Origin of the sequence: Campylobacter sp. BCW_6461 (genome assembly GCF_001762735.1) — a bacterium.
Taxonomy (GTDB): domain Bacteria; phylum Campylobacterota; class Campylobacteria; order Campylobacterales; family Campylobacteraceae; genus Campylobacter_D; species Campylobacter_D jejuni.
Genome location: NZ_MJXJ01000008.1, coordinates 1 through 48,657, shown reverse-complemented (window position 1 = coordinate 48,657; position 48,657 = coordinate 1). Strand labels below are relative to the sequence as shown.

Below are 48,657 nucleotides of genomic sequence, written 5' to 3'. Positions count from 1 at the left end.
ATATAAATACTTACACAAATATTTATACTATTTAATCCTTTGTTTAATCCCCTTTTAAGTTTAATTGGTTATACTTTCATTTCCTTTTTTTGAAAAAAGGACTTAAAATCTTTTAAATTATAAAGTTTCACTAGCTTAGTAGATTTTATAAATTAACTCTTTTGGTTTTTGTCTTATAAACTAAAAGCTTTTTTATAAATCTTGTTTTTTAATTTAAAAACTTTTCTTTTAAAAATGATTTTTTGTTTTGTTCTTTTAACTTAGTATTGTTATTCAAATCTTATTAGTCAATCTTTGAAATCTAAATAAGTGATCGATTGAGCCAGAAAGATTTAGGCATAAGTAATTATGTAAAATCTATTCAATCTAATAATTAAAAAGATTAAAAGTTTTTCTTTTAATCTTTCATAACTTTTTCTTTGAAGAAAAAGATTAAACTATCTATAATTTTTATGGAGAGTTTGATCCTGGCTCAGAGTGAACGCTGGCGGCGTGCCTAATACATGCAAGTCGAACGATGAAGCTTCTAGCTTGCTAGAAGTGGATTAGTGGCGCACGGGTGAGTAAGGTATAGTTAATCTGCCCTACACAAGAGGACAACAGTTGGAAACGACTGCTAATACTCTATACTCCTGCTTAACACAAGTTGAGTAGGGAAAGTTTTTCGGTGTAGGATGAGACTATATAGTATCAGCTAGTTGGTAAGGTAATGGCTTACCAAGGCTATGACGCTTAACTGGTCTGAGAGGATGATCAGTCACACTGGAACTGAGACACGGTCCAGACTCCTACGGGAGGCAGCAGTAGGGAATATTGCGCAATGGGGGAAACCCTGACGCAGCAACGCCGCGTGGAGGATGACACTTTTCGGAGCGTAAACTCCTTTTCTTAGGGAAGAATTCTGACGGTACCTAAGGAATAAGCACCGGCTAACTCCGTGCCAGCAGCCGCGGTAATACGGAGGGTGCAAGCGTTACTCGGAATCACTGGGCGTAAAGGGCGCGTAGGCGGATTATCAAGTCTCTTGTGAAATCTAATGGCTTAACCATTAAACTGCTTGGGAAACTGATAGTCTAGAGTGAGGGAGAGGCAGATGGAATTGGTGGTGTAGGGGTAAAATCCGTAGATATCACCAAGAATACCCATTGCGAAGGCGATCTGCTGGAACTCAACTGACGCTAAGGCGCGAAAGCGTGGGGAGCAAACAGGATTAGATACCCTGGTAGTCCACGCCCTAAACGATGTACACTAGTTGTTGGGGTGCTAGTCATCTCAGTAATGCAGCTAACGCATTAAGTGTACCGCCTGGGGAGTACGGTCGCAAGATTAAAACTCAAAGGAATAGACGGGGACCCGCACAAGCGGTGGAGCATGTGGTTTAATTCGAAGATACGCGAAGAACCTTACCTGGGCTTGATATCCTAAGAACCTTTTAGAGATAAGAGGGTGCTAGCTTGCTAGAACTTAGAGACAGGTGCTGCACGGCTGTCGTCAGCTCGTGTCGTGAGATGTTGGGTTAAGTCCCGCAACGAGCGCAACCCACGTATTTAGTTGCTAACGGTTCGGCCGAGCACTCTAAATAGACTGCCTTCGTAAGGAGGAGGAAGGTGTGGACGACGTCAAGTCATCATGGCCCTTATGCCCAGGGCGACACACGTGCTACAATGGCATATACAATGAGACGCAATACCGCGAGGTGGAGCAAATCTATAAAATATGTCCCAGTTCGGATTGTTCTCTGCAACTCGAGAGCATGAAGCCGGAATCGCTAGTAATCGTAGATCAGCCATGCTACGGTGAATACGTTCCCGGGTCTTGTACTCACCGCCCGTCACACCATGGGAGTTGATTTCACTCGAAGCCGGAATACTAAACTAGTTACCGTCCACAGTGGAATCAGCGACTGGGGTGAAGTCGTAACAAGGTAACCGTAGGAGAACCTGCGGTTGGATCACCTCCTTTCTAGAGTACAAAGTAATAAGTCTCACAACTATTACTTCAATATATAAACTCAATTGATTCTTGTTTAGATTTCAAAGATTGATGATAAAGCTAATTGTTTATGGGGAATTAGCTCAGCTGGGAGAGCGCCTGCTTTGCACGCAGGAGGTCAGCGGTTCGATCCCGCTATTCTCCACCATTTATTAAGGGCCTATAGCTCAGCTGGTTAGAGTGCACCCCTGATAAGGGTGAGGTCACAAGTTCAAGTCTTGTTAGGCCCACCATAAAAAAGATTTGAATAAAGAAGCTTTAAAATCTAAAGCAAGTATATAAAATAGATTAAATATAAAATATAAACTCTATACTTAGATTTATTTTTATCTTTAACTATAAAAGAATATACTTTAATAGATATAAGTAGCATATACATTATGCATTTATATTTATAATGATTATGTTAATATATATACTTCCTTTAGGTTTTAAACCTAAATGTTCTTTTAATTATCATTGTTAAGAGTCACAAGCAAGTTTTAATAAAAACAATTTTACAGGACTTGTTAAAGGATAAAACCTATTTATCTTTTCTTTAGTTTAACTTAACTTTTAGCTGTCTTCTCTTCTATGAATAAAGAGAATATTAGATTTAAGGATTATAAATTAAAGACAAGTTTCAAACTCACAGCTTAGTTGAGACTAAATCATTTAGTTTTATATTAAGTGTTTGAATGCTTTCCGTCTTAAGATAAAGAAGTCTTATCATAAAAACTTTAACAAGGAAGTGATGCGTTTTAGAATCAATAATAAAAGGTAAAAAAGGTAAGCTACTAAGAGCGAATGGTGGATGCCTTGACTGGTAAAGGCGATGAAGGACGTACTAGACTGCGATAAGCTACGGGGAGCTGTCAAGAAGCTTTGATCCGTAGATTTCCGAATGGGGCAACCCAATGTATAGAGATATACATTACCTATATAGGAGCGAACGAGGGGAATTGAAACATCTTAGTACCCTCAGGAAAAGAAATCAATAGAGATTGCGTCAGTAGCGGCGAGCGAAAGCGCAAGAGGGCAAACCCAGTGCTTGCACTGGGGGTTGTAGGACTGCAATGTGCAAGAGGTAAGTTTAGCAGAACATTCTGGAAAGTATAACCATAGAGGGTGATAGTCCCGTATGCGAAAAACAAACCTTAGCTAGCAGTATCCTGAGTAGGGCGGGACACGAGGAATCCTGTCTGAATCCGGGTCGACCACGATCCAACCCTAAATACTAATACCAGATCGATAGTGCACAAGTACCGTGAGGGAAAGGTGAAAAGAACTGAGGTGATCAGAGTGAAATAGAACCTGAAACCATTTGCTTACAATCATTCAGAGCCCTATGTAGCAATACAGGGTGATGGACTGCCTTTTGCATAATGAGCCTGCGAGTTGTGGTGTCTGGCAAGGTTAAGCAAACGCGAAGCCGTAGCGAAAGCGAGTCTGAATAGGGCGCTTAGTCAGATGCTGCAGACCCGAAACGAAGTGATCTATCCATGAGCAAGTTGAAGCTAGTGTAAGAACTAGTGGAGGACTGAACCCATAGGCGTTGAAAAGCCCCGGGATGACTTGTGGATAGGGGTGAAAGGCCAATCAAACTTCGTGATAGCTGGTTCTCTCCGAAATATATTTAGGTATAGCGTTGTGTCGTAATATAAGGGGGTAGAGCACTGAATGGGCTAGGGCATACACCAATGTACCAAACCCTATCAAACTCCGAATACCTTATATGTAATCACAGCAGTCAGGCGGCGAGTGATAAAATCCGTCGTCAAGAGGGAAACAACCCAGACTACCAGCTAAGGTCCCTAAATCTTACTTAAGTGGAAAACGATGTGAAGTTACTTAAACAACCAGGAGGTTGGCTTAGAAGCAGCCATCCTTTAAAGAAAGCGTAATAGCTCACTGGTCTAGTGATTTTGCGCGGAAAATATAACGGGGCTAAAGTAAGTACCGAAGCTGTAGACTTGCACACAACTTAGATTATTTAAGTTTAGAATATGAGAAACTAAGTTATATGTTTAGTTATATTTTTACTGATTTTTATAGAGTAAAGATAGAAATAAAACTTAGTAAAATCAGTAAAAATATTCTTAGACTAAAGTTAAGTAGTTTAAGTTGTGTGCAAGTGGTAGGAGAGCGTTCTATTTGCGTCGAAGGTATACCGGTAAGGAGTGCTGGAGCGAATAGAAGTGAGCATGCAGGCATGAGTAGCGATAATTAATGTGAGAATCATTAACGCCGTAAACCCAAGGTTTCCTACGCGATGCTCGTCATCGTAGGGTTAGTCGGGTCCTAAGTCGAGTCCGAAAGGGGTAGACGATGGCAAATTGGTTAATATTCCAATACCAACATTAGTGTGCGATGGAAGGACGCTTAGGGCTAAGGGGGCTAGCGGATGGAAGTGCTAGTCTAAGGTCGTAGGAGGTTATACAGGCAAATCCGTATAACAATACTCCGAGAACTGAAAGGCTTTTTGAAGTCTTCGGATGGATAGAAGAACCCCTGATGCCGTCGAGCCAAGAAAAGTTTCTAAGTTTAGCTAATGTTGCCCGTACCGTAAACCGACACAGGTGGGTGGGATGAGTATTCTAAGGCGCGTGGAAGAACTCTCTTTAAGGAACTCTGCAAAATAGCACCGTATCTTCGGTATAAGGTGTGGTTAGCTTTGTATTAGGATTTACTCCGAAAGCAAGGAAACTTACAACAAAGAGTCCCTCCCGACTGTTTACCAAAAACACAGCACTCTGCTAACTCGTAAGAGGATGTATAGGGTGTGACGCCTGCCCGGTGCTCGAAGGTTAATTGATGGGGTTAGCATTAGCGAAGCTCTTGATCGAAGCCCGAGTAAACGGCGGCCGTAACTATAACGGTCCTAAGGTAGCGAAATTCCTTGTCGGTTAAATACCGACCTGCATGAATGGCGTAACGAGATGGGAGCTGTCTCAAAGAGGGATCCAGTGAAATTGTAGTGGAGGTGAAAATTCCTCCTACCCGCGGCAAGACGGAAAGACCCCGTGGACCTTTACTACAGCTTGACACTGCTACTTGGATAAGAATGTGCAGGATAGGTGGGAGGCTTTGAGTATATGACGCCAGTTGTATATGAGCCATTGTTGAGATACCACTCTTTCTTATTTGGGTAGCTAACCAGCTTGAGTTATCCTCAAGTGGGACAATGTCTGGTGGGTAGTTTGACTGGGGCGGTCGCCTCCCAAATAATAACGGAGGCTTACAAAGGTTGGCTCAGAACGGTTGGAAATCGTTCGTAGAGTATAAAGGTATAAGCCAGCTTAACTGCAAGACATACAAGTCAAGCAGAGACGAAAGTCGGTCTTAGTGATCCGGTGGTTCTGTGTGGAAGGGCCATCGCTCAAAGGATAAAAGGTACCCCGGGGATAACAGGCTGATCTCCCCCAAGAGCTCACATCGACGGGGAGGTTTGGCACCTCGATGTCGGCTCATCGCATCCTGGGGCTGGAGCAGGTCCCAAGGGTATGGCTGTTCGCCATTTAAAGCGGTACGCGAGCTGGGTTCAGAACGTCGTGAGACAGTTCGGTCCCTATCTGCCGTGGGCGTAAGAAGATTGAAGAGATTTGACCCTAGTACGAGAGGACCGGGTTGAACAAACCACTGGTGTAGCTGTTGTTCTGCCAAGAGCATCGCAGCGTAGCTAAGTTTGGAAAGGATAAACGCTGAAAGCATCTAAGCGTGAAGCCAACTCTAAGATGAATCTTCTCTAAGCTCTCTAGAAGACTACTAGTTTGATAGGCTGGGTGTGTAATGGATGAAAGTCCTTTAGCTGACCAGTACTAATAGAGCGTTTGGCTTATCTTTAATAAAGCATCACTTCCTTGTTAAGGTTTTTAAGAAGACTTTGAATATAGATAATATTTAGAGTTTAATAGAAATCTTTCAAGTAGAGTTTGTATTAGAACTTGCTCTTAACATTGTTTTTTAAGTATTCTATATAAAAACTTATCAAAGATAAAAGATAAGAAAAGAAGAAAGAGAATAAAGAAAAAAGTAAAGAAATAAAAGATTAAGCTTTATTTTTTAAATTCAATCTTTCAAAGAATATTTAAATAACAATGTCCGTGATTATACAGATGTGGAAACGCCTTGCTCCATCCCGAACCAAGAAGCTAAGCACATCGTGGGTGATGATACTACGCCTTACTGGCAGGGGGAAAGTAGCTCATTGCGGACTTGTTAATTCTTCTTTATCTTATTCTTATAGATTTAAAATCTTAGTTTTTATATGTCAATCGTTGTTTTTATATTTAATTATTTTTTATGTTTATAGGTTTAATTAGCTTGGGTTAATTTAATGGTTGTTTGAGTTGTTTAGTTTATATGTTTTTATATCTCAATTATTCTTTTATGTTTACTTGTATAGGTTTATTTATTCAATCTATTTTTATGTGTCAATTGTTCTTTATATGTCTAGTTTATATTTTATTATGTAGGTTGGGTTTATTCAATAATTGGGTTGGATTTTTAATCACTCAAGTTTATTTTATAGTGTTTATTGAGGTTTTATGGGTTGGGGGTTGTTTATGATGAAATAAATATTGCTGTAAGGTTTAGTGTTGTCTAAAAAAAGATTACTTGCTTTAAATTTATCTTTTTTTATTCAATAAAACTCTCACTTCTTAAGTGGGAGATGAATTGCTTACAGTGTTAGTTGTACGGCTCTAGTTAGGTATTTGACATAATCAGTAATTTTTATAGAATACCTATGCGGAATAATGCTAGAAACTCTTAAAAAATATGCAGAAAATCAAGGCATAGAAGATAATTACCCTAAGAAAAAATATATAACCAAAAAGAAAAAAAGCCCTAATGGAACAAAGCAATGCAAATAACCAAAGGTTTTAAATATAGAATTCTACCTAAACAAAGAACAACAAAAGCTTATTAATCATCAATGTTTCATCTATATCAAGCCTATAATATTTGTTTAAATTTACAGCAAGAGAAGTGGGATAAAAATAAGAATTTAGATAAAAAAGATAGGAGTTATTTAAAGGCAAGTAAGATAGATAATCAATAAAACTAGCCTTATAAAAGCAAGAGAATTAAGCTATAAAAGTGTTGAACCCAACAAGCAAGGATTAATCTTCTCGTGCCTTAGAGCAAGCAATTAGAGATAAAAACAAAGGCTTTCCCAAATTTAAAAACTCTAAATTTGCAAAGCAAAGCTTTAATTAGAATAATCAAGCCTACAAAATCAAAGATAGTGATACTACTAAGTTTAAGATATTTAGACTTATGAATACATTTTTTAAAATGCGTTATCACAGAGATTTACCAAATACTTATAAGTTTAATCAAATCACTATTATCAAAAATCACAATAAATACTATTTAGCTTTTAGTATCATTTATGATGAATCAAATGTTTCTTTAATATCTAGCAAAGATTTTGATATTAAAAAAGCAGTTGACATTGATTTAAATATCAATGAGATTACCTTAAGCAGTGGAGAGTTAATAGCTACTAACTCAAAGCTACTTAGTAGAGCTGAATATTAAAAGATTGCAAAGAAAACAAAGCAGGAGAATATTAAAAACAAAAAAGGAGAAAACAAAGTTAAGCCATAATTTCAAAAAAACACAATTAAAATTAAATAAAATCTATGAAAAAAGTTCAAATATCAAAAAGGATAGTTATCACAAGATAACTTCAAAACTCATACAAGAATTTGACTTGCTAGCAGTTGAAGATTTGCAAATTAAGAATATGTGTAAAAGAGCTAAATTAAAGAATATAAAAGCTAAAAGTGGTTTAAATAAATCTATTCTTAATACTTCATTCTATCAATTCTCTCAATATCTAGAGTATAAAGCAAAACATAATGGCAAATTCTTTATAAAAGTCAATCCACAATATACAAGCAAAACTTGTAGTGTATGTGGAAATATCAAAAAAAATCTTATGTTTAAAGATAGAGTGTATCTTTGTGAAAAATGTGGCAATACTTTACATAGAGATATTAATGCTGCAAATAATATCTTAAAGCGTGGATTAAAGTTGTTTGGGTTAGGAATTAGCCTTGAGGACTATAAACTCAAAGCCTTTTAAATTAGCTAATACTAGTTAGCTTTAGCTAGGAAGCTTCTACTTCTAAGCGTTAGCAAAGCTGGAGTGATTTGTATTAAAAATAGAGTATATTGTGAAAGATTTAGCTTAATTTATATACCAATGGTATTTTTATATGAAAAGTTTTTTCATATTGTGGAAATTTTTTAGAAGCTATGCGTATAGTTTCTAAAGCACTTTTATTTAGAAAATCATATTTTGAAGGCTTAAGTATTTTTAAATTTTCTAATTTCTTTTCTTTTGTCCAGGTAAATTCTACAAGAACCTCCCCACTCATACGCATTTTTCTAGCTTGTCTAGGGTAGATTAGGGCTTCATCGATTGCTGATTTTATTTCTTTTAAAAGCTCACTATTACTAGTTAAAGATACGCTTTGGTAAGAGCTGGCTTGTGGAGTTTGTTGCTGCATGTTTGTATCTTTTTTGGGTTGACTTATTGCCTTTGCATTTGCTGGAGGGATTATTTTTTTAGGTTTAGCGATAGGTTTTTCTTTTCTCGGTTTTATTTTTTTTATTTCTTGCACAGGTTCTTTGGGTTGCACATTCGAAGGTTCTTGTATAGTTTGTGTGGGTTGTGTCGGTTTCATATCGGAGGAATTTTGTACAAAATGTTTGATTGCCATATTAAATTTATTTTCTTTAATAGTTTCATTGGGTTGTATGTGTAAAAAATCTTTAGAATAAAGAAAAACAAAAAATAAAGGTGTAAAAACAAATAAAGTGATAAAAGAAGATTGGTTTTTATGATTGCTTATAAATGTTTTCATCTTTTACTCCGTTATGATTTTATTTTTTGATTTAAATATCTTTATTTCTTAAACACATTCTATGATAAATTGTTTAAAAAGATAAATTTTGAAACAAATTTCACAGAGAAAAATAACAATCAAATAATCAAGCTTGTATCTAAAAGATATTTAATTTTTGCTATTTACTTCTCTAAAAAAACTTATATTTTTAAGAATTATAGCAAGAAAAAATAAATTTTTAATTAATACTAATTATCACAATTGATACAAAATTTATCTTAAATTAATAATTATTATCATAATATTCTGATTTCTAATTAATATTTAATAAAAGGAGAAAAATGAAGAAATTATGTCTATCGGTTTGTGCCATTGGCCTTTTGGCTTCTAATGCTATATCGCAAAATGTAGAGCTAGACAGTTCGATCATTAGTGCTTCTGGATTTGCTCAAGATATTAAAGAAGCTCCTGCTACTATCAATGTTATTAGTAAAAAAGAATTACAAAGTAAGCCTTATAGAGATGTTGCAGAGGCTATCGCAGATATTCCAGGCGTTGATTTATATGCTAGCAAGGGAAAAACAGGTTCTTATAATATCACTATGAGGGGTATTACTGGATATACTTTGGTTTTGATTGATGGGCGTCGTCAGGGTATTGGCGGAGAGGTGGGCCCTAATGGTTTTAATGAAATTTCAAATTCTTTCTTACCTCCGATTTCTAGTATAGAAAGGATAGAAGTTATAAAAGGTCCTATGAGTACTTTATATGGCTCTGAAGCTTTAGGCGGGGTGGTAAATATCATTACCAAAAAAGTAAGTGATAAATGGGAAACTTCTGTAAGTTTGGATGCTCTTTTAAATGAAAATAAAGATTGGGGTAATACTTATGGAACGAGTATTTATTCTAGTGGTCCTTTGATGAATGACAAATTGGGTCTAACACTTCGATTTAGAGAATTTTACAGACAGCAATCTAATGTTGAATTTACAAATGGAAGTGGACAAAGAGTTCCAGGAGATCAAGCTCAAAGTCCTACAAAGGCAAATAATTTTAACATAGGAACAAGAGTCAGTTATTTGGCTAATGATTATAATACCTTTATATTTGATATAGATTTTTCAAGAAATCATTATGATAATAAACAAGGTCAATTAGGAACCATCACAAGTCCAGGTAGTACACAAGGTAGCTTAACGGGTGGTTATGCAGATATTATGGAAGTTGATAAATTTGTGACTTATTTAAGCCATGAGGGTGTTTATGAAAACTTTTCTATCACTTCTGGTTTGCAATACAATAGGGTAAGCAATGATGGCCGTGAAGTCGTAGGGCAAGCTACACAGCCGTTTTTGGGAGAAAATAGAGATATAGTCGCAGAAGATATTATCTTAGATACAAAATCTGTCATTCCTTTAGGACAGAATCATATTTTAAGCGCAGGTGGTGAATATAGGCTTGAAAAAATGCAAGATAAAATAGCTAATCCTACTAATTTTGATCAGTATTTATTGGCAATTTTTGCAGAGGATGAGTATAGTATAAAAGATGATTTAAGACTTACTTTTGGAGCAAGATATAATCATCATGAAATTTTTGGAAACAATGTTTCGCCAAGAGCTTATCTAGTTTATAATCCTACTGATGAACTTACTTTAAAAGGCGGTGTATCTACGGGTTTTAGGACTCCTTATGCAAATCGTTTGATAAATGGAGCTTATAATTATAGTGGTCAAGGTAGATTTCCTATATATGGAAATCCTGATTTAAAAGAAGAGACATCTTTAAATTATGAAATAGCAGCTATTTACAATAATGATTTGTTTTATGTTTCTGCGACAGGTTTTTTAACAAATTTTAAAGATAAAATTTCAACCCAAAGATATGACAAAAATAATATGATTCCAGGAATTGGTACTTGTAATGCTGATAGATGTTTTAGAGCGATCAATCATGGTAAGGTTGAGTACAAAGGTGTAGAGCTTGGAGCAGGGATAAGCCCTCTTGATAATTTAAATATAAATTTTGCTTATACTTATCTTGATAGTGAGGTTAAAGAAGCACAAGATAAAAGTGTGATAGGTAAACCTGAGCAGGATAGTTTAAAACATAATATTATGTTGAAAACTGAATACAGCTTCTATAATAAAATTACCCCTTGGATAAAAGGCGAATGGCAAATAGATCGCTATATGGGTGATACTAATATAAATAGGGAATATTATAAGGATATCTTTTTAGCTTCTATGGGTGTGCGTTATGATATCAATAAGCAATGGAATATCAACGCAGCTATTTATAATCTTTTTAACAAAAGTTTTACAGATGGTTGGGAATCTTATCAAAATAGCGGTACTACTACTTGGGTCAATACTTACAATCGCATAGAAGAAGGAAGAAGAATATATATTTCCATTAATGGTAGTTTTTAAGCTTTGATAGAAAAGCCAAAGAGCTTGTAAAGGCTTCTTTGGTTTTTTGTTTATAGCATCTTGTGCTTTTAAAAAAGTTAAATTATCGAATCTATTTAAAATTTCTTATCTAATTATCACCCTGTTTACCAATCTTGAAATATATCCTATCCTTATAAAAAAGTAACTAATAAAACTTTAGTTATATAGACTAAATAAAATTAAGTATATTTTTTTATATTTATACTTGACAAAATAACACTCAATGTTGTATAATATATCTAGCAATCAAAAAATAGAGTGCTAGATATAAAGGAAAACATGATGAAAAGTCGAGATAAAAAGGATTTGATTTTAGAGTCTATTATCCAAACTTATCTTTTGGATAATGCGCCTATTGGTTCTAATGAATTAAATTCAAACCTTTGTATACCTGCTTCGACTATACGCGTTTATCTTAAAAGACTTAGCGATGAGGGTTTGATCACTCAGCTTCATATAAGTAGTGGTAGAATTCCTACTATTTTAACGATGCAAAATTATTGGCAAAGTTTTTGGGAAAAAGAACAAGATAAAAATATCCATATCAAAAACGAAAGCTTTTTGAAAGAGTTAAGTAAAGAATTTGAAATTTATTGTCTTGTTTATGGAGGTAGAAGTTTAGTACTTAAAGAAGTACTAGATCTTAATACTAAATTTATAGTGCTTGATTTTGAAGATGAAGAGCTGGTTTTAAAATACGAAAAAGAAGCGTGGAATTTTTTACAAAGTCTTATAGGGCTTGATCTTTCTAGTATAGAAAAAATAGCTTTGAGAGTTCATTTTATAGATCTTGTAGAAAAAATAGCTAGCTTAAGACAAAATTTGATTTGCTATAGAAGCAATGAAGAAAGAGCTTATCAAATTTATCAAAATGATGAATTTGTTAAGCTCTTAGATTGTCAAATTCACCGTCATTTTAAAGAAAGTCTTGAATTTGAACCTTTATTTAAAGAAGGTTTTATGGGGCTTAAGGTAGATGCGCAGTTTTTGGGCGAAGATGTAAATATTATCTTAGCAGGTAGTGTTTATACGGATTATAAAAAGATATTACAATACATAAAGGAGGCGGCATGAGCGAACAAAAGCAAGAAATTGAAAATGAAAATGCACAAAATTCTGAAAATTTACAGGATGATTTGCAAGATAATGAAAAAAACGAAACAAATGAATTACAAAAAGAATTAGAGGAATTAAAAGATAAATATATGCGTGCAAACGCTGAATTTGAAAATATTAAAAAAAGAATGGAAAAAGAAAAGCTAAGTGCTATGGCTTATGCAAATGAAAGCTTTGCAAAGGATTTGCTTGATGTTTTAGATGCTTTAGAAGCAGCTGTTAATGTCGAATGCCAAGATGAAATTAGCTTAAAAATCAAAGAAGGAGTGCAAAATACTTTAGATTTATTTCTTAAGAAACTTGAAAAACATGGGGTGGCTCTTATCAAAGATGAAAAAGAGTTTGATCCTAATTTACACGAAGCAATGTTTCATGTAGATAGTGAAAACCATCAAAGTGGTGAAGTGGTTCAAGTGCTTCAAAAAGGTTATAAAATAGCCGATCGCGTGATCCGCCCAACCAAAGTTAGTGTAGCAAAATAAATTTTAATAAAAGGATAAAAAATGAGTAAAGTTATAGGTATAGATTTAGGAACAACCAATTCTTGTGTTGCTGTATATGAACGCGGCGAGAGCAAAGTAATCCCAAACAAAGAAGGAAAAAACACAACTCCTTCAGTGGTAGCTTTTACAGATAAAGGTGAAGTTTTAGTAGGCGATAGTGCAAAACGCCAAGCGGTAACCAACCCTGAAAAAACCATTTATTCTATCAAAAGAATTATGGGTTTAATGATCAATGAAGATGCGGCTAAAGAAGCTAAAAATAGACTTCCTTACCACATCACCGAAAGAAATGGTGCGTGCGCAATAGAAATCGCAGGTAAAATTTACACCCCACAAGAAATTTCAGCAAAAGTTTTGATGAAATTAAAAGAAGATGCAGAAGCTTTTTTGGGTGAAAGTGTTGTAGATGCGGTGATTACTGTGCCTGCTTATTTTAACGATGCACAAAGAAAAGCGACAAAAGAAGCGGGAACGATAGCAGGACTTAATGTATTAAGAATTATCAATGAGCCTACTTCAGCAGCTCTAGCTTACGGACTTGATAAAAAAGATAGTGAAAAAATTGTGGTTTATGATCTAGGTGGGGGAACTTTTGACGTTACTGTGCTTGAAACTGGCGATAATGTAGTAGAAGTTTTAGCAACAGGTGGTAACGCTTTCTTAGGTGGTGATGATTTTGATAATAAACTTATAGATTTTCTAGCTAATGAATTTAAAGATGAAACAGGCATAGATCTTAAAAATGATGTTATGGCTTTGCAACGCTTGAAAGAAGCAGCAGAAAATGCTAAAAAAGAATTAAGCTCAGCTAATGAAACTGAAATTAATTTACCATTTATCACAGCAGATGCAAGTGGGCCAAAACATTTGGTTAAAAAACTTACTAGAGCTAAATTTGAAGGTATGATTGATTCTTTAGTGGCTGAAACCATCACTAAAATCAATGAAGTAGTAAGCGATGCAGGGCTTAAAAAAGATGAGATCAAAGAAATCGTTATGGTAGGGGGCTCTACTCGTGTTCCTTTAGTGCAAGAAGAAGTGAAAAAAGCCTTTAATAAAGATCTTAATAAGTCTGTAAATCCTGATGAAGTTGTGGCTATCGGTGCGGCGATTCAAGGTGCGGTTATAAAAGGTGATGTAAAAGATGTGCTTTTACTTGATGTTACTCCGCTCTCTTTGGGTATAGAAACTCTAGGCGGGGTAATGACTAAGATTATCGAAAAAGGTACAACTATTCCAACTAAAAAAGAGCAAGTTTTCTCAACCGCTGAAGATAATCAAAGTGCTGTAACTATCAATGTTTTACAAGGGGAAAGAGAATTTAGTCGTGATAATAAATCTTTAGGAAATTTTAATCTTGAAGGAATTCCACCAGCACCACGCGGTATGCCACAAATCGAAGTTACTTTTGATATCGATGCAAATGGTATTTTAACTGTTAGTGCAAAAGATAAAGCAACAGGTAAGGCTCAAGAGATCAAAATCACAGGTTCAAGCGGACTTAGCGAGGAAGAGATTAATAACATGGTAAAAGATGCTGAACTTCACAAAGAAGAAGACAAAAAACGCAAAGAAGCTGTAGATGCTAGAAATGCAGCTGATAGCTTGGCGCATCAAGTAGAAAAATCTTTAAGTGAGTTGGGTGAAAAAGTTGCCGCTGCTGATAAAGAAAATATTCAAAAAGCTCTTGATGATTTGCGTGAGACTTTGAAAAATCAAAATGCAAGCAAAGAAGAGATTGAAAGCAAAATGAAAGCTTTAAGTGAAGTTTCTCACAAACTAGCTGAAAATATGTATAAAAAAGATGAGCCAAACACAGCAAATGATAAAAAGAAAAAAGATGACGATGTAATCGACGCTGAAGTTGAGTAATCTTAAAATCTCTATTCAAGCCTTTTTAAAAGGCTTGAAAATTTTTTAAAATTTTAAAGAAATGACAAAATCTGTAAAATATAATTTTTTTATTAGCTTGCTACCTAATTTTTCATTGATTTTTTAACCAATTCTTTTTGAAGTTCTAATTTAAATCAGACAATTCATTTTAGTGTAAGCAAACTAAAAAATTAGCAATAAAATAAAATTAATCTAAAAACTTTTTAGATATAATCTTAATAAACATAAAAGGAAAAATTTGAATTTATCATTTAAAACCTTTGATATTTCCAATACACAACGATCAAAAGCTAAAAAAGTGCAGGGTAAAAAATATGAAATTTTTCTTAATGAAAATGAGCACAGTCTTATAACTCCTAAAGTGTCTTTTAAAGAAATTTTGAGGTATTATTATCTTTATCCAAAAAATGCCATCCCTTCTTTTAAGTTACCTTTTTTCAAGCCTGATTTGAGTGGTTTTAGCACTCCGCATATTACTTGGCTTGGACATTCTTCGCTTTTTATAAGTTTTAAAGAATATAAAATTTTGATCGATCCTGTTTTTAACACTCATGCTTCGCCTATTTCTTTTATTAACAAGGCTTTTAAAAATGCTCCTGTTTATAATGTAAATGATTTTAATGAAATTTTTGCTGTGATTATCACGCATTCACATTTTGATCATTTAGATGTTAAGAGTGTCAAAGCTTTAAAAGAAAAAGCACGATTTTTTATCACACCTTTAAAAGTGGGAAATTATCTAAAAAGCTATGGGGTGAGTGAGAAAAAAATCATAGAGCTTGATTGGTGGAGCGGCATAGAATTTGGTGATTTAAAAATCATTGCAACGCCTGCACAACACAGTTCAAGCAGGGGAGATGGTAAAAACAAAACCCTTTGGGCTTCTTTTGTGATGGAATTTTTAAGTGTAGATAAGAGAGTGTTTTTTAGCGCAGATGGAGGGTATTTTACACATTTTAAAAAAATAGGTGAGTATTTTGGAGATTTTGACTTAGCTTGTCTTGAAAGCGGACAATTTAATATCGCCTGGCCATATTCACACTCTTTTCCTGAGCAAATTTTAAAAGAAGCAAAAGATCTTAATGCAAAAGCTGTCATGCCTATACATTGGGGGAGATTTTTAGCAGGAACTCATGCATGGAATGAGGTGGTAAAATTTCTTTATGAAAATTTAGATTTACCCCTTATCACACCAAAAATGGGCGAGGCTTATGAAGTAGGAGCTAAATTTAAACAGGATTTTTGGTGGAAAGAAGAATAAATTAACACAAGTTTATAATTTATATTTTGGCTTTTGCTATAGTTTTGTAAAACTAAAAAAGGAGATTTTGTGAAAATCATTCAATGGAATGGAGCGGAATTTAGCCCAAAAGAAGTGAAAATCAATGTTTTAATTGATAATGAAAAAGGTAAAGAAATTCAAATTTTATTAGCTAAAGATAGCGTGATGAAAGAGCATAAAGCTCCTTTTGCTATATATGTTCAAGTTTTAAGCGGTAAAATTTGGTTTGAAGTGGAAAAGGAAAAATTTGAATTAAATGTTTTAGATATGATAGGCCTAGAGGCAAATGTAGCGCATTCTTTAGGTGGATTGGAAAATTCTATAATAAGATTGAGTTTAAATAAATCAGATAGTATTCAAAGGGTAAATGCTGTGCTTAAAAAGCCTTGATTTTATTTTGATTTTATAAGGTTTTAATTTGCCTAAATAATTCTAGGCTTTAACCTAGAATTATTTATAGTTTTTAATGAAATTTGCTATTCTTTCTAAACCTTTTTCGATGAGTTCATCGCTTGTGGCATAAGAAAGTCTAAAGTATCCATCCGTGCCAAAACCTATGCCTGGAACAACGGCAACTTTTTCTTGTTCAAGTAATTTTTGGCAAAATTTCATAGAATCTTTTTCTATTTTTTGTATATTTACAAAAAGATAAAAAGCACCTTCTGGTTTATAAACACTGATATTTGGGATTTGTTTAAGCATATCTAAAGCTAAGTTACGGCGTTTTTCAAAGGCTTGACGCATTTTTTCTATATCTTTATCACATTTCCCATTTAAAGCAGGAATGGCTGCATGTTGAGTAATGGAGCAAATATTTGAAGTGCTTTGTCCTTGAAGTCTTTTAACGGCTGAAATTAGGGCTTTATTTTTGCTTGCCATATAGCCAAAACGCCATCCTGGCATAGCTCCACATTTGCTAAGTCCGTTAATAGTCACAGTACGTTTTAAAGCGTCTTCGCTTACACTTGCAAAAGCTACAAAATCAAAACCATCATAGCGAAGTTTTTCATACATTTCATCACTTAAAACGGTAATTTGAGTTCCTTCTAAAACTTTAGCAATTTGAGTTAATTCTTCTTTAGAATAAATCGATCCTACAGGATTTGAAGGAGAATTTAACATTAAAACCTTGGTTTTAGCTGTGATAGCTTTTTTTAGTTGTTCAGCGGTAATTTTAAAGCCATTTTCTTCTAAGCCTTCTATAAATACAGGTTTTCCACCTGCAAATTTTACCATTTCAGGATAGCTTACCCAGTAAGGACTAGGGATAATCACTTCATCATCTTTTTCTACTAAGCATTCTATACATTCAAAAAGAGAGTGTTTTGCACCTACATTGGTGATGATTTCATTTGTTTCATAATCAAGATTATTATCTTTTTTAAATTTGGTTTGAATAGCTTTTAATACTTCAGGAATTCCTGCAACAGCAGTGTATTTTCCACATCCTTTTTCAATAGCACTTATAGCGGCATTTTTGATGGTTTGTGGTGTGTCAAAATCAGGTTCACCCGCTGAAAAACTAATGATATCCTCGCCTTTGGCTTTAAGTTCATTGGCAAGTGCAGTGATAGCTAAAGTGATAGATTCTTCTAAAACTTGAGATCTTTTTGTAAGCATTTTTCAATCCTTAATAATTTTTGTTTAATTTTAGCAGAAAATTGCATTTTTACAATAAATTTAATTTAAAAATGAGTTATAAATTTCAATAAATGTGAAAATTTGTATTAATTTTTTAGGAAAAATTAATACGCATAATAATACATATAATTTTATGTATTATAAAAAATTATTATTTTTGTGATTCAGGTTGTTTTAATATAAGATTTTCAAGTTCTAAAATTTTCTTTTCTAACTTTTCTAGTTTGTCATCGCAATTTGCATCTATAGCTCTAATGTTTTTATTTTTACGCTCTTCGATAATATAAGCAGGAATTCCAACGGCAGTTAAATTTGCACCTACATCTTTAACCACTACAGCATTTGAGCCTATTTTGGCATTTTCTCCTATGATGATATTGCCAAGTACTTTTGCGCCTGAGCCTATGATCACTCCTTTTTTTATGGTTGGATGGCGTTTAGTACCTTTTTCAAGGCTTGTTCCACCTAAAGTAACGCCTTGATAAATTAAAACATCATCTTCTATAATTGCTGTTTGACCTATAACCACTCCATTGGCATGATCTATAAAAATACGCCTTCCAAGTTCTGCTCCAGGGTGCAAATCTACCCCAGTTAAGAATTGTGAAATTCCGCTAATCATTCTAGCAATGCGTTTAAAATTTCTTATGTAAAAAAAATGTGCAAAGCGGTAATTTACTACAGCCCATACTCCAGGGTAATTAAAAAAAAGTTCTATACAAGAATTAAAAGCTGGATCTTGTGCCTTTGGCTGAGAAAAATCTTCTTTTATAATACCCCAAAAATTCATCTAAACTCCTATGCTTTTTAAATAACCATTATCATTTAAGAAAAGATAAAGTTCGCCTAAAATATGCTTTTTTTGCTTATCATTTACAAGCTTAGAATTACTTATGCGTTCATTAAGTATATCCATGATAGCGTGTATATCATAGTCTAAATCTTCTAAGGTATCAAGTATGGATTGCGCTTCTATAATCCCCTCGACTTCATAGCCTTTTTCATTGATGCTTATAATAGCTTCAGTAGGATGAGTAAAAAGATTGTGTTTCATTCCAAGTACTTCTTGATAGGCACCTACAAGAAAAAACCCTAGAAAATAATTTTCTTTTTCTACATCTACATCGTGCAAAAATAAAGGTTTATCTTTAGAGTATGAAATTTCTCCATCGCTATCGCAGGTTATATCCCAAATACTTGCACTTCGTGTCGGTTCTTCATCTAAGCGATCAAGTGGCATGATGGGGAAATTCTGTTCTAAACCCCAAAAATCAGGCATGCTTTGAAAGAGCGAAAAATTTACCAAATACCTTTCTTGCACTTCATCTTGTATGGCAAGTAAATCCGCAGGATTTTGCTTATCGCCTAAAAGCAAGATGGCTTTTTTTGTAATCAAATGAGTTAAAATTTCAGCATTGGAACGATCTTGTAAATCCACATAGCCCAAATCAAAAAGAGTTAAAATACTCTCTAAATGATCTATGCTATCGTGCAAGTATTCTAAAGCATTGGAAGGTTTTATACTTTTATAAAGATCATAAAGCTCATCGATAAGTTTTGGATTTTGTTTTTTAAGTATGAGTTTGTTTTCTGCGTATTCTTGAGAAAAAAGTTCTAATACAGGAGCGATTAAAACAGCGTGATTAGCTGCTACAAAACGTCCACTTTCTATGAAAATATCAGGCTCTAAATCTTTTTTTTGTTCGGCTATGTTTTTTAGGATAAAAACTACATCGTTAGCGTATTCTCTTAGGGTGTAATTTCTACTTTTTTCATTTTTAAATTGTGAGTATTCCACAGCTAAACCGCCACCAAGATTAATAGCTTTTAGATTTTTAGCTCCCATTTTTCTAAGTTCTGTATAGATATTTCCTGCTTCATTTAAGGCTTTTTTCAAGGGGTGAATTTCGGTAATTTGTGAGCCTAGATGAAAGTGAATCATGGTAAATTGTTCTAAAAGTTTGTTTTCTTTGAGTAAATTTACCGCTTCTATGAGTTCAGTGGATGTAAGTCCAAATTTAGAATTAATCCCACCGCTTTTTGCCCAAATTCCAACTCCAGCAGAATGCAAACGTACACGTAAGCCTATATTTGGTTTAGGTTTAAAGCGTTCTTTAGCTATGTCTATGATAGCTTCAAGTTCATTAAGTCCTTCTATGGTTAAAGTGATATTATGTCCCATTTCAGCTGCAATAAAGCCTATGTTGATAAGTTCTCTATCTTTAAAGCCATTTACGGTAATAGGTGCGCCTTCGTTATTATAAGCCATAGCGAGTAAAAGCTCTGCCTTAGAACCTGCTTCAAGTCCATAGTTATAGTCTTTTCCAAGTTTTACAAGATTTTTTACAAAACCAGGGTATTGATTGACCTTTAAAGGATAAACAGCGTTAAATCCTCCTTTATAGCCAAATTCCTTTCTTGCTTTATTGAAATTTCCGTAAATATTTTCAATTTGTTTTTGGATAAGATGAGGAAATCTTAAAAGTAAAGGCCCCTTGTATCCATCATCTCTTAATTCTTTAACTATATCAATAATAGCAGGTTTTTTCTCGTAATTGATACAAACTTTACCATTTTTGATAATGAAATTTTCATTTCCCCAAATATCAATACCATAATCCATCATAAAACCTTCTTTAAGTCTGAAATTTTAATCATTTTTTCTTCTTTTTTTGCTAAATTTTTATAAAACAAACTTTCATTTTGTGCTTCATTTTCTCCCATGCAAAGAAAAATTTCAGTATTATTTTTATCCGCGTTTTCAAGATGTTTGGCTAGTTTTCTTGCTTCATAGCTTAAAAGTACTTTATATTCTTTTCTTAAATTTGTAGCGATATGCAAAAGTTTTTGGATATAAATTTCATCCATAGCACAAAGATAAATTCCTTCTCTTTGAATCTTTTCTTCTTTTTGTTCTAAAATAGTTATAATTCTTTCTATACCCATGGCAAAACCTATACCATAGCCACTTTTTCCACCTAAATACTCTATAAGTCTATCGTAGCGTCCTCCACCTGCGATAGCAGCCTTTGCTCCTATTTCATCGCTTATAAATTCAAAAGCCGTTTTAGAATAATAATCCAAACCCCTCACAAGTTTTGAATCTAACTCAAATTTAACTCCATTATCCTTTAAAATTTGTTGCAGTGTTTCAAAGTCTTTTTGGCAAGAGGTGCATAAATTATTGATCAAAAGCGGAGCATTTTCAAGCAAATTTTGACAATGCTCATTTTTACAATCTAAGACACGAATAGGATTTAAATTTTTTCTACGCAAACAATCTTCACAAAAACCTTCTTTGGAATCTAAGAATTCAACGAGCCTATCGCGGTATTTTGGCAAGCATTGTGAGCAGCCTAAAGAATTGAGTTGAAGTTTAAAATCAATACCAAGGCGTGAGAAAATTTCTACTAGCATTAAAATAATGCTTGCATCTTCATAAACATTAGGTATGCCAAGGCTTTCAACTCCAAATTGATGAAATTCTCTTAAGCGACCCTTTTGAGGTCTTTCATAACGAAACATAGAACCATAATAAAACCATCTTTTCACACTAGTGTTTTTATCGAGTTTTTTTTCTATATAGGCACGCACCACCCCAGCAGTTCCTTCAGGACGCATGCAAACATGATTTTCGCCTTTATCGATAAATTCATACATTTCTTTACCTACTATATCAGAACTTTCTCCTACGCTTCTTTTAAAAAGGGTGCAAAGTTCTAAATGCGGTGTATTGATAAAAGTAAAGCCATAGTTTTTAGCTACTTCTTCGCAGATTTTAATCACTTTTTCATAATAATATGCATCTTTATCTAATAAATCTTTCATTCCTTTTAAAGCGTTAATCATTGTAAAAATTCCTTTATTTGTTGGTGTAATTTTTCTTTACTTTCTTTTGCGTCAAGTGTTAAAATTTCTACAGAAATTTTTTCTTTTAAAAAATGAAGCACTTTTTCGAGTTTATCTTGCACGCTTAAAAAATACTCAATGCCACGTTTTTCTATACTATCTAGTTCTTTTTGACTGAGGCGTTCTTGGATAAGGTTTGCATCTCCTTTTAAAAAGATAATTTTTTGTGGAAAAAAATTTTCTAAAGCAAAACTATTTAAAGCAAAAAGCAAATCGTTTTCAAAATCTTTGGCATAAGCCATGCCTGAAATAAAACTTCTATCGCTAATAATGAGTTTGTTTTGATTGGTTTTTAAGATTTCTTCAAAATGTTGAGCACGATCAGCTAAAAAAAGCAAGAGTTCAGCTCTTTTGTTAATAGGATGAGTTTTATTAAGTAAAATTTCTCTTAAATGTTTTCCAAGTTCTGTTCCGCCAGGTTCGAGTGTGAAAATGGCGTCTTTATAAATTTCTTTTAAAAGTGAAATTTGCGTACTTTTTCCTACGCAGTCAATACCTTCAAAAACTACATACAAGATTGATCCTTTAAAAAAGGTAGAATTTCTTTTGGAACAAGAGAACTTACATCACCCCCATGTGCTACTATAGAACGCACAATAGAACTTGAAATAAAAGCATGTTTTAGACTTGGCATAAGATAAATGGTTTCCATATCTTCCCAAAGTGCGTGATTTGCATAGCCAATTTGCAATTCGTATTCAAAATCACTCACTGCTCTAAGTCCACGGATTATAGTATTAACTTTTAATTCTTTGGCTAAATCTACAAGTAAATTATCAAAAGCAATGATTTTAACATTTTTTAAATTTTGTGTTGCGAGCAGGGCTAGTTCTTTGCGTTTTTCTAAATCATAGCAAGGTTTTTTATGTTCACTTTTTGCTATGGCAACGATGACTTCATCAAAAATTTTTAAAGCCCGTTTTATAACATCTAAATGCCCGTTGGTAATAGGATCAAAAGTCCCAGGATATAAACAAGTCATTTTTGCTCCAATTTTTTTTAAAAATATAACAAATTTAAACTAAAAATTTTGCCATTTTTCATATAAATTGTGTTTTATTTCTAAAAGATCTAACCATTTACCTGCGATAAAATTTTCCATTTGCTCTAGATTGTTTGCTTTAGAATAGCTTGCGATAATAGGAGGGGCGATGATAACTCCCATTTGGCTAAGTTTTAACATATGTTCTAAATTTAAAGTAGAAAAAGGCATTTCACGTACCCCTAAGATGAGTTTTTTTCTTTCTTTTAGGGCTACTGCTGCAGCACGCATTAAAAGAGTGTCTGCAAAACCAGCGTGAATTTTTGCTAAACTTGAAATTGAACAAGGAGCAATGATGGTTTTTTCTATTCCAAAAGATCCACTTGCTACACTTAGACTTAAATTTTTATCATCTAAAAAATGAGTGTATTTAAAATTTTCTTGACAAATTTCTTCTAAATTTGCTTGATTTTCAGTTTTGAAGTTAAGTTTTGCACCTTGGGTTAAAATACAATAAAGTTCGCATTGATTTTCTAAATTTTTTAATAATTTTAAGCCTAAATTGACACTGCTTGAACCAGAAATTCCCAATAAAACTTTCATTGTATAATCATCCTATTTTTACCCACTACGATACCTTGCATAACTTTACCTTCTTTGTTTTTTGCACGAATCCTTTCGCCCATATTTGCACTTTGCAAAGCCACAAGTTCGATTAAAACATCAACATTTGCTTCGCTTAAAACCCCGATTATAGGATCATTTCGGCGTATTAAAGCTGTGGTTTTAAACATATTTGCTCTTAAAATGGCGTTTTTGTTAATATTGCTTTTAGCTACAAGATTATCTACATCATCTAAGGTTAAGGCATTTAAAGGAACTTTATCAAAATCAATCAATACGCTTTTATAGTCAAAAGCTCCAAGTTTATCTCCTCTTTTTATAGCGCGTTCGCTTTTTAAAACTTCTAAATTTGCTTGAATGAAATATCTAAAAAATACATTTTTTTGTATATTTTGCGGAGTTTTAAATTCAGCCCTTAAAAAGCCTTGTGCTTGATTAAAACGCCCATTAGCGATTCTTAGAAATTCATATTGATCAAAATCTTTAGGCAATGATGTTATTTTTAAATCAATTTGAGAAATTATAATTTTAGGAAAATTATTTCTAAATTCTTTAGCTAGTGCTGTTTTGATTTCTTCTAAACTAGCTGCTTGGATATAATTTATCACAATAAAAAAAGTTAAAAAAATAATTTTCATTTTTATCCTAAGAATTATAATGCAATAAATAGTATTTTAGCTTTTATAAGTTTAACAAAGCCTTTAGAAGGCTTTGTATAGAGTTAAAAAGTAGGGATAACAGAGCCTTTGTATTTTTCTATGATAAAATTTTTAATTTTATCGCTTGTTAAAATTTCTTTAATAACAAGACTTTTTTGACTTGTTTCTTCACCTTTTCTTGTAGCTAAAACAATAGCATATAAACTATCTTTATCTTCCATAAAAATACCATCTTTTAAAGGGTTTAAGCCTGCTCCAAGAGCATAGTTTGTGGTAACAATAGCCAAATCAGTATCATTTAGGGCTCTTGGAAGTTGTGCGGCTTTAAGCTCTATAAATTTAAGTTTTTTTGGATTTTTACTTATGTCAATAGGGGTTTTAAGGGTGCTTTGACTTTTAAACTCTATTAAATTTGCTTTAGCTAGTAAATCAAGAGCTCTGCTTTCATTGGTAGCATCATTAGGTATAGCGATTTTAGCACCATTAGGAATGTCTTTTATATCTTTTATGGAGTTAGAATATATAGCCATAGGAACTAAAACAATAGCACCTAAAGAACTTAATTTTGTTCCTTTGTGGGTATTAAAATCATCTAAAAAAGGTTTATGCTGATATAAATTTGCATCTAAATCTTTTTCATTTAAAGCGATGTTAGGTATATTATAGTCATTAAATTCCTTAACTATTAACTTCCAACCTTTTTCTTGAAATAAGGGTTTAGAGAAATTTAAAATTTCAGCATAAGGCGTTGGTGTTGCACCTATGATTATGGTTTTATCTGCCCCAAAACTAAGGCTAATTGTAAATAAAACACTTAAAAATATTTTTTTAATATTCATATTATACTCCTAAAAAGCTGGGATTAATATATCTTTATAATGTTCATTAATGATGGCTTTAAATTTATCGCTTCTTAAAATTTCATCAATTACTTTGGTTTTTTCGCTATTTTTACCTTCTGAGCGTACCACAACATAATTTACATAAGGGCTATTTTTATCTTCCCTAAAAATAGTATCTTTACTTGGATTAAGACCAGCTCCAAGTGCGAAATTAGAATTAATTATAGCAATATCAACATCATCTAAAGCTCTTGGAAGTTGTGCGGCTTTAAGTTCTATAAATTTAAGTTTTTTTGGATTTTTGTTTATGTCCAATGGGGTTTTTAGAGTATTTTTGTTAAGCTCTATTAATTTTGCTTTCTCTAAAAGCTCTAAAGCTCTGCTTTCATTGGTCGCATCATTAGGTATAGCAACTCTAGCACCTTCTTTAAGATTTTCTAAATTTTTGATTTTTTTACTATAAACTCCTACTGGAGCTATAAGTACAGGCGTTGTTGCAATTAAATTTGAACCTTTTTTTAGGTTGTATTCTTCTAAAAAAGGTTTGTGTTGATATAAATTTGCATCAAGTTCTTTTTCCTCTAATGCACGATTGGGCAAAATATAGTCTGAAAATTCTACTATTTTAAGCTCATACCCTTTGTTTTTAAAATCATCTTTCATTAGTTCTAGTAAGCTACCAAAAGGATTTGGAGTGGCTCCTATAGTAATGTTTTGTGCAAATAGGCTAGATAAATTTAGAATGCAAGCGAGTATAATAATTTTAAATAAATTCATAAAAACTCCTTTGTACTTAAGAAAAAAGTCCCTAGGTAAGGGACAAAATTAAAAAGCAGGTAAAACAGATCCGTTGTATTTTTCTATGATAAATTGTTTGATTTTATCACTTTGTAGAGCTTGGATTAAGGCTTTGATTTTTGGATCGTTTTCATGTCCCACTCTTACAACAAGAATGTTTGCATACGGGCTTTCTTTATCTTCGATAAATACGCTATCTTTTGCAGGATTTAGATTTGCAGAGAGAGCGTAGTTGGAATTAATTACAGCAAAATCAACATCATTCAAAGCTCTTGGAAGTTGTGCGGGCTTTAATTCTACAAATTTAATTTTTTTAGGATTGTCTATAAAATCAAGAGGTGTTTTTAAAGCCTTATCTTTAAATTTTACCAAACCTTTTTTTGCAATAATATCTAAAGCTCTACTTTCATTGGTTGGATCATTTGGAATGGCGATTTTAACCCCTTCTTTAATATCATCTAGACTTTTGTATTTTTTGGAGTAAACAGCCATAGGTTCTATGTGTATGGCAGCTACTTTGATAAGTTTGGTGCCTTTGTTTTTATTAAATTCTTCCAAATAAGGAGTATGTTGGAAAAAATTTGCATCGGCTTCTCCGTTATCAACAGCTAGATTAGGCAAAACATAATCCGTAAATTCTTTGATTTCAAGTTTATAGCCTTGTTTTTCTAAATCAGGTTTTACTTGTTCTAGGATTTCAGCATGAGGGACGGGAGTTGCTGCAACTGTGATGGTTTCTAATGCATTTGCATTAAGACTTAATGTTAAAATACTTGCTATAAATAAAGATTTGATTTTCATTTTTTTCCTTTTTAGTCATTTTGTGCTTGCTTTAATCTTAATAAATTCACTCTGACTATCAGGAAGAAGCATATAAAAACTTGTTGATAGTCAGATTAACGCATCTGATACATCATTTTAATTCCTTTAATTTTTTTTAAATTTTACTTAAAAAAACTTATATTTATCTTAAAAGGAGATATAATCTCCTTATTTTTTGAAACCTTTATAAAGCAAACTTCCTAAAAATAAGATAAAAACAATTACTTGCCAAAAGAAATTTTCATCATTGTTTATATTGATAACTATACTAACTCCAAGTAAAATCAATAGAGTGGCAATGATATATGTAGTTTTACTATTTTTAGCCCAAGTATAAAATAAATTACCTAGAATTTGAACTAATTGAACTAATATAAGTAAAATAACTACAGTTTGAATCATAACTTCTTTGTTAAATCTTTCATAACCATAGCGAATAGCTACATCTCCTAATCCTCCACCACCGACAGTTCCAGCAAGAGCAGAAAAACCAATGGTAAAGATCAAAGTTAGGGTAATTCCGCTAATTATAGCAGGAAGGGCTTCACTAAAGATAACCTTGAAGATAATTTGAATATTGCTAGCACCATAACTTTTTGCTGCTTCTATAATTCCTTTGTCTATTTCTTTAAAAGCGCTTTCAAGCATCTTTGCCAAATAAGGAGCTATTCCGATAGCTAAAGGAACTATGGCAGCATTTGTACCTATGCTTGTGCCTACTATGATTTTAGAAAGTGGTAAAAGAACAACTATAAGAATTAAAAATGGAAAGGCGCGTAATATATTGGTAATAAAATCTAAAATACTATAAGCGATTTTATTTTCTTTAATTCCATTTTTATCCCAAATAGCAAGTAAAATTCCAGGAATGATAGCCAATAAAAATCCAAATAGTACAGCCATTAAACTCATATAAATTGTTTCATTAAGTGCAGGTTTTAAAATGTTTTCATAATTTTCATTGAAACTCGTGATAGAACTTAAACTCACTTCTTTAATATCCTGCCAAGAAAATTCATTAAAAAATTGAGAAATTCTACTAAAAAAAGCACTGACAATAGAGATGTTTTCTTCATTCATGATGCCACCTCCCATAATACTCCACTTTTTTCTATGTAATCAAGAACCTTGTCTTTATCCTTTTCATTTATATTTATAACTAAATTTCCCAAGGCTTTTCCATTCAGTTTTTCTATTTTACCCCAAACTATGTTAAAGTCTATATTTAGAGTTCTTGCCATATGAGTGATGACGCTATTTTGGGCAACTTCTTTTGGAAAGTAAAGTTTGATATTAAGTCCGTGCTCAGGCAAGAAGTCGCTTTCTCCTAAAAATTCTTTCATTTTGGCATTAGGCCTTAAAAAAAGCTCATCAATTGCTCCACTTCCTATGATTTGTCCATGTTCAAGTAATAAAGCTTTTTGAGCTATGTCTTTTACCACATCCATTTCGTGAGTTACTAAAACAACAGTAATCCCAAATTCAGCATTGATTTTAGATATAAGCTCTAAAATATTTTTTGTAGTGTTTGGATCAAGAGCCGAAGTAGCTTCGTCACTAAGTAAAATTTTTGGGTTTAAAGCTAAGGCTCTAGCAATAGCAACACGTTGTTTTTGCCCTCCGCTCAGTTCTCTTGGGTAGGATTTGTTTTTATGATCAAGCCCTACGATTTCAAGTAAGGAATTGACTTTTTGGGCAATTTCTTTTTCGCTCATGTATTCTTTATTAAAAAGCTTGGCATGAAATTTACACTGAGTATAGTGTGTTCTTAAAGGCATAGCAACATTTTCAAATACATTTTTGCGCTCCATTAGGGCAAAATTTTGAAAAATCATCCCTATATCTTTTCTAAGCATTCTTAACTCTTTTGATTTTTTTTGACTTAAATCTTTAATTTCTTGATCAAAGACTTTTAAACTTCCTTCTTGATAATTCTCAAGTCCATTAATACATCTTAAAAGAGTGGATTTTCCAGCTCCACTATGACCTACTATGGCGTAAATTTCACCCTTTTTAATCTCCAAAGAAACATCGTTTATCACGAGTTCCTTGCCATAATATTTTTTTAAATTTTTTATTTTTATCAAATTTTTAACCTCTTAGATTTTGAAGTTCAACTGATATTTTTTCAAGTTGAATTTTTAAATTTTCTAGAGCTTCTTTATTTTGCTCCACCACCTCTTTAGGTGCGTTAGCGATGAATTTTTCATTTGAAAGCATGGAGTTAAGCTTGAAACTTTCTTTTTCAAGCTTATTTTTTTGATTTTCAAGTCTTGTTAAAATACCACTTAAATCAACATTTTCAAGCGTAATAAAAATTTCTAAATTCTCGCTAACATCACATATTGCCTTTGGTAATTTTTCTTCACTAAATTCTATTTGCTCGCACTTTGCGAGCATTATGATAAAATTCATATAAGCTTTGATTTCATCTTTGATTTTTTTATCGTTAAATTTGATATAAGCTTTTTCTATTTTAGAATTTCCAAGATCGATTAAACTTTTAGCACGGCGGATACTAACTATGCTTTCTATGAGCAAAGAAAAGATTTTTTCTATATTTTTATCTTGTTCTTTAAATTTTGGATATTTGCTTATCATAATAGAAGGGCTTGTTTTAAGTTCTGTATCGCTTAGTTTGTGGTATAAATACTCGCTGATAAAAGGCATGAAAGGATTTAAAAGTTTTAAAGCTTCTTTGAAAATACTACCAAGTTCTTTAACGCTTGATTTTTCGGCTTTGCTAAGCTCTATACCCCAATCGCAAAAATCATCCCAAAAGAATTTATATAGAGTATTAGCCGCATCATTAAAGCGATAATTGTCTAAATTTTCTCTTACATCCTTAACACAAGTTTGAAATTTGGCATAAATATATTTTGCTAATTCTGAATGAAGTGTGATATTTTCCAAATCTTCAAATTTACTTTCATTTAAAAGCAGATAATTTTTAGCATTATAAATTTTATTTGTAAAATTTCTAACTTGTAAAAGTTTATCATTGCTAAGTTTAATATCGCGTCCTTGTATAGCAAGAAGTGCTAAAGTAAAGCGTAAAATATCAGCACTATATTCTTTAATGCTTTCATTTGGGTCGATAACATTTCCAAGGCTTTTACTCATTTTTCTACCTTGCTCATCTTTCACAAGAGCATGTAAATAAATATCTTTAAAAGGAAGTTGATGTAAGACATTGGTGCTTTGAAACATCATTCTAGCCACCCAGAAAAATAAAATATCAAAACCTGTAATGAGTAAAGAATTGGGATAAAAATCTTTTAAATCCTTTTCAGACCAAATTTTATCTTTACCCCAATTTTCATTTCCCCAGCCTAGAGTACTCATAGCCCAAAGTCCTGAAGAAAACCAAGTATCAAGCACATCTTCATCTTGTTTGAAATTTTGACTTTGACATTTTGGACAAGTTTTAGGCGTATGTTGGCTTGCCCATTCATGAGAGCATTCGCAATAATACACAGGAATTTGATGCCCCCACCAAAGTTGTCTTGAAATACACCAATCTCTTAAATCTTTCATCCAAGCATTAAAGCTATTTATCCAGTGATTTGGGTAAAATTTACTTTCTCCAAGCGCAACTTTTTCTATACTTTCTTGGGCGATTTCTTTTTTTACAAACCATTGTTTGGAGATATAAGGTTCAACTATATTGTTGCAACGATAACAATATCCTATTTGATTGTTATACTCTTCTATTTTTTCTATAAAACCAAGACTTTCAAGTTTGGCTACGATTTTTTCTCTTGCTTCTAAGCGTTCTAAACCTTGAAACTCTAAACAATGCTCGTTTAAAATTCCTTTTTCATCAAAAACACTTATAAAATCTAAATTATGTCTAAGTCCTACTTCATAATCGTTCATGTCATGAGCGGGAGTAACTTTTACAACTCCTGTTCCAAATTCTTTTTCTACATGTTCATCGGCTATGATTTTAATGGCTTTTTTGCTTATAGGCAAAATCACTTCTTTGTCCACAAATTTAGCATAGCGTTCATCATCAGGATGCACCATAACTGCAGTATCGCCAAAAAAAGTTTCAGGACGCGTTGTGGCTACTACTAAAAATTCATCGCTATCTTTTAAAAAGTATTTAATATGATAAAGTTTTCCTTTGTTTTCTTTGTATTCAACTTCTATATCACTTAAAGCGCCATCATGAGTACACCAATTTATCATGTAGTTTCCACGTACAATAAGTCTTTTATCATAAAGTTCTACAAAGGCTTTTTTTACGGCATTAACCAAACCTTCATCCATAGTAAAACGCAAGCGACTCCATGCAGGAGTGATGCCTAGTGTTCTCATTTGGTCTAAAATTTTTCCACCGCTTTGCTCTTTCCACTCCCAGACTTTTTCTATAAATTCCTCTCTACCTAGTTCTTCTTTTTTAATGCCTTGAGCAAGGAGTTGTTTTTCTACAACATTTTGAGTGGCAATACCTGCGTGATCAAGCCCTGGTTGATAAAGAACCTTATAGCCATCCATTCTTTTATAACGCGTCATAATATCTTGTAGAGTAAAAGTTAAAGCATGTCCTATGTGTAAAACTCCAGTGACATTAGGAGGAGGCATCATAATGCAGAAATTTTTATCTTTTTCTTGTATGGTTTTATTGCCATCGATTTCAAAATATCCGCGTTCTTCGCAAATTTGATAATACTCTTTTTCTAAATTTTTATCATACATTATTTGCCTTTATTGTTTTAGCTTATTTAATAGAGCTAATTTCTATAATTTCACAAAACGGGAAGAAATATTGTGCTGTATTAAGTCCAGTTTTCAAACTTTTGATATGTTTAGAAAAATCACTTCCTTTGCCGTCTTTTTTAATTTGAAGTTTAAGTCTTTCTAAAATTTCTTCACGTGCTACATGTTCATTTAATTCTTTTGGATTGTTTAAATATGGGCTTAATCTATCTAAACTAATATATTTATAAGCTTTTTTCATATCTGAAAAGATAATTTCTTTGTTATAGATAGTTAATTTCATTTCCCCTTTTGGTAGCATTTTAACAAAAATACTTAGATAATAATCTTTTGCATTATCTTGTATAACGCTTAGCATATCTTTTAACAGATTGATTCTGTATTGGCTTAAAAATTTTCCATCTAAAATGTAAACTTTCATATTTTCTGTGCTAAGCTCAGGTTCTAAACGACTGTTTTTTCCTATGCTTAGATACTCTCTAGCGGTATTTAGATATTTATTTTTGTTTGATTTGTTTGATTGAAGTTCTTTTTTTACAGCTCTTTCTCTTTCTAAGATCTTTTGTTGTTTGCTGATTTCTTTTTTAAGAGCTTCTATTTTGGCTTGTTTATTTTCTTGTTTTAATTTTTCTTTATCCGTATCTAAAATTTGCTTATTTTCATTTGTATTAATATTATTACTTGTATTGGTGTTATTATTTAAGCTTTGATTGTTTTCGCTTATTGATGTATTAAATGTATTGTTATTTAAGCTTTGATTTTCATCTAATAGGTTTGTTTCTTGCTTTTGGATGGTATTGTTATTAATATTTATATCTGATGAACTATTGTTGGTTTGGATCGAGGGTGAATAGGAATTATCGTAGTTATTGGTATATGATTTTTGTTCGGTGTAAGTGTTGGTATTTAAGGTGTAATTCTTTGGTTTTGAATATTCAAAAAGATAATAATATGTTCCACCTAATATCACAATAACAGCAATTAATATGCCAACAATAATAGAAAAAATTTTCAAATTCATTTGCTATCCCTTAAAAATAGAAAGTTAAATAATTTTAGCATTGTACTATAATCTAATATAAAGTAATTTTAAATTTTTATATTTTTAAGTAATTTTTTTTTATAATTTTAACTTTTATAAGGAAAATAATGCCACTTTCAAAATTAAATAATGAACAATATCTTGCTGCTACTGCTGATTTTGGACACAATCTTGTTATTGCAAGTGCAGGGACGGGAAAAACTTCTACTATTGTTGCAAGAATTTCTTATCTTTTAAGCAAGGGAGTGGCACCTCAAAAAATTATGCTTTTGACTTTCACAAATAAAGCCAGTAAAGAAATGATAGGGCGTTTAGGGAAATTTTTTGATAAAAATATTACCAGTAAAATACTTGCAGGAACTTTTCATAGTACGGCTTATACCTTACTTAGAAATGCGGATAAAAATATAGCCTTAAAGCAAGCAAGCGAGTTAAAAACTCTACTTAAAAGTGTCTATGAAAAAAGAACTTTTAGGCATTTAAGTGATATAAAACCTTATCAATCAAGTTATTTATATGATCTTTATTCTTTGTTTCAAAACAAAGCGCACAATCAAGATTTTTATACTTGGTTTTGCCAAAACTACGAAGATCAAAGTATTTATGCTGAAATTTATGAAGATATTTTAAAAGAATATGATAATGAAAAAAAGCGTTTTAATTATGTAGATTTTAATGACTTGCTTATCAATCTAAAAGATCTTTTAAAAGAAGAAAAATATGAATTTGATGAAATTTTAGTAGATGAATATCAAGACACAAATACTTTGCAAAGTTCCTTAATAGAGGCTTTTCATAGTAAAAGTTTGTTTTGCGTAGGGGATTATGATCAAAGTATTTATGCTTTTAATGGAGCGGATATTAATATCATAGGTGGGTTTAAAGATCGTTTTAAAGATGCAAAAATTTTTTCTTTAAATAAAAACTACCGTTCATCAAGAAGTATTTTAGCTTTGGCTAATAAAGTGATTTTAAATAACGAAAGATTATACCCAAAAGAACTTATTGTTACAAGAAATGATGAATTTAAAGCCCCATCTTTGCTTACTTTTGAAGAATTATTTGATCAGTATCAAAATATAGCCAAAATGATACTTACAAGCGGAGTAAGTTTGGAAGAAATTGCCGTGATTTTTCGCAACAACTCAAGTGCTGATGGGGTTGAAGTAGCTTTAAGGGAGCAGGGCATTGCAAGTGTGAGAAAGGGAAGTGGAAGTTTTTTTGAAAGTTTAGAAGTTAAAGCTTTTAGCTCTATGCTTGCTCTTGTGGTAAATCCTAAGGATATTATGGCTTTTATTCATTTGGTTCAATACACCAAAGGTGTGGGTGGAGTTTTAGCAAAAGAAATTTTTGACGCACTTTTAAAATTAGGGCATGGAAATTTAATAAAAGGTTTTTTAGATCCTGATAAAAATGTAAATTTGCAAAATCATCAAAAAAGAAATTATCAACTTGGGCTTTTTGCGGATTTAGAAGAATTAGCCAGCGAAACTCGTTTTAAATTTGAGAGTGAATTTGATGCACATCCTATTTTAAAACTTTCAAAAATCAATGATTTATGTGCTAGAAATTTAGAAAAAATTTATCTTTTTTTAAAAAAAGCTATGGAAATAAAACATTCTTTGACTTTGGTAAATTTAATTTGTGAAAATTCTTTTTATAGAGAAATTTGTGAAGAACTTGCAACCAAAAGAGCAACAAATAAAGCAGGACAGGTGGATTTATTAAGAAAGAGTGAAAATTTAGAAAAAATAGAAACAAAATTCAATGTCTTAAAAGAGCTTACAAAAAATTATAGCGATATTTATAAGTATTATAATTTTCTAACTTTAGGTGCAAGCGAAATGAGTAGTGGCAAAGGAGTTAATTTGCTTAGTGTGCATGCAAGTAAGGGCTTGGAATTTGATCTTGTTTTTGTGATTGATCTTGCACAAGGTCGCTTTCCTAATCAAAAGCTTATGGGAATGGGTGGAAGCTTAGAAGAAGAAAGAAGGCTTTTTTATGTTGCAGTAACTAGGGCAAAAAATATACTTTATTTAAGCTATGCTAAATATGATAAAAATAAAAAAACTTCTTTCGCCCCTTCTCGTTTTCTTATAGAAGCAGGGCTTTGCAAGGGAGAGTTAACTATAGATTGATAAAATTTCCTTTATATTATTATAAAGAAAGGTTTATTTTATGAAAAAAATATTAATTTTAAGTTTAGCAGCAGCAAGTTTTTTAAATGCTGAAATTTTAGTTTATGGTCCAGGTGGTCCCGCTCCTGTGCTAAAAGAGCTTGCTTTAAAATTTGAAGAAAAAACAAAAGAAAAGGTGATTGTAACCGCAGGTCCAACTCCAGCTTGGATAGACAAAGCAAAAGAAAATGCAGATTTGATTTTTTCAGGCAATACTTCAATGATGGATGATTTTGCTAAAAAAATTCCAAGTTTAAGTTTGGAAAATTTAAGCGTTTTAAATGTGCGTCCATCAGGTATTATCGTGCGTCCAAATAATCCAAAAAATATTAAAAATTTTGAAGACATTTTAAAAGATGACATAAATGTTATGGTGGTTGATGGCGCAGGACAAGTTGGACTTTATGAAGATATGGCTTTAAAAAGTGCAAAAAGAGAAAATTTGGTAAAATTACGTAAAAATATAAAAATTTATGCTAAAAATTCCAAAGCTGCTGTAGATGAGTGGAATAACAATCCAAATATTGATGCTTTAATCATTTGGTCTCATTGGGCAAAGGCTTTAGGCGATGATAAAGCTTTATTTATCAAAGATAAAAATGCAGTGATTTATCGTGCAGCTGAAATTGCTCCTACAAAAAAAGGTTTAGAAAATAAAAAAGCTTTAGAATTTGTAGATTTTATTAAGAGTAAGGAAGCTCAAAAAGTGTGGAAAAAATATACTTGGAAAGAAGTAAAATAATTTTGAGTGAAATTAAAAAATAATTAATATTTATAGGATATAATCACTCCTAAAACATTAATTGCAATAATGTTTAAAATATCAAAAAAGGAAATTAAATGAGTACAGTAAATTTTAAAGGAAATCCTGTAAAACTTAAAGGAAATTCAGTAGAAGTTGGAGCAGATGCTCCTAAGGTAAATCTTAAAGCTAAAGATTTAAGCGTGATTGAAATCGGTGCAGCGGGTAAAACTCAAATCATTTTAAGTGTTCCAAGCTTAGATACACCAGTTTGTGCTACAGAGGCTAGAGAATTTAATAAAAAAGTAGCCAGTTACAATGGTGCTGAAGTGATTGTAGTAAGTATGGACTTACCTTTTGCTATGGGAAGATTTTGCAGTACAGAAGGTATTGAAAATTTAAGTGTTGCAAGTGATTTTGTGGCAAAAGAATTTGGTGAAAAATATGGTGTTTTGATAAATGAAGGTGCTTTAGAAGGGCTTTTAGCTCGTGCCGTATTTGTGATTAAAGAGGGTAAAGTGGCATATAAAGAACTTGTAAATGAAATCACAGAAATGCCAGATATTGCAAAACTTGATGCATTTTTTGGTGGTTCTAGCTGCTGCGGTGGTTGTGGTTGCCATTAATTTTTGATTAAGCCCATTCTTAGGGCTTAATTTTTATATCTTCATTTTTTATTATTTTAAGTTGATTATATTTTAATTGTTAAGTTGATTATTTTTAATATTTATTTTGTGTAAGAATAATATAAAAAGGACAATAAAACTCCTATAAAATAGAGCTTTAAAATTATTATTTTTATTAAAATTTCAAGAGATTTTTATACTTCATTTTTTATAATAAGATGATTTTTTTATTTTGGAGGAATAAGGATGAATAGAAGGGATTTTATTAAAAATACCGCTATTGCAAGTGCTGCTAGTGTTGCAGGGCTTAGTGTTCCAAGCTCTATGCTTGGCGCGCAAGAAGAAGATTGGAAATGGGATAAAGCTGTTTGTAGATTTTGTGGAACTGGCTGTGGAATTATGATAGCTAGAAAAGATGGCAAAATCGTAGCAACAAAAGGTGATCCTGCAGCACCCGTAAATCGCGGACTTAATTGTATCAAAGGTTATTTTAATGCTAAGATCATGTATGGTGAAGATCGTCTTGTTATGCCTTTGCTTCGCATGAATGAAAAAGGCGAATTTGATAAAAAAGGCAAATTTCAACAAGTTTCTTGGCAAAGAGCCTTTGATGAAATGGAAAAACAATTTAAAAAAGCCTACAATGAACTCGGCGTTACAGGTATAGGGATTTTTGGTAGTGGGCAATACACTATCCAAGAAGGTTATGCTGCTTTAAAGCTTGCAAAAGCGGGTTTTAGAACAAATAATATCGATCCAAATGCAAGACATTGTATGGCCTCTGCAGTGGTTGGTTTTATGCAAACTTTTGGTGTAGATGAGCCATCAGGCTGTTATGATGATATAGAGCTTACAGATACTATTATCACTTGGGGAGCTAATATGGCTGAAATGCACCCAATCCTTTGGTCAAGAGTAAGTGATAGAAAACTAAGCAATCTTGATAAGGTTAAAGTTGTTAATCTAAGCACTTTTTCTAACCGTACTTCAAATATTGCTGATATTGAAATTATTTTTAAACCAAATACAGATTTGGCTATTTGGAATTACATAGCAAGAGAGATTGTTTATAATCATCCAGAGGCTATGGATATGAAATTTATCAAAGATCACTGCGTATTTGCAACTGGTTATGCTGATATTGGTTATGGTATGAGAAATAATCCAAATCATCCAAAATTTAAAGAAAGTGAAAAAGATACGGTTGAAAAAGAAAATGTAATCACTTTAGACGATGAAGAGGCTACTTCTTTATCTTATCTTGGCGTTAAAGCGGGTGATAAATTTGAAATGAAACATCAAGGTGTGGCTGATAAAAACTGGGAAATTTCTTTTGACGAATTTAAAAAAGGTTTAGCCCCTTATACTTTAGAATACACTGCAAGAGTAGCCAAAGGTGATGATAATGAGTCTTTGGAAGATTTTAAGAAAAAACTTCAAGAATTAGCTAATCTTTACATAGAGAAAAATCGCAAAGTCGTAAGTTTTTGGACTATGGGCTTTAATCAACACACAAGAGGTTCTTGGGTAAATGAACAAGCTTATATGGTACATTTTTTGCTAGGAAAGCAAGCTAAACCAGGTAGTGGAGCCTTTTCTTTAACAGGACAGCCAAGTGCCTGTGGAACAGCTAGGGAAGTAGGAACTTTCTCACATCGTTTGCCTGCAGATATGGTTGTAGCCAATCCAAAACACAGAGAAATTTCTGAAAAAATTTGGAAAGTTCCTGCAAAGACTATCAACCCAAAACCAGGTTCTCCTTATCTTAATATCATGAGAGATTTAGAAGATGGAAAAATTAAATTTGCATGGGTGCAAGTGAATAATCCATGGCAAAACACTGCAAATGCAAATCACTGGATTGCAGCAGCAAGAGAAATGGATAATTTTATTGTTGTAAGTGATTGTTATCCTGGAATTTCAGCAAAAGTAGCTGATCTTATTTTACCAAGCGCTATGATTTATGAAAAATGGGGTGCTTATGGTAATGCTGAAAGAAGAACTCAACATTGGAAACAACAAGTCTTACCTGTAGGTGCTGCCATGAGTGATACTTGGCAAATTTTAGAATTTGCAAAACGCTTTAAGCTTAAAGAAGTTTGGAAAGAGCAAAAAGTGGATAATAAGCTTACCTTGCCAAGCGTTTTAGAAGAGGCAAAAGCTATGGGTTATAGCGAAGATGATACACTTTTTGATGTGCTATTTGCCAATAAAGAAGCAAAAAGCTTTAATCCAAACGATGCCATCGCAAAAGGCTTTGATAATACCGATGTTAAAGGTGATGAGAGAAAAATTCAAGGCAGTGATGGAAAAGAATTTACAGGCTATGGCTTTTTCGTTCAAAAATATCTTTGGGAAGAATATCGTAAATTTGGCTTAGGGCACGGACATGATTTAGCGGATTTTGATACCTATCATAAAGTAAGGGGTTTAAGATGGCCTGTGGTTAATGGCAAGGAAACACAGTGGAGATTTAATACTAAATTTGATTATTATGCTAAAAAAGCGGCTCCAAATTCAGATTTTGCTTTTTATGGTGATTTTAACAAAATGCTTACAAATGGGGATTTAATAGCTCCTAAAGATGAAAAAGAGCACAGTATTAAAAATAAGGCTAAAATTTTCTTTAGGCCATTTATGAAAGCACCTGAAAGACCAAGTAAAGAGTATCCATTCTGGCTTGCAACAGGAAGGGTTTTAGAGCATTGGCATAGTGGAACTATGACTATGCGTGTGCCTGAGCTTTATCGCGCTGTGCCTGAAGCACTTTGCTATATGAGTGAGAAAGATGGAGAGAAATTAGGCTTAAATCAAGGTGATTTGGTTTGGGTGGAATCTCGTCGCGGTAAAGTAAAAGCAAGAGTAGATATGCGCGGAAGAAACAAACCGCCTGTAGGACTTGTGTATGTGCCGTGGTTTGATGAGAATGTATATATCAATAAAGTTACTTTGGATGCGACTTGTCCACTTTCAAAACAAACTGACTTTAAAAAATGCGCTGTAAAAATTTATAAGGCTTAATTTAGGGTTTTGATTAAATGAAAGGTAGAAGAGAATTTTTTGTTAGTGCTTTTAAGGCTGCATGTTTATGTACAGGAGGTGGATTTTTGGCTAATTTGGCTTTAAAAGCCGATGATAATTATACCTTGCGTCCTCCTGGGGCTGAAGATGAAGCTAGATTTTTAAGCAAATGTATTCGTTGTGGGCTTTGTGTAAAAGCCTGTCCTTATGATACTTTAAAGCTTGCTAGCTTGTTAGATAGTCCAAAAAATGGCACGCCTTTTTTTAAGGCAAGAGAAATTCCTTGCTATCTTTGTAAGGATATTCCTTGCATTAGAGAATGTCCAACTGATGCTTTAGATAAAAAGCATTTAGAGCAGGGTATAGAATCTTTGAAAATGGGTATTGCTATTGTTGATAGTGCTTCTTGTGTGGCACACTGGGGAATTCAATGCGATGCTTGTTATAGAGCTTGTCCTTTGATAGATAGGGCTTTAAAACTTGAGCTTAAACGCAATGAACGCACCGCCAAGCACGCTTTTTTACTACCTAGTGTGGATCATGAAGTGTGTGTAGGTTGTGGGCTTTGTGAACTTGCTTGTATTACTGAAAAACCGGCCATTCGTGTTTTGCCAAGGGAGTATGTATTGGGAAAAGCAGGATCTCATTATGTAAAAGGTTGGGATGAAAAAGATGAAGGTCGTATAAAAAATGCAGATACTTCAAAACATTTTGATGCTAAAAAAGCAACCAATTATTTAAATGATGGAGAACTGTGATGAAGTATTTAATTGCTAGACGCATCGTTCAGCTTGGAATTTTAGCGCTTTTTAGTTTTAAAGCTACAGATTTTATCTTGCAGGGAAATTTAAGTTCTTCTAGACTTTTTAATACCATACCTTTAAGCGATCCTTTTGCGGTTTTGCAAATCATTCTAGCAAGCTGGAGTATAGATTTAGTGGCTTTAATAGGAGCTTTGATTATATTTTTTATCTATGGTTTGCTTTTAGGAAGGGTTTTTTGCTCTTGGGTTTGTCCTGTTAATTTAATCACAGATTTTGCTGCTTTTGTGCGAAATAAATTAACCCTTAATAATAAATTTTTAATTTTGCCTAAAAATTTACGCTATTTTGTATTGGTCTTGGTTTTAGTCCTTTCTTTTGTATTTTCATTGCCTGTGTTTGAAAGTTTTTCTTATATAGGAATGATACATAGAGGGATTATTTTTGCTACAAGTTCTTGGATTTTTGTAGCCTTTATACTTTTTTGTATCGATACTTTTTTAAGTCCTAGGGCAATTTGTTCACATTTTTGTCCACTAGGAGCTTTTTATGCTTTTATTTCTCGTTTTGCTTTGCTTAAAATAAAGCATGATAGTGATAAATGCACTAAATGTTATGAATGTATCCGTATTTGTCCTGAAAAACAGGTTTTGTGGATGGTTGGAAAAGAAAGTACTAGCGTGAAATCAGGAGAGTGTATAAGGTGTGCAAGATGTATAGAAGTTTGTAATGATGATGCTTTGAATTTTAATATTTTTGATTTAAGGAATAAATAATGAAGAAGAAATTGGTTTTATTAGGAAGTGCTGCAGTGGTATTTTTTGCCGCTTGTGCAATGAATAGTGGGGTAAGTTCGGAACAAATTGGACTTAGAAAAGCAAGTTTAGAAAATGAAAATAAAGTAAATTTAGTGGAAGCAAATTTCACAACTTTACAACCTGGGGAATCTACTCGTTTTGAGCGTTCTTATGAAAATGCACCACCATTAATTCCGCATGCTATTGAAGATTTGTTACCTATAACTAAAGATAACAATATGTGCTTAAGCTGCCATGATAAGGCTATAGCAGCAGATGCTGGTGCAACTCCACTTCCTGCTAGTCATTATTATGATTTTAGACACAATAAAACCACAGGAGATGTGATTAGCGATAGTCGTTTTAATTGCACTCAGTGTCATGTTCCACAAAGTGATGCAAAACCTTTAGTGGGAAATAGCTTTAAACCTGAATTTAAAAATGAACAATTAAAAAGTCGTTCAAATTTAATTGATGTGATTAATGAGGGTGTAAAGTAAATAAATGAAAAAATTTCTTTTTATTTTGAGTCTTTTTTGTGTTTTGTCTTATGCTTATGAGCTGAAATTAAATGCCAATATAACAGCTTTAAAGCTTGATAAGCAAAACTTATATATAGGCACTGATAAAGGTGAAATTTTGCAATATAACATTAAAGATAAAAGTTTAAAAGAACTTTTATCTTTGCCAAAGATTAAAAATTATTATGGTGATGATTTTGCTAAAATTTACAACATTGATATTTTTAAACATACACTTTTAATACTTAGCGAGGGTGATTTTGGTGCTAAAAATTTAAGTTTTTATAAGGAAAATTTACAAATCAAAAAGCTCGAAGAAAATAGCATAATAAAAGCATTTTTTATCAATGAAAATACTTATCTTTTGATTTCTATTGGTTCTGAAATAGAATTGATTGATAAAAGTTTAAAAAATATAAAAAAATTTAATTTTTCCCATTCTAGTCTTAATGATGCAGTTTTAAATGAAGATAAGAGTAGACTAATTGCAGGTTTTGAGAGTGGCGAAGTAGAACTTTTTGATTTGAAAAATTGGAAGATGTTGAAAAACTATGATAAAATGCATAAAGATAATATCTATCAAGTAGATTTTAAAAATAATGTTATTTTAAGTTGTGGAACGGATAGGCGTATAGGAGTTGTAAAAAATGAAGAACAAAATTTTTTACAAAAAGATTTTTTGATATATACTTGTGCTTTAAGTCTTAATGGAGAATTGGCTGTTTATAGCGATAATGAAGCTGGAGTTAGTGAAGTTTTTAGCACAAGTGATTTTAAGCCTGTTAAAACTTTTAATAATGAAAATTTGATGAGTGAGTTTATTATTTTTTTAAACAATAAAGATTTTATCGTTTCAGGCTTTGGTGATAGTATAATGTTTAGGAGTATTGATGAATAATCTTTCTAGTGTTTTGATTTTAGCAAAAGAAGAATATATAAATGATTTAAAAAAGGCTATATCTGAAATTCCTTTTTGTTCTGTAGAACTTTGTGAAAATGAAAAGATTATAGTTGTGATTGAAAGTGAAAATTTAGAAGATGAATTAAACTCTTATAAAATGCTTGAGAAATTGCCAAATATTATCAGCATTAATATGGTTTTTTCTTATCAAGATTTAAATGATGATATCCAAAAAGCAATCAATAGCGGCGCAATAGAAACGATAGAAAAAAATGAAAATGCTGAGAATATTCGCTACTATGGTAGTGTATTTAATCAATTTTCTTAAAGTGTAAAGTATATGGTATTTTTAATCCCATTGCTTATTATAATTGGTGTTATTTTTGGAATTGATTATGTGTATTTTAAAAATCAAGATTTAAAAGTGCAAGTTAAAAAAGAACAAAAAGAATTAAATTCTAGCTTAGAGAAAGAAAAAAAAGAATATATAGAAAAATTGTTTAAAACAAAATAGACATTAAAAATCATCTTATTTTCTTAAAGATAAATTAAAAAGCTTTTTGCTAGAATTAAAGAAAAATTTTAGGAAACAGTGATGAAAAATACAGTCACTGAAGCTTCTATCTATGAGGCTCAAGGGTTAAAAGACGAAGCTTTAGAAATTTATAAAAATATCTTAAAAGAAGATCCAGATAACCAAAACGCTATCGATGCGGTTCGTCGTCTTAGTGGTTTTAGATCCAAGCATAAAGATTTAAACACTCAAATGTTGGATTTTTTTATTAATATGAAAAGCGATGAAGAAATTAATGAATTTAAAAGGTGGTTGATAAAAATATGAATTTGGAAGATTTAGCTAAAAAAACCATTAGCGAAGTTAGCTCTATCATGGAAGAGCAAAGAAGACAAAATGAAATTTTAAAAGAACAAGAATTAAATAGAAAAACTGAAATAAAAGATGAATTACCGCCTATGGAGTTTGTATGCGAAGAGCTTGATACTCCGCAAGACTTAGAAGATAAAATTTCTATGGCAAAATTTGAAGAAGAGCAAAAAATACAAAATAATATTGAAATTTCTACTCAGGAAAATGAAGAGTTTAAAAAAGAAGAGCCTTTTTTACAAAGTGAAATTTTAAATCCCAGTGTTATGACAGAGGTTCAAACGCTTAATGAGGATATTTTTTTAAAACATCTTAGAGAGAGAATTTTAGTTCTTTTTGAAGGTTTAAATAGCATAAAAAAAGATGATCTTGAAAATAGGTTAAACTTGACCATAAATTTTTTAGAGTTTTTGCTTGCAAATATCGAAGATAAGCTTAAAAAATAATCCCGATTTACAGTTTATCGCTGAGTTTTTAAAGCCTTATACTAAACGAGCGTATTTGGTTGGAGGTAGCGTTAGGGATTTGTTTTTAGGCTTAAAAATTTGTGACTATGATATAGAGCTTTATGATATAAAACCTAAAGATTTTGAAAAGATTATGCAAAAATTGGGCGCACAAGGCTTTGGAAAAAGTTTTTTTGTGTATAAGTTTAAAAATTATGATTTAGCTCTTGCTAGAACCGAAAACAAAATAAGCTATGGACATAAAGGTTTTGAAGTTCAAATTTGCAATGATGAAAAACTTGGCGCCAAAAGACGCGATTTTACCATAAATTCTATGATGATTAATCTTTTTAACGATGAGTTTTTAGATTTTTATGGAGGATTAAAAGATCTAGAAGCAGGCTTTTTAAGGCATATTGATAAACAAAGCTTTCAAGAGGATAGTTTAAGAGTATTAAGAGCGGTAGTATTTGCTTCAAGGTTTAACTTTAAGATAACTAGCGAAAGCTTGAAATTGATGCAAAGTATGGATATAACTGATCTTAGCAAAGATAGGATCAATGCAGAGCTTTATAAATTCTTTAAAAGTCCTAGACTTGATGTCGGCTATAGATATTTACAAGAACTTGGCTTAGAGAAACAGGTTTTCGGCTTTGAGAGTGTTTTTAAGAGTTTGGAATTTCAAAATTTACTCAGACAAAGTAGAGAATTTGTAAAAAGCGATGCTTTATTCTTGTATTTGTATTTGAATTTTTTTAATTTAGAAAAAGATATATTTTTTAAAAGAACTAAACTTAAAAAAGAATACCTAAAATATGCAAATCAAGCTTTTTATCTTGATGATATAAGTGATTTTGAACTAGCAAAAATTGCTTTTGAAATGCCTTTGAAGGAATGGCTTGGACTTTGGAGTAAAAAGCGTATTGAGCAAGCTAAAAGATTAGGGCTTTATGAGAATAAGTTTGAAAGTAAAATTTTAGCAAAAGATTTCATAAATGCTGGATTTTGTGGTAAAATTCTTGGCCTAAAGCTTCAAGAAGCAAGAGAGAATGAATTAAAAGAATATATAAAAGGTTTAGCTAAATGATTTCTGTATTAAAAATTTGCACCAAAGATCAAAAAGGTTTAATCTATAGAATTTCTGATGTTATTTTTAAATATCATATCAATATAGTAAAAAACGATGAATTTGTAGGCGAAGGAATGTTTTTTTTTCGTGCTCTTTTAGAAGGTGAGTTTGATAAAGAAGCTTTTATAGGAACGCTTGAGGCTATGCTTGGACAAGAGGCCTTGATAGAGCTTTGCGAGAAGAGAAAAAAAGATATTGTTGTTTTTGCTACTAAAGAAAGTCATTGTTTGGGAGATTTGCTAATAAAGCATTATAGTAACGAACTTGAAGCAAATATCAAAGCTGTGATTTCAAATCACAACTCTTTAAAGGATTTAGTTGAGAAATTTGAAATTCCTTATCATTTTATCAGCGCTGAAAATTTAGATCGTAAAGAGCAAGAAAATCAGATTTTAAAATGTCTTGAACAATATAAATTTGATTATTTGGTTTTAGCAAAATATATGCGAATTTTATCTCCTGATTTTGTTAGGCATTTTGAAGGCAAGATTATAAATATTCACCATTCTTTTTTACCTGCATTTATAGGAGCAAATCCTTATAAACAAGCCTTTGAAAGAGGGGTTAAAATAATTGGAGCTACGGCACATTTTGTAAATAATAATCTTGATGAAGGTCCTATTATCACTCAAGCTGTTTCGCCTGTAAACCATGAATTTACTTGGCAAGATATGCAGCAAGCAGGTAGAAATATAGAAAAAGATGTTCTTTCAAAAGCACTTGATTTGGCTTTTGAAGATAGAATTTTTATATATAATAATAAAACTATAATATTTTAATGTGATAATTTTATTATAGTTTTATTTAAAGCATTAAAAAAATAATCAATATCCTCTTTTTCATGCGTATAATGCAAGCTTATTCTTAACCAACCTGGTTTTGTTTTAAGTTTTTGATTATCTTTTAAGCCTAGCAAATCATGACCATAAGGCCCAGCACAAGCACATCCAGCGCGTGTTTCTATGTGGTATTTTTTACTAAGTTCGTAAGCGATATCAAAAGGAGAAATTCCTTTGATATTGAAAGCAAAAATAGGCAATCGGGTTTTTAAATTCTTTGCGTATAAAATTAAATTAGGTATAGTTTTTAGTTTTTCAAAAAAATAATCTTTTAGAATTTCTTCTTTTTTTTCTATATTTTTAATCCCTATAGAATCTTTGATTTTAAAAGCTAAGCTAGCGCGAATGAGTTGTAAAATTCCAGGTGTTCCTCCTTCTTCTAAAGCTTCTTCATTGCAAAGGTAGCATTGTGAAGTGCGAGAAACATAGCCCACAGTTCCACCTGCTGCAAAGCTAGGCTTGTTTCCACAAAGATCTTTTTTGATAGCTAAAAGTCCAGAACCGCCAATACCACCGATTAATTTATGAGAACTTATAAACAACGCATCATAGTATTGACAAGATATGTTTTTATAGGGAATGAAACTAGATGCATCAAAAGCAACTATCCCTTTAAATTTACGAACCATTTCAGAAATGCGTTTGTAATCACTTAATATCCCAGTAACATTTGAAGCTAAAGAAAAGCTAGCGATTATTTTTCTTTTTTTGTTTTTTTGTAAAGTTTTTTCTAGAAAATCAAAATCAATTTCCCCATTTTTATCCAAGGGAATTCTAATACATTCGCACAAGCCTTCTCGAAATGAAAGTTCATTAGAATGATGCTCATAAGGCCCTACGATAACTAAAGGTAAGGTATTTTTATCAATTTGCGTAAAATATCTTTCTTTTACAAGAGGGGGAATGTAAATGCCGATCAATTCTTGAAATTTTTTAATAGCACTGCTTGATCCTGTTCCGCAGGCTATAAGGGCAAAATTTTCATCTAATGATAAACTTTTTTTTATATCTTTTCTTGCTTGTTCGTAAATTTGTTGAGTTTTAAAAGAATTCAAAGAGCTATCAGAATGTGTGTTTGCATAGGTTGGGAGAATTTTTGAAATTTCTTTTTCTACACATTTTAGAGCTAAAGCACTTGCTGTGAAGTCAAAATGCAAAATACCTTTTTTTAAGATCAATTCTTTTTTTAAATCTGAAATTTGCAAATACAATCCTTATAAAAATTTGCTAAAATTATACTATAAAAATGCTTTATAAAAGGAAAAATATAAAATTTAAGAACTTTGTAGATTTGCATAAGAATTTGTCTTTAAGTAAGCTTTTTGATTTTTATAGTGTGTTTGAAGGTTTTGAAAAATTAAACATTTTAAATTTTGAAGACGATGTATTTACAAATATAGAGCGAATTTTGCTTGATGATTATCTAAAAATTAAAAGTTATTTCGCCTTGGATGAAACAAGTTCTTACGCTCTTACTTTACTAGTTAAAAACAATCGCAAGCGTTTTTCTATCAATAGAAAAATTCAGCATTTTAAAGCTTTATCTACACTTAAATATCTTTTAGAAACAGGTATAATAAAACTTGAGTATAGTAAGGAAGCTAAAAAAATAAAAGATAAAAGACAAAAAATCAAAAAAGAACTAAGATCTTATGTTGTCCAAGATAAGATTATATTTAGCAACCATTTTACTCGTTTCTTTTTTTATTTTTTAAAGCCCAATGAAAAGCTTATTTTGCAAAATCGTTATAAAGAAGTTTTAGAATGCATTAAGGAAAAATTTGAGCTTTATCAAAGTTTTTGTTTTGAACAACTTTCTAGAGAATTGCTTGAGAAAAAATTCAATATCAATGGAGTGCAAAGCTACTGGGATAAGAATTTAGAACTTGATCTTTATTATCAAGATGAAAATTTGTGTTTTGTCGGAGAAGTTAAATTTAAAAATAAAAAAATTTGTAAAAATATTTTAAATCTTTTAAAATCAAAAGTAAAGTCTTTAAATTTGACTCCAAATTATTACATTATAATCTCAAAAAATGGTTTTAGCAAGGAATTTGATAAAATATGCGAACAGAATTTGCTTTTACTTGATTTGAATGATTTTAAGATTTTATTAGAGGAATGATAAATGAATGAAAGTATTTTAAAAAGTTTAGACTCAAATGAAAAAGAAACCCTACAAAAAGGCTTAGAAAGTCTTATAGAACAAACTTATGTAATAGAAAATGAATACAAAACTTTAAATGAAAACTATAACTCCTTACGCGCAATGGTTGATGAGATTATAGAGGTGTTGCCTAGTGCGCTTTGGATTTTAGATAAAGAAAAAAATATTATTTTACAAAATCAAGAAGCCTTGAAAAATCCAAAATTACTTAGTATCATTAGTCTTGATAAAATTCGTGATGAGCTTGAATTTGAAGGTAGGTTTTATGCGGTAAAAATCATAGCGCATAATGAAAAAACTATAGTTTCAGCTACAGATATTAGCGATGAAAAACGCAATGAAAGGCTTGCAAGCATGGGTAGTGTAGCGGCTCATTTGGCACATGAGATAAGAAATCCTATTGGATCTATATCTTTACTTGCTTCAACCCTTTTTGCTCGTAGTGAGCTTAAAAATAAGCATATAGTTCTTGAAATCCAAAAGGCTATTGCTAGAGTGGAGCGTATCGTAAATTCAACTCTACTTTTTACTAAGGGTGTACACATCAATGCTTTAAATTTTAATCTTTTAGAGTTAAAAGAAGAGTGTGAAAGTGCCATTAACTCTTATAATTTCACTTCTCAAATAGACTTTGAAATATCTTTTTTGGATAAGCAGATTTGTGCTGATAAAGCTCTTCTTGGTTTGGTTTTGCAAAATTTGATTTATAATGCTATTGATGCGATAGAAGAAAGCGAATGTGAAAAGCCTATGATTAAAATTTTAGCAAGTTATGATAATGAAAAAATATGCATCAGAGTGTATGATAATGGTTGTGAAATAAAAGATGAGAAATTGGTTTTTGAAGCTTTTAAAACAACAAAACTTAAAGGCAATGGACTTGGCTTATCTCTTTCTAAAGAAATCATAAACGCTCATAAGGGAGAGTTAAGTTTTCAAAGTGATCCTAAGAATTTTTATTTTACCTTACCTTTGGTGTGATAAATATTTTCTTTTCACCCCAAAGTGGAACAGATTTTGCTTATATTATTTTAATATATTTAGATTGAAGGCAGAAAAATCTAAATCAAGGAATTAATATGAGTATCTTTAGCATCAATGATAACTCAAACTATGGTTCTATACTTTCACAAGCAAAAGCTAATAAAGAAAGTAAAGAAAATTCTAAAATAAGTTTTACTAATGCTTTTTTAAAACAAAATGCTAGTAAATTAAATGAAATTCAAAATGCAAATTCACAAACTCTAGCAAGAAGTGAAGTATTAAATTCTACTAATACAACAAATACCAGCAATAATACTAATTTTAGTATAAGTAGTAAGACAAGTTCTCCTAACTATGATATATCAAGTGAATTTAAAAACTCTATTTATACTCTAAAATATAAACAAACAGATTTAAGCACTGATACAGCCTATGGTTATAGTGTAGATAAAGATGGTTATATGGGAAGTGATTTTAACAAAGCCGCAGGATTACCTGAAGATTTTAAGATACATAAATCTACTTTGGATGAGATAGAGAG

42 protein-coding genes, 2 tRNA genes, 3 rRNA genes and 2 pseudogenes are annotated in these 48,657 nt (G+C 31.9%); 31 read left to right on the top strand and 18 right to left on the bottom strand.

The window, feature by feature from the left end:
• Positions 1-449 precede the first annotated feature (449 nt).
• The 8 genes and pseudogenes from AJ882_RS01225 to AJ882_RS01190 all read left to right on the top strand — a co-directional run bounded on the left by AJ882_RS01225 (position 450) and on the right by AJ882_RS01190 (position 8,065).
• Positions 450-1,962, top strand: a 16S ribosomal RNA gene (locus AJ882_RS01225).
• A gap of 102 nt (positions 1,963-2,064) precedes the next feature.
• A tRNA-Ala gene (locus AJ882_RS01220) sits at positions 2,065-2,140 on the top strand.
• Between the two features lie 8 nt (positions 2,141-2,148).
• A tRNA-Ile gene (locus AJ882_RS01215) sits at positions 2,149-2,225 on the top strand.
• Between the two features lie 533 nt (positions 2,226-2,758).
• Positions 2,759-5,814: ribosomal RNA gene (locus AJ882_RS01210) — 23S ribosomal RNA — on the top strand.
• A gap of 256 nt (positions 5,815-6,070) precedes the next feature.
• A 5S ribosomal RNA gene (gene rrf / locus AJ882_RS01205) occupies positions 6,071-6,187 on the top strand.
• The 16S, 23S and 5S rRNA genes sit together here with 2 tRNA genes alongside, the layout of an rRNA operon.
• A 541-nt stretch (positions 6,188-6,728) precedes the next feature.
• Positions 6,729-6,823 (top strand): annotated as a pseudogene (locus AJ882_RS09145) (hypothetical protein).
• A 428-nt stretch (positions 6,824-7,251) separates the two neighbouring features.
• Positions 7,252-7,515, top strand: coding sequence for a hypothetical protein (locus tag AJ882_RS09520; RefSeq protein WP_002780047.1), 264 nt, complete (start codon positions 7,252-7,254; stop codon positions 7,513-7,515).
• A 4-nt stretch (positions 7,516-7,519) separates the two neighbouring features.
• Positions 7,520-8,065, top strand: coding sequence for an RNA-guided endonuclease InsQ/TnpB family protein (locus AJ882_RS01190; protein ID WP_002874194.1), 546 nt, complete (start codon positions 7,520-7,522; stop codon positions 8,063-8,065).
• A gap of 100 nt (positions 8,066-8,165) precedes the next feature.
• On the opposite strand, the gene AJ882_RS01185 is transcribed toward AJ882_RS01190, so the two are convergent.
• Complete coding sequence (locus AJ882_RS01185; RefSeq protein ID WP_002859789.1) at positions 8,166-8,849, bottom strand: energy transducer TonB; 684 nt, start codon at positions 8,847-8,849, stop codon at positions 8,166-8,168.
• Between the two features lie 323 nt (positions 8,850-9,172).
• Between AJ882_RS01185 and cfrA the strand changes: the two genes are divergently transcribed.
• The 4 genes from cfrA (at position 9,173) to dnaK (ending at position 14,775) form a co-directional block, all read left to right on the top strand.
• Positions 9,173-11,263 carry a TonB-dependent ferric enterobactin receptor CfrA gene (gene cfrA, locus AJ882_RS01180; protein ID WP_070279638.1) on the top strand — a complete coding sequence of 697 codons (2,091 nt, stop codon included), beginning with the start codon at positions 9,173-9,175 and terminating at the stop codon, positions 11,261-11,263.
• A gap of 300 nt (positions 11,264-11,563) precedes the next feature.
• Entirely contained in the window at positions 11,564-12,358 is a 795-nt protein-coding gene (locus AJ882_RS01175; protein ID WP_011049776.1) for an HrcA family transcriptional regulator, read from the top strand.
• Positions 12,355-12,882 carry a nucleotide exchange factor GrpE gene (gene grpE, locus AJ882_RS01170; protein WP_002867979.1) on the top strand — a complete coding sequence of 176 codons (528 nt, stop codon included), beginning with the start codon at positions 12,355-12,357 and terminating at the stop codon, positions 12,880-12,882. Before AJ882_RS01175 ends, grpE begins: the two co-directional genes overlap by 4 nt.
• A 21-nt stretch (positions 12,883-12,903) precedes the next feature.
• On the top strand, positions 12,904-14,775 hold the full coding sequence (gene dnaK / locus AJ882_RS01165) for a molecular chaperone DnaK (protein WP_002856760.1): 1,872 nt from the start codon (positions 12,904-12,906) through the stop codon (positions 14,773-14,775).
• Positions 14,776-14,820: 45 nt separating this feature from the next.
• On the opposite strand, the pseudogene AJ882_RS09695 reads toward dnaK, so the two are convergent.
• Positions 14,821-14,930 (bottom strand): annotated as a pseudogene (locus tag AJ882_RS09695) (flagellar basal body protein FliL); the annotation flags it as partial.
• 104 nt (positions 14,931-15,034) lie between these two features.
• On the opposite strand from AJ882_RS09695, the gene AJ882_RS01160 reads away from it, so the two are divergent.
• Together AJ882_RS01160 and AJ882_RS01155 are read left to right on the top strand one after the other, a co-directional pair.
• Positions 15,035-16,057, top strand: a complete 1,023-nt coding sequence (locus AJ882_RS01160; RefSeq protein WP_002860743.1) for an MBL fold metallo-hydrolase — start codon at positions 15,035-15,037, stop codon at positions 16,055-16,057.
• A gap of 69 nt (positions 16,058-16,126) precedes the next feature.
• Positions 16,127-16,468 carry a cupin domain-containing protein gene (locus AJ882_RS01155; protein ID WP_002860744.1) on the top strand — a complete coding sequence of 114 codons (342 nt, stop codon included), beginning with the start codon at positions 16,127-16,129 and terminating at the stop codon, positions 16,466-16,468.
• Between the two features lie 60 nt (positions 16,469-16,528).
• On the opposite strand, the gene AJ882_RS01150 is transcribed toward AJ882_RS01155, so the two are convergent.
• The 15 genes from AJ882_RS01150 to AJ882_RS01080 form a co-directional block, all read right to left on the bottom strand.
• On the bottom strand, positions 16,529-17,698 hold the full coding sequence (locus tag AJ882_RS01150; protein WP_011049778.1) for a pyridoxal phosphate-dependent aminotransferase: 1,170 nt from the start codon (positions 17,696-17,698) through the stop codon (positions 16,529-16,531).
• A gap of 172 nt (positions 17,699-17,870) precedes the next feature.
• Positions 17,871-18,509, bottom strand: coding sequence for a serine O-acetyltransferase (gene cysE / locus AJ882_RS01145; protein WP_070279636.1), 639 nt, complete (start codon positions 18,507-18,509; stop codon positions 17,871-17,873).
• Complete coding sequence (speA, locus tag AJ882_RS01140) at positions 18,510-20,345, bottom strand: biosynthetic arginine decarboxylase (protein ID WP_010891885.1); 1,836 nt, start codon at positions 20,343-20,345, stop codon at positions 18,510-18,512.
• Complete coding sequence (gene hisS / locus AJ882_RS01135) at positions 20,342-21,568, bottom strand: histidine--tRNA ligase (RefSeq protein WP_002852541.1); 1,227 nt, start codon at positions 21,566-21,568, stop codon at positions 20,342-20,344. The genes speA and hisS overlap by 4 nt, the downstream gene beginning before the upstream one ends.
• Positions 21,565-22,143, bottom strand: a complete 579-nt coding sequence (tmk, locus tag AJ882_RS01130; RefSeq protein WP_002852526.1) for a dTMP kinase — start codon at positions 22,141-22,143, stop codon at positions 21,565-21,567. Before tmk ends, hisS begins: the two co-directional genes overlap by 4 nt.
• The gene (coaD, locus tag AJ882_RS01125) at positions 22,134-22,610 is read right to left on the bottom strand and encodes a pantetheine-phosphate adenylyltransferase (protein ID WP_002852633.1); all 477 of its coding nucleotides are present in this window, start codon (positions 22,608-22,610) and stop codon (positions 22,134-22,136) included. The genes tmk and coaD overlap by 10 nt, the downstream gene beginning before the upstream one ends.
• Positions 22,611-22,649: 39 nt before the next feature.
• Complete coding sequence (locus AJ882_RS01120; protein ID WP_002852466.1) at positions 22,650-23,213, bottom strand: UbiX family flavin prenyltransferase; 564 nt, start codon at positions 23,211-23,213, stop codon at positions 22,650-22,652.
• Complete coding sequence (gene flgA / locus AJ882_RS01115) at positions 23,210-23,872, bottom strand: flagellar basal body P-ring formation chaperone FlgA (RefSeq protein ID WP_002852578.1); 663 nt, start codon at positions 23,870-23,872, stop codon at positions 23,210-23,212. The genes AJ882_RS01120 and flgA overlap by 4 nt, the downstream gene beginning before the upstream one ends.
• 83 nt (positions 23,873-23,955) lie before the next feature.
• Entirely contained in the window at positions 23,956-24,732 is a 777-nt protein-coding gene (locus AJ882_RS01110; protein WP_070279634.1) for a MetQ/NlpA family ABC transporter substrate-binding protein, read from the bottom strand.
• Positions 24,733-24,741: 9 nt separating this feature from the next.
• On the bottom strand, positions 24,742-25,512 hold the full coding sequence (locus tag AJ882_RS01105) for a MetQ/NlpA family ABC transporter substrate-binding protein (protein ID WP_002852483.1): 771 nt from the start codon (positions 25,510-25,512) through the stop codon (positions 24,742-24,744).
• Positions 25,513-25,560: 48 nt separating this feature from the next.
• On the bottom strand, positions 25,561-26,334 hold the full coding sequence (locus AJ882_RS01100) for a MetQ/NlpA family ABC transporter substrate-binding protein (protein ID WP_011049780.1): 774 nt from the start codon (positions 26,332-26,334) through the stop codon (positions 25,561-25,563).
• A gap of 189 nt (positions 26,335-26,523) precedes the next feature.
• Positions 26,524-27,435 (bottom strand): methionine ABC transporter permease, encoded by a 912-nt coding sequence (locus tag AJ882_RS01095; protein ID WP_002852518.1) that lies wholly within the window; start codon positions 27,433-27,435, stop codon positions 26,524-26,526.
• Positions 27,432-28,442, bottom strand: coding sequence for a methionine ABC transporter ATP-binding protein (locus tag AJ882_RS01090; RefSeq protein WP_002852619.1), 1,011 nt, complete (start codon positions 28,440-28,442; stop codon positions 27,432-27,434). Before AJ882_RS01090 ends, AJ882_RS01095 begins: the two co-directional genes overlap by 4 nt.
• Positions 28,443-28,446: 4 nt before the next feature.
• Complete coding sequence (locus AJ882_RS01085) at positions 28,447-31,059, bottom strand: valine--tRNA ligase (RefSeq protein ID WP_002920212.1); 2,613 nt, start codon at positions 31,057-31,059, stop codon at positions 28,447-28,449.
• 22 nt (positions 31,060-31,081) lie between these two features.
• Positions 31,082-32,101 (bottom strand): hypothetical protein, encoded by a 1,020-nt coding sequence (locus AJ882_RS01080; RefSeq protein WP_002867971.1) that lies wholly within the window; start codon positions 32,099-32,101, stop codon positions 31,082-31,084.
• A 128-nt stretch (positions 32,102-32,229) separates the two neighbouring features.
• Between AJ882_RS01080 and AJ882_RS01075 the strand changes: the two genes are divergently transcribed.
• The 14 genes from AJ882_RS01075 to purU all read left to right on the top strand — a co-directional run bounded on the left by AJ882_RS01075 (position 32,230) and on the right by purU (position 44,905).
• Positions 32,230-34,260: an ATP-dependent helicase gene (locus tag AJ882_RS01075; RefSeq protein WP_002857005.1), complete on the top strand. Its 2,031-nt coding sequence runs from the start codon at positions 32,230-32,232 to the stop codon at positions 34,258-34,260.
• A 40-nt stretch (positions 34,261-34,300) separates the two neighbouring features.
• On the top strand, positions 34,301-35,041 hold the full coding sequence (peb2, locus tag AJ882_RS01070) for an AcfC family adhesin PEB2 (protein ID WP_002867970.1): 741 nt from the start codon (positions 34,301-34,303) through the stop codon (positions 35,039-35,041).
• Positions 35,042-35,139: 98 nt separating this feature from the next.
• A complete protein-coding gene (gene tpx / locus AJ882_RS01065; protein ID WP_002856712.1) occupies positions 35,140-35,667 on the top strand; it encodes a thiol peroxidase in 528 nt (175 codons plus the stop codon).
• Positions 35,668-35,913: 246 nt separating this feature from the next.
• The gene (gene napA / locus AJ882_RS01060) at positions 35,914-38,688 is read left to right on the top strand and encodes a periplasmic nitrate reductase subunit alpha (protein ID WP_002852404.1); all 2,775 of its coding nucleotides are present in this window, start codon (positions 35,914-35,916) and stop codon (positions 38,686-38,688) included.
• A gap of 17 nt (positions 38,689-38,705) precedes the next feature.
• Entirely contained in the window at positions 38,706-39,446 is a 741-nt protein-coding gene (napG, locus tag AJ882_RS01055; protein WP_002859812.1) for a ferredoxin-type protein NapG, read from the top strand.
• Positions 39,443-40,225 carry a quinol dehydrogenase ferredoxin subunit NapH gene (gene napH / locus AJ882_RS01050; RefSeq protein ID WP_074470854.1) on the top strand — a complete coding sequence of 261 codons (783 nt, stop codon included), beginning with the start codon at positions 39,443-39,445 and terminating at the stop codon, positions 40,223-40,225. Before napG ends, napH begins: the two co-directional genes overlap by 4 nt.
• The gene (locus tag AJ882_RS01045) at positions 40,222-40,746 is read left to right on the top strand and encodes a nitrate reductase cytochrome c-type subunit (protein ID WP_072227270.1); all 525 of its coding nucleotides are present in this window, start codon (positions 40,222-40,224) and stop codon (positions 40,744-40,746) included. Before napH ends, AJ882_RS01045 begins: the two co-directional genes overlap by 4 nt.
• 4 nt (positions 40,747-40,750) lie before the next feature.
• A complete protein-coding gene (locus AJ882_RS01040) occupies positions 40,751-41,665 on the top strand; it encodes a WD40 repeat domain-containing protein (RefSeq protein WP_002867968.1) in 915 nt (304 codons plus the stop codon).
• Positions 41,658-41,996, top strand: a complete 339-nt coding sequence (locus AJ882_RS01035; RefSeq protein ID WP_002867967.1) for a chaperone NapD — start codon at positions 41,658-41,660, stop codon at positions 41,994-41,996. The genes AJ882_RS01040 and AJ882_RS01035 overlap by 8 nt, the downstream gene beginning before the upstream one ends.
• Before the next feature lie 12 nt (positions 41,997-42,008).
• Positions 42,009-42,182: a Sec-independent protein translocase subunit TatA2 gene (gene tatA2 / locus AJ882_RS01030; protein ID WP_002852615.1), complete on the top strand. Its 174-nt coding sequence runs from the start codon at positions 42,009-42,011 to the stop codon at positions 42,180-42,182.
• A gap of 78 nt (positions 42,183-42,260) precedes the next feature.
• The gene (locus tag AJ882_RS01025; protein ID WP_002859818.1) at positions 42,261-42,509 is read left to right on the top strand and encodes a tetratricopeptide repeat protein; all 249 of its coding nucleotides are present in this window, start codon (positions 42,261-42,263) and stop codon (positions 42,507-42,509) included.
• Entirely contained in the window at positions 42,506-42,997 is a 492-nt protein-coding gene (locus AJ882_RS01020) for a CiaD-like domain-containing protein (RefSeq protein WP_002867966.1), read from the top strand. The genes AJ882_RS01025 and AJ882_RS01020 overlap by 4 nt, the downstream gene beginning before the upstream one ends.
• A complete protein-coding gene (locus AJ882_RS01015) occupies positions 42,966-44,084 on the top strand; it encodes a CCA tRNA nucleotidyltransferase (RefSeq protein WP_032589598.1) in 1,119 nt (372 codons plus the stop codon). Before AJ882_RS01020 ends, AJ882_RS01015 begins: the two co-directional genes overlap by 32 nt.
• The gene (purU, locus tag AJ882_RS01010; RefSeq protein WP_002859821.1) at positions 44,081-44,905 is read left to right on the top strand and encodes a formyltetrahydrofolate deformylase; all 825 of its coding nucleotides are present in this window, start codon (positions 44,081-44,083) and stop codon (positions 44,903-44,905) included. Before AJ882_RS01015 ends, purU begins: the two co-directional genes overlap by 4 nt.
• Here purU and AJ882_RS01005 read toward each other — a convergent pair.
• On the bottom strand, positions 44,902-46,176 hold the full coding sequence (locus tag AJ882_RS01005) for an aminotransferase class V-fold PLP-dependent enzyme (protein WP_002860760.1): 1,275 nt from the start codon (positions 46,174-46,176) through the stop codon (positions 44,902-44,904). The two genes, purU and AJ882_RS01005, sit on opposite strands and share 4 nt — an antisense overlap.
• 35 nt (positions 46,177-46,211) lie before the next feature.
• Between AJ882_RS01005 and AJ882_RS01000 the strand changes: the two genes are divergently transcribed.
• From AJ882_RS01000 to AJ882_RS00990, 3 genes are all read left to right on the top strand, one after another.
• Complete coding sequence (locus tag AJ882_RS01000; RefSeq protein ID WP_011049781.1) at positions 46,212-47,090, top strand: DUF234 domain-containing protein; 879 nt, start codon at positions 46,212-46,214, stop codon at positions 47,088-47,090.
• A gap of 3 nt (positions 47,091-47,093) precedes the next feature.
• A complete protein-coding gene (gene flgS, locus AJ882_RS00995) occupies positions 47,094-48,113 on the top strand; it encodes a fla regulon two-component system sensor histidine kinase FlgS (RefSeq protein WP_002852488.1) in 1,020 nt (339 codons plus the stop codon).
• Between the two features lie 98 nt (positions 48,114-48,211).
• Positions 48,212-48,657 (top strand): Cj0814 family flagellar-dependent secreted protein (locus tag AJ882_RS00990; RefSeq protein WP_410002273.1); only part of this gene is annotated, 446 nt, incomplete at its 3' end.

Bases quoted from the DNA above. Each gene is read 5' to 3' on its own strand.
- flgS (WP_002852488.1), top strand. From the start codon at position 47,094: ATGAATGAAAGTATTTTAAAAAGTTTAGACTCAAATGAAAAAGAAACC.
- AJ882_RS01100 (WP_011049780.1), bottom strand. From the start codon at position 26,334: ATGAAAATCAAATCTTTATTTATAGCAAGTATTTTAACATTAAGTCTT.
- AJ882_RS01150 (WP_011049778.1), bottom strand. From the start codon at position 17,698: ATGCTTACAAAAAGATCTCAAGTTTTAGAAGAATCTATCACTTTAGCT.
- peb2 (WP_002867970.1), top strand. From the start codon at position 34,301: ATGAAAAAAATATTAATTTTAAGTTTAGCAGCAGCAAGTTTTTTAAAT.
- AJ882_RS01000 (WP_011049781.1), top strand. From the start codon at position 46,212: ATGCTTTATAAAAGGAAAAATATAAAATTTAAGAACTTTGTAGATTTG.
- AJ882_RS01075 (WP_002857005.1), top strand. From the start codon at position 32,230: ATGCCACTTTCAAAATTAAATAATGAACAATATCTTGCTGCTACTGCT.
- purU (WP_002859821.1), top strand. From the start codon at position 44,081: ATGATTTCTGTATTAAAAATTTGCACCAAAGATCAAAAAGGTTTAATC.
- AJ882_RS01035 (WP_002867967.1), top strand. From the start codon at position 41,658: ATGAATAATCTTTCTAGTGTTTTGATTTTAGCAAAAGAAGAATATATA.
- cysE (WP_070279636.1), bottom strand. From the start codon at position 18,509: ATGAATTTTTGGGGTATTATAAAAGAAGATTTTTCTCAGCCAAAGGCA.
- AJ882_RS01120 (WP_002852466.1), bottom strand. From the start codon at position 23,213: ATGAAAGTTTTATTGGGAATTTCTGGTTCAAGCAGTGTCAATTTAGGC.
- AJ882_RS01185 (WP_002859789.1), bottom strand. From the start codon at position 8,849: ATGAAAACATTTATAAGCAATCATAAAAACCAATCTTCTTTTATCACT.
- cfrA (WP_070279638.1), top strand. From the start codon at position 9,173: ATGAAGAAATTATGTCTATCGGTTTGTGCCATTGGCCTTTTGGCTTCT.
- AJ882_RS01040 (WP_002867968.1), top strand. From the start codon at position 40,751: ATGAAAAAATTTCTTTTTATTTTGAGTCTTTTTTGTGTTTTGTCTTAT.
- napA (WP_002852404.1), top strand. From the start codon at position 35,914: ATGAATAGAAGGGATTTTATTAAAAATACCGCTATTGCAAGTGCTGCT.
- coaD (WP_002852633.1), bottom strand. From the start codon at position 22,610: ATGACTTGTTTATATCCTGGGACTTTTGATCCTATTACCAACGGGCAT.
- grpE (WP_002867979.1), top strand. From the start codon at position 12,355: ATGAGCGAACAAAAGCAAGAAATTGAAAATGAAAATGCACAAAATTCT.
- napG (WP_002859812.1), top strand. From the start codon at position 38,706: ATGAAAGGTAGAAGAGAATTTTTTGTTAGTGCTTTTAAGGCTGCATGT.
- flgA (WP_002852578.1), bottom strand. From the start codon at position 23,872: ATGAAAATTATTTTTTTAACTTTTTTTATTGTGATAAATTATATCCAA.
- AJ882_RS01105 (WP_002852483.1), bottom strand. From the start codon at position 25,512: ATGAATTTATTTAAAATTATTATACTCGCTTGCATTCTAAATTTATCT.
- AJ882_RS01085 (WP_002920212.1), bottom strand. From the start codon at position 31,059: ATGTATGATAAAAATTTAGAAAAAGAGTATTATCAAATTTGCGAAGAA.
- AJ882_RS01175 (WP_011049776.1), top strand. From the start codon at position 11,564: ATGATGAAAAGTCGAGATAAAAAGGATTTGATTTTAGAGTCTATTATC.
- tatA2 (WP_002852615.1), top strand. From the start codon at position 42,009: ATGGTATTTTTAATCCCATTGCTTATTATAATTGGTGTTATTTTTGGA.
- AJ882_RS09520 (WP_002780047.1), top strand. From the start codon at position 7,252: ATGAATACATTTTTTAAAATGCGTTATCACAGAGATTTACCAAATACT.
- AJ882_RS01095 (WP_002852518.1), bottom strand. From the start codon at position 27,435: ATGAATGAAGAAAACATCTCTATTGTCAGTGCTTTTTTTAGTAGAATT.
- speA (WP_010891885.1), bottom strand. From the start codon at position 20,345: ATGATGGATTATGGTATTGATATTTGGGGAAATGAAAATTTCATTATC.
- AJ882_RS01020 (WP_002867966.1), top strand. From the start codon at position 42,506: ATGAATTTGGAAGATTTAGCTAAAAAAACCATTAGCGAAGTTAGCTCT.
- tpx (WP_002856712.1), top strand. From the start codon at position 35,140: ATGAGTACAGTAAATTTTAAAGGAAATCCTGTAAAACTTAAAGGAAAT.
- AJ882_RS01080 (WP_002867971.1), bottom strand. From the start codon at position 32,101: ATGAATTTGAAAATTTTTTCTATTATTGTTGGCATATTAATTGCTGTT.
- AJ882_RS01110 (WP_070279634.1), bottom strand. From the start codon at position 24,732: ATGAATATTAAAAAAATATTTTTAAGTGTTTTATTTACAATTAGCCTT.
- dnaK (WP_002856760.1), top strand. From the start codon at position 12,904: ATGAGTAAAGTTATAGGTATAGATTTAGGAACAACCAATTCTTGTGTT.
- hisS (WP_002852541.1), bottom strand. From the start codon at position 21,568: ATGATTAACGCTTTAAAAGGAATGAAAGATTTATTAGATAAAGATGCA.